Annotated in this window: 22 protein-coding genes (1 of these 22 running past the window's edge); 5 read left to right on the top strand and 17 right to left on the bottom strand. The window is 72.8% G+C overall.

Annotation, left to right across the window (positions count from 1 at the left end):
• The 6 genes from GKQ77_RS01170 to GKQ77_RS01145 form a co-directional block, all read right to left on the bottom strand.
• A protein-coding gene (locus GKQ77_RS01170; protein WP_258020683.1) for a transketolase family protein crosses the window boundary here: on the bottom strand, positions 1 to 685 show its 5' portion. Its footprint begins 305 nt before the window's first position; only the first 685 of its 990 coding nucleotides appear in the window; the start codon lies at positions 683 to 685; the stop codon falls past the left edge of the window.
• Positions 682 to 1,524, bottom strand: coding sequence for a transketolase (locus tag GKQ77_RS01165; protein WP_219686686.1), 843 nt, complete (start codon positions 1,522 to 1,524; stop codon positions 682 to 684). Before GKQ77_RS01165 ends, GKQ77_RS01170 begins: the two co-directional genes overlap by 4 nt.
• Positions 1,521 to 2,816, bottom strand: coding sequence for a DegT/DnrJ/EryC1/StrS family aminotransferase (locus GKQ77_RS01160; RefSeq protein WP_219686685.1), 1,296 nt, complete (start codon positions 2,814 to 2,816; stop codon positions 1,521 to 1,523). The genes GKQ77_RS01165 and GKQ77_RS01160 overlap by 4 nt, the downstream gene beginning before the upstream one ends.
• 73 nt (positions 2,817 to 2,889) lie before the next feature.
• The gene (locus GKQ77_RS01155) at positions 2,890 to 3,942 is read right to left on the bottom strand and encodes a BtrH N-terminal domain-containing protein (RefSeq protein WP_219686684.1); all 1,053 of its coding nucleotides are present in this window, start codon (positions 3,940 to 3,942) and stop codon (positions 2,890 to 2,892) included.
• Position 3,943: 1 nt separating this feature from the next.
• The gene (locus GKQ77_RS01150) at positions 3,944 to 4,540 is read right to left on the bottom strand and encodes a beta-sandwich domain-containing protein (RefSeq protein WP_219686683.1); all 597 of its coding nucleotides are present in this window, start codon (positions 4,538 to 4,540) and stop codon (positions 3,944 to 3,946) included.
• 50 nt (positions 4,541 to 4,590) lie between these two features.
• Positions 4,591 to 5,328 carry a sulfotransferase-like domain-containing protein gene (locus GKQ77_RS01145; RefSeq protein ID WP_219686682.1) on the bottom strand — a complete coding sequence of 246 codons (738 nt, stop codon included), beginning with the start codon at positions 5,326 to 5,328 and terminating at the stop codon, positions 4,591 to 4,593.
• Positions 5,329 to 5,607: 279 nt separating this feature from the next.
• Between GKQ77_RS01145 and GKQ77_RS01140 the strand changes: the two genes are divergently transcribed.
• The 5 genes from GKQ77_RS01140 to GKQ77_RS01120 are packed head-to-tail and all read left to right on the top strand — an operon-like array spanning position 5,608 to position 13,988.
• Positions 5,608 to 6,486: a RimK family alpha-L-glutamate ligase gene (locus GKQ77_RS01140; RefSeq protein WP_219686681.1), complete on the top strand. Its 879-nt coding sequence runs from the start codon at positions 5,608 to 5,610 to the stop codon at positions 6,484 to 6,486.
• A complete protein-coding gene (locus GKQ77_RS01135) occupies positions 6,483 to 7,607 on the top strand; it encodes a M20/M25/M40 family metallo-hydrolase (RefSeq protein ID WP_219686680.1) in 1,125 nt (374 codons plus the stop codon). Before GKQ77_RS01140 ends, GKQ77_RS01135 begins: the two co-directional genes overlap by 4 nt.
• Before the next feature lie 5 nt (positions 7,608 to 7,612).
• Complete coding sequence (locus GKQ77_RS01130; RefSeq protein WP_258020684.1) at positions 7,613 to 11,722, top strand: non-ribosomal peptide synthetase; 4,110 nt, start codon at positions 7,613 to 7,615, stop codon at positions 11,720 to 11,722.
• Positions 11,723 to 12,913, top strand: a complete 1,191-nt coding sequence (locus GKQ77_RS01125) for an acyl-CoA dehydrogenase family protein (RefSeq protein ID WP_219686678.1) — start codon at positions 11,723 to 11,725, stop codon at positions 12,911 to 12,913. It begins immediately after the preceding gene.
• 1 nt (position 12,914) lies between these two features.
• Positions 12,915 to 13,988 carry an acyl-CoA dehydrogenase family protein gene (locus tag GKQ77_RS01120; RefSeq protein ID WP_219686677.1) on the top strand — a complete coding sequence of 358 codons (1,074 nt, stop codon included), beginning with the start codon at positions 12,915 to 12,917 and terminating at the stop codon, positions 13,986 to 13,988.
• Between the two features lie 3 nt (positions 13,989 to 13,991).
• Here the strand turns inward: GKQ77_RS01120 and GKQ77_RS01115 are convergent, their stop codons facing one another.
• From GKQ77_RS01115 to GKQ77_RS01030, 11 genes are all read right to left on the bottom strand, one after another.
• Positions 13,992 to 14,705 carry a response regulator gene (locus GKQ77_RS01115; RefSeq protein WP_258020681.1) on the bottom strand — a complete coding sequence of 238 codons (714 nt, stop codon included), beginning with the start codon at positions 14,703 to 14,705 and terminating at the stop codon, positions 13,992 to 13,994.
• Between the two features lie 143 nt (positions 14,706 to 14,848).
• Positions 14,849 to 15,034 carry a hypothetical protein gene (locus GKQ77_RS01110; RefSeq protein ID WP_219686676.1) on the bottom strand — a complete coding sequence of 62 codons (186 nt, stop codon included), beginning with the start codon at positions 15,032 to 15,034 and terminating at the stop codon, positions 14,849 to 14,851.
• Between the two features lie 128 nt (positions 15,035 to 15,162).
• Complete coding sequence (locus tag GKQ77_RS01105) at positions 15,163 to 18,180, bottom strand: AfsR/SARP family transcriptional regulator (protein WP_219686675.1); 3,018 nt, start codon at positions 18,178 to 18,180, stop codon at positions 15,163 to 15,165.
• Positions 18,181 to 18,357: 177 nt separating this feature from the next.
• Positions 18,358 to 19,431: a phosphoribosylglycinamide synthetase gene (locus GKQ77_RS01100; RefSeq protein WP_219686674.1), complete on the bottom strand. Its 1,074-nt coding sequence runs from the start codon at positions 19,429 to 19,431 to the stop codon at positions 18,358 to 18,360.
• 76 nt (positions 19,432 to 19,507) lie between these two features.
• On the bottom strand, positions 19,508 to 20,665 hold the full coding sequence (locus GKQ77_RS01095) for an acyl-CoA dehydrogenase family protein (RefSeq protein ID WP_219686673.1): 1,158 nt from the start codon (positions 20,663 to 20,665) through the stop codon (positions 19,508 to 19,510).
• A 44-nt stretch (positions 20,666 to 20,709) separates the two neighbouring features.
• Positions 20,710 to 28,938 carry a type I polyketide synthase gene (locus GKQ77_RS01090; protein WP_219686672.1) on the bottom strand — a complete coding sequence of 2,743 codons (8,229 nt, stop codon included), beginning with the start codon at positions 28,936 to 28,938 and terminating at the stop codon, positions 20,710 to 20,712.
• 165 nt (positions 28,939 to 29,103) lie between these two features.
• Positions 29,104 to 29,688 (bottom strand): DUF2867 domain-containing protein, encoded by a 585-nt coding sequence (locus GKQ77_RS01085; protein ID WP_219686671.1) that lies wholly within the window; start codon positions 29,686 to 29,688, stop codon positions 29,104 to 29,106.
• A 53-nt stretch (positions 29,689 to 29,741) separates the two neighbouring features.
• Positions 29,742 to 31,175: a cytochrome P450 gene (locus tag GKQ77_RS01080; protein WP_219686670.1), complete on the bottom strand. Its 1,434-nt coding sequence runs from the start codon at positions 31,173 to 31,175 to the stop codon at positions 29,742 to 29,744.
• Positions 31,176 to 31,235: 60 nt separating this feature from the next.
• On the bottom strand, positions 31,236 to 42,536 hold the full coding sequence (locus GKQ77_RS33135) for a type I polyketide synthase (RefSeq protein WP_258020680.1): 11,301 nt from the start codon (positions 42,534 to 42,536) through the stop codon (positions 31,236 to 31,238).
• Positions 42,537 to 42,591: 55 nt separating this feature from the next.
• Positions 42,592 to 53,337, bottom strand: coding sequence for a type I polyketide synthase (locus GKQ77_RS01035; protein WP_219686669.1), 10,746 nt, complete (start codon positions 53,335 to 53,337; stop codon positions 42,592 to 42,594).
• 118 nt (positions 53,338 to 53,455) lie between these two features.
• Complete coding sequence (locus GKQ77_RS01030; protein ID WP_308117504.1) at positions 53,456 to 57,628, bottom strand: SDR family NAD(P)-dependent oxidoreductase; 4,173 nt, start codon at positions 57,626 to 57,628, stop codon at positions 53,456 to 53,458.
• Between the last annotated feature and the right edge of the window lie 43 nt (positions 57,629 to 57,671).

The raw sequence follows: 57,671 nt of genomic DNA, 5'->3' as shown, positions 1-57,671 counted from the left end.
TCTCGGTGTCGAAGGGCCGCAGCGTGTGCATGTTCAGCACCGTGGCCTCGATGCCGTGTCCGGCCAGGGCGTCCGCCGCGGCGAGACACGCGAGCACGGGGTACGGACCACAGCTCGCGAGCACCACGTCGCCGCCCTGCCGCAGCGTCTGCGCCTGCCCGATGACCGGCGGCGGCGCCGCGGGCAGCGCCGGGGTGGGCTTGCGGCCGAGCCGGACGTAGAGCGGTCCCGGCAGGCTCACGCTCTGCTCGACGAACGCTTCCGTGGCGGCGGCGTCAGCGGGTACGACCACGGTCATCCCGGGCAGTACGCGCATCACCGCGAGGTCTTCCAGGGCCTGGTGGGTCGGGCCGAGGTGGCCCGCGGCGAGGCCGCCGTGGGTGGCCATGATGCGGACCGGCAGCCGGTTGTAGGCGATGTCGATCTTGATGGCCTCCAGCGCCCGGGAGGTGGCGAAGGCGGCCATCGTGTTGACGAACGGGATCCGCCCGCACGCGGCCATCCCGGCGGCCACGCCCATCAGGTTCTGCTCGGCGATACCGAGGTTGAGGTACTGGTCGCCGGCGGTCGCGGCGTACTCCGCGTTGAACAGGCCGGTGTCGGAGTCCAGGCACATCAGCTCGGGGTGCCGCCGCAGGAGCGGCAGCAGGCTGTCCCGGTAGGCCTCTCGGGTCGCGCGGCTCATTCTGCGGCCTCCGTGGCTCGTAGGGCGCGGACCGCCCGTGCGTGGTTGCGTGGCGAGAGGGTCACGTAATGGCTGGAGCTGCGGCCCTCCAGGAACGGCAGGCCCTGGCCCTTGACCGTGCGGGCGATCAGCACGCTCGGTTTGCCCGGCTCCCACGGCGTGGCGCCCAGGTGCTCCGCCAGCTCGTCCGGGTCATGGCCGTCCACGTCGCGCACGGCCCAGCCGAAGCTGCGCCAGCGGTCGGCGAGCGGTTCCATCGGGGCGATGCCGTCGGTGGCGCCGGTCAGCTGGAGGCCGTTGCGGTCCACCACCGCGACCAGGCGGTCCAGTTTCAGTGACGCGGCCGCGATGGCCGCCTCCCACACCGAGCCCTCCTGGAGTTCGCCGTCGCCGAGCAGGACGAAGCTGCGCGAGGCGCTGCCCGCGTACCGGGCGGCAAGCGCGAACCCGCAGCCAAGGGCGAGCCCGTGGCCGAGCGACCCGGTCGGCATCTCCACCCCGGGCACCGCGCGCACCGGGTGGCCCATCAGCCTGCTGCCGGGGCGGCCGTATCCGGCGAGTTCCTCGGTGGGGAAGAAGCCCCGCTCGGCCAGCGTCGCGTACAGGCCGACGGCGGCGTGGCCCTTGCTGAGCAGGAAGCGGTCGCGGTCCGGGTCGTCCGGGCGCTCCGGGTCCACGTTCAGGACCGAGAAGTACAGCGCGGTCAGCACGTCGGCGCAGGAGAAGGCGCCGCCGAGGTGGCCGCCCTCGGGCCCCGCGCACATGTCGACGACGTGTGCGCGGATGCGTGCGGCGACCGTGTCGAGTGTGTCCCGCTCGAGGACCTGGGCGACGGTCATGACGCCGCCTTGGCGAGCGTGGCCACCATGTCGCGGTTGGCCCACACCTTTTCGAAGGCGTCCGCGTAGAGGCCGAGCAGTTCGCCCGCCCCCGGGTGCAGATGGCGCTTCTGGATGGTCAGGGAGTCGGCGATGACCGCGCGGGTCACCGAGTAGCCCTCGCCCGCGGTGGTGCCGGGCGCGCCGGTCACCGACCACGGGTAGCCCGAGCCGAAGCCGGCGCGGTCCACGAAGACCTTCTGGTCGGGCAGCGGCATCAGCTGGTACTGCGACATCGGTACGCCCTCGGCGCGCAGCAGCCGCCGCAGCGCCGAGCGCAACGCCTCGGGGCGCACGCCGTCCAGGCCGAACGCGGCCCGGTCGAAGCGGAAGCGCAGGATGTGCCAGGCGTGGGTGGTGTCCGGCAGCGCGGTCGGCACCCGCAGTCCGGGCAGCTCGGCGAGGCGCCCGAGGAACTCGGTGACGTTGTGCTGCCGGGCCTGCTCGTAGCCGTCGAAGCGGTCGAGCTGCGCGTTGGTGAACGCGGCCTGGAGGGCGTTGATCTTGTGGTTCCAGCCCAGGCCGTACGAGACGTAGTCGCGCTCGCGGCCGCTCTCGATCACCTCGCCGAACTGTCTGCCGCGGCGCATCGCCTCGGCGAGCTCGGCGTGGCGGGTGACGAGCAGGCCGCCCTCGCCGCAGGTCGGGATGTTCTTGCTGACCTGGAGGCTGAAGGCGCCCGCGTCGCCGAGCGCGCCGACCGGCCGGCCGCGGTGGGTCGCGCCGGGGGCCTGCGCGGCGTCCTCGACGACGGCGAGGCCGTGCTTGCGCGCGATCTCGGTGATCCGGTCCATGTCGGCGGGGGCGCCGTGCAGGTGGACGGGGATGATCGCCTTGGTACGGGGGGTGATCCGGCGCTCGATGTCGTCCGGGTCGATGTTGAAGGTGACCGGGTCGATGTCGGCGAAGACGGGGACGGCCATCTGGTGCACGGGGGCGAGCCCGGTGGCGATGAAGCTGAGCGCGGGCACGATCACCTCGTCGCCCGGTCCGACGCCGAGCGCGGCGAGGGCGAGGGAGAGGGCCGCGGTGCCGTTGGAGACCGCGACGCAGTGCTCGTGGCCGAAGCGGGTGGCCCACTTCTCCTCAAGGACGGACACCGAGTTCACGCCGTCGGTGTCGGAGACCATTCTCGCGCCGTCGAGCGCGTCGAGGACGGCCTTGCGGTCCTCGTCCTCGACCAACGGCCACTGCACATGGCGCCGGTGTTTCGGCACGGTGGCCGTGCCGCCGAACGCTGCCAGCTTGCTCATCGAACTCCCCTCCACAGGGTCACGCACAGGGTCACGTCGGTCGGTCCGCACACGGTCCGCTCGCTCCACACGGTCACAGTCGCGCCGCCACGGCGCCGACGGCGTCGACCGCGCGCGCGTACGCGCCGCGCAGCACCGTGGTGTGGTGCGCGATGTCGGGTGCGGCGGCGCGCGGGTCGTCGAGCCCGTGCGCGCCGGTGAAGCGCAGTCCGGTCCAGGCGTGCGCGACGGCCTCGACCGCACGGCCCGCCCCGGCCAGCGCCGGGTCGTCCCACTGGCGGCCGCAGCGGCGCAGCAGCTCGCCGTGGAGCGAGGCCTGCGCCTGCATGCCCCAGCCGAACGGGTACAGCTCACGCAGGGCTCCGGCGTCCCCGGCCCGGCACCGGTCGCGGAGTTCGGCGGCGAACTCGTCGTATCCGGCGAGGCCGGTGCGGGCCGAAGTGGCCGTGGTGAAGCCTTCGTTGTCGGTGCGCAGATAGCCGCCGAGCAGTTCCGGCGTGAGGGGCGCGGGCGTCGCTTCGAGGCGGACGTCGAGGCAGCGCCTGCCGATGCGGGCGTCGCTGAAGAAGGCGTCCTGGACGTCGTTCGGGTTCGCCGAGCCCCAGCTGCGCAGGAACTCCTCGATCGGGACGGCGCCGCGGAAGGCGGGCGGCATCGCGTCGGCGACGTAGACCACGCCGCGGGTCTCGTCCAGGCCGTAGATCACCACGAGGTGCGCGGCGTGCACGTCTCCGTACGCGGGCCTGAACGGCAGGTGGTAGTTGTCCACGGCGGCGATGACGAGCCGGTTGTCGGCAAGCGTCTCGCGCACCTCGCGCCAGACGTCGTTCTCGTCGGCCGGCTGCCACCAGCGCGCACGCAGCTGGTGGTGGGGGGCGAGCGCGGTGCCGAGGTCGGCGGCGCCGGACTCGTCGGGGGCGCAGGGGTAGTAGAACTCCTCGGACCTGACGTCGCCCGGCAGGTGCAGGAACCGCCAGCCCGCGCCGAGCACGGCCAGCGGGTCGGCGCCCTCCCGTATCAGGAGCGAACCGAACGTGGACTGCAGGCAGCTGATGAGGTCGCGGTACCACCACTCGGGCTCCGGCCCGGTGATCATGTACGTCCGTGACGTCATGTCGACGGTCATGTCAGGACTCCGTCCGCTGGAGGGTGACCGCGAAGACGTGCACGGCGACGTTGCGGGGCAGCAGGATGCCGGTCAGGCCGGCGCGCCGGGTGACCGGTACGCGCTGCGCCCACATGACGGCGGGCACGCCTCGCTGCACGTGGTGCGGGTAGTGCATGACAAGGCTCTCGAACGCCTTGACCTCGCCGAACCACGCGGGCGCCGCCCAGAAGTCGGAGACCCGCAGCGGTTCCGGGTCGACCGAGCCGTCGGCGAAGGTCAGCTCGACGGTCTCCTCGCTGCGCCGCTCGGACGCGGCGAGGACGTGGATCCAGTCGTAGCGGCCCTCGGGTACGCGGATGAACTGTCCGGCACAGCGGACGTTGTCCGGTCCGTCGCAGACCGGAGGAAACTCGAAGGGAACACCGTCCACGTGGACGATGCTCTCGCCCGCGGGCAGATATTCCGCCGCGAACGAGTTTCCCCATACGTTGAATGCCCCCGCTTTGGTCTCCGTGGACGCGGAGATCGCCGTGTTGTTGCGATGGCCGGAGATATCGACCGTGTCGCAAAGACCGGTCCTGGCGGAGGACACCGAAATGTCCGTCAAGTGACCCACCTCACTGGAAAGCCGTTCTGCATTCCGAACCTAGCCCGTTCATTCAGAGTTCACGCTGACGGCCGCAGCGCGACGGCGCGCAGCTTCTCGTAGTACGGCTGGTGGTAGTCGCGGTAGCCGCGCAGCACCGGGTCGGCCGCGACCTTCTCGGCGCCGTCGCTCGAGCCGCGCTTGAAACCGGAGGTCTCGCTGGTCGACTTGTGCCACTTGCTGGTCGTCTGCCACTCCGAGCGCATCCCCGGCTGCCAGCTCAGCGCGTCCGGCAGGAAGGGGATGCCCACCGCCGAGCAGTAGGCCCGCACGGTCTCGGCCGGCCGGTCGAGCAGGTCGTCGGAGTCGATGACGACCGGCGTGGTCCCGGTGGCGTCCTGCACCGCGGTGAAGATCTCGTACAGCCGGGCGAAGCCGATCTCGTCGCGGCCGAGTTCCGGGTTGAGCGCGTGGTGCGAGGCGATGGCCTCGGCCGGGTCGCGGATGATGAAGGTGTGGGTCGCGGCCGAGAGGAAGGCCTTGTCGGCGAGGAGCGCCGGGTAGGCGAAGTCCGTGGTGTCCTTGAAGAACACCGGCTTGTGCGCCGCGATGGCGCGGAGTTCCGCGAGCACTTCCTGCTCGGAGTGCGCGACCTGGTCGCCGACCTCCACCTCACCGAAGTCGACGACCCGGGAGAGCGGCTCGTGCACGACGGCGTGGTCGCCCCGCTCCGTCATCATCCGCATGAAAGCGGTGGAGCGGCAGCGCGGCGCGCTCCACAAAGCGAGCACCGGTATCCGCTCCGATGTGTGTTCCACGATTTCCCCCTCGTCTCGGGCGCGGCTGGATACAGCCGAACGAAAAGCGCGCAGTGAGCCAATGCGGCAGGTATGCGAATCCGCTCAAGCGTGGCACGGGCACGGCTGCGGACGGGTAAGCAGACTTCGCAGTCAGGGGGGTTGAAAGTCAACGCGATGCGTCGCCGTACATGAACTTGTCGCGGACGCACACGGCTGCGGTGTGCTCGTAGATTCCTTTTCACGCGGCAGGCCGGTGGTACCGACCGGCCCATTCAGTGGTTCTAATACGGAGGTCACGTGTCAGCGACACCAGAGCGCCCGGGTGACCGCAGGATCGCGGTGCTCGCCAGCAGGGTCGGCGCCGACGAGAAACGGCTGTTCGACGCGTTCGACCGGCGCGGTGTCCCCTTCGACCACGTCGACACGCGTCGGCAGTGGTTCCAGGCGGGGCGGCGCGAGCTGCCCTGGGGCCTCGCCCTGAACCGGGAGATCGGCCAGGTCCGCGCCGCGTACGCGGCCCGCTGCCTCGCCGCGGCCGGCGTCGACGTGGTCAACAGCGCCGACGCCACCGAGGTGTGCGGCGACAAGTGGCGCTCCACGCTGGCCCTGGAGGCCGCCGGGGTGCCCACACCACGCACCGCGCTCGGCCTCACCCCGCAGGCCGCGCTGGACGCCCTGGACACCATCGGCTACCCGGCGCTGATCAAACCGCTGGTCGGCTCGTGGGGCCGGCTGATCGTCCAGCTGCCCGACCGGGCCGCCGCGGAAGGCGTGCTGGAGTACGCCGCCGCGCTGCCAGGACCGCAGTCGCACCTGGGGTACGTACAGGAGCTGATCGAGAAGCCCGACCGGGACATCAGGGTGATCGTGGTCGGCGGCCGGGTACTCGGCGCCGTCTACCGCACCGGCGAGTCCCTGCGCACCAATGTGGCGCTGGGCGGGCAGGCCCTGCCGTGCGAGGTGACACCGGAGATCACCAAGCTCTCCCTCGACGCGGCCGCCGCCGTCGGCGCCGACATCGCCGGTGTCGATCTGATCGAGGACCGCGACGGCAGGCTGCTGGTCCTGGAGGTCAACCACCGGGTGGAGTTCTCCGGTTTCCAAGCCGCGCTCGCCGACCAGGTCGACGTCGCGGACCACATCGTCGACCACCTACTGGAACGAGCGCAACGATGAACTGGGCGTTCACATCGTCGGGCAACGTCACCGAGACGTACGCCACCGGACTGCTGCGCAAGATGCTGGAGATCCCCTCCTCGTCCTACCAAGAGCGCGCGCTCGCCGACTACTTGGCCGAAACGATGACCGACCTGGGTTTCCAGGCGCACATCGACGGCGTGGGCAACGTGATCGGCGTGATCGAGCGGGGTGCGGGACCGACCCTGATGCTCCTCGGCCACCTGGACACGGTCTCGGGCCATGTCCCGGTCCGCTCCGAGGACGGCAGGCTCTACGGCCGAGGCGCGGTGGACGCCAAGGGACCGCTCGCGGCGATGATCTGCGCCGCGGCCGGCGCGGTGGACTTCCCCGGCCGGATCGTGGTGATCGGCGTCGTCGAGGAGGAGACCCCGCGCTCGCGCGGCGCGATGGCGGTCCGGGCCACCCACGACCGGCCGGACGCGCTGATCATCGGCGAGCCCAGCGGCTGGTCGAGCGTGGTCCTCGGCTACAAGGGCAAGCTCGATCTGCGCTACACCGTCAAGTGCCCCGCCACCCACCCGAGCAACCCGGTGCCGAAGGCGTCCGAACTGGCCGTCGCCTGCTGGGACACGCTGGTCGAACTGCTCGGCCCCGACGCGAGCCACGGCGTGTTCGACCAGCCGGGCGCGACCCTGTGCCAGCTCAACGGCGACCTGACCTCGGCGACGGCGGACCTGAGCATCCGCATCCCGCCGGGCTTCGACGTCGAGGCGCTGGTGCGCGGACTGCGCGAGCGGCTGCCGGCCGGCAATCTCGAAGTCCTCAACTCCGTGGCGGCCTGCCGGGTGGGCCGCGCCGACCCGGTGGTCCGCTCGCTGGTCTCCGGCGTCCGGCGGCTGCACGCCCAGCCGCGCCTGGTGGTGAAGACGGCCACCTCGGACATGAACACCCTCGCCGAGGTCTGGGACATCCCGATGGCGACGTACGGCCCTGGTGACAGCAGCCTCGACCACGCCGACGACGAGCACATCGTGCTCTCGGACTACATGCGGGGCATCGACGTACTGACCATCGCCATCTCGGAGTTGGCACACCTGCCCGTGCGCCCGGACGACCGGGCGACCGACGCGCCGCCGCCCGTAAGGAGCCTCAGGTGACCGACATGACCCAGCGTCTCGCCGCGCTGCCCGCGGAGCGCCGCGCGCGGTTCCTCGCGCGGCTGAGGGAGCAGGCGGACGCCGCGGCGAGGCGCGGCCCGACGCCGCGCGGGGACACGGGGCCGGTGCCGCTGTCGTACGCGCAGGAGACCCTGCGCTTCATCGACGGCCCGGCGCCACAGAGCCCCGCCGCCGGAATCGCGCTCTGCCTGCGCCTGCGCGGCGGCCTCGACGTGCCCGCGCTGCGCTCGGCGCTGGCCGCGGTGGTGGCCCGGCACGACGCGCTGCGGACCGTGATCGTGGAGCGCGAGGGCGGCCCGATGCAGGTGGTCGTGGACGAGGTCCCGGTCGAACTGCCGCTGATCGAGGCCGAGGGCGCCGACCACGAGCAGCGGCTCGCCGCCGCGCGGACGCTGGTGGAGCGGCGCGGCGGTACGCCGTCCGACCTGACCAGGGCGCCGGTGTGGCGCGCGCAGCTGATCAGGGTAGCGCCGGACGACCACCTCTTCGTGTTCGACGTGCCTCCCCTCGTGTGCGACGCCCGCTCGCGCGAGGTGCTGATCGGTGAACTCGCCGAGTGCTACCGGGCGTCGCGCGACGGCGACGCGCCCCGGCTGCCCGAGCTTCCCGTGCAGTACCCGGACTACGCGGCGTGGCAGCGCGCGCGCTCGCGCGGCGGCGACCTGGACGGGGCGGCCGCGTACTGGCGGGAGAAGCTGGCCGGTGTCGAGGTACTGGAGTTCCCGACCGACCGGCCGCGCGGTGACACCCGTACCTTCGCGGGTGACGGCGCCAGCTTCCTCGTCGGACACGAGGGCGTGGAGCGGGCGGCGGCACTGGCGCGCGCGGAGGACGCGGACCCGTACGACGTGCTCGTCGCCGCCTTCTTCACCCTGCTGCACCGCTACTCGGGCCTGGACGACCTGGTGATCGGCTCGCCGGACGCGAACCGTCCGCACGCCGCCCTGGCCTCGGTGGTCGGCCTCTTCACCGACATGCGGGTGCTGCGCGCGGACCTCTCCGGCGACCCGACCTTCCGCGACCTCGTCCGGCGCGTCAAGCGCGTGTCGGCCGAGGCGTACGAGCATGGCGGCCTGCCCCTCGACAAGCTGATCGACGCGGCGGACCCGGTCGTCGACCCGTCGCGCTCCCCCGTCTTCCAGATCGTGTTCGGCGTGGAGAGCGCGCCCGCCACGGCCGGTCTGCCGGGCATCGACACCTGGCGCGAGACCGTCCCGACCGGCACCTCCCGGTACGACATGAGCTGGTGCCTGGCGGAGCAGTCCGCCCCCGGCGCCGACGCGGTGCTGCGCGTCGAGTTCAACACCGACCTGTTCGACGCGTGCAGCGTCGCCAGGTTCGCCCGGCACTACGACGGGCTGCTGCGCACCCTGACCGCGGCCCCGGACACCCCGCTGTCCGCCGCCGAGGTGCTGAGCCCCGCGGACAAGGAATTCCTCGCCGAGGTCAGCAAGGGTCCGATGCGGCCGATCCGTGAATCCACCATCGTGGCGGAGTTCGAGGCGCGCGTCCGCGAGGCCCCGGACAGTGTGGCGGTCGTCGTCACCGGCGTCGGCACCAGCTACGCCGAACTCAACACCCGGGCGAACCGGCTCGCCGCCCTGCTGCGCGAGCGCGGCGTCGGACCCGGCATGCGGGTCGGCCTCTGTCTGCGCAGGAACGTGGACGTGCCCACCTCGATCCTCGCGGTGCTCAAGACCGGCGCCGCCTATGTGCCGCTCGACCCCGCGCATCCGCCCGCGCGGGTCGCGGAGATCGCCGCCGACGCGCAGCTGCGCACGGTGATCGCCCACGCCGACACGGGCAGGACCGTGGCCGAGGCCGACGTGCCCGTCGTGACCCTGGACGACGTCCGCGACGAGCTGGCGGCGCTGCCCGGCGGGAATCCCCCGCTCGCGGCGGGGCCCGGCGATGTCGCGTATGTCATCTACACCTCCGGCAGCACCGGCAAGCCGAAGGGCGTCCTGCTCGAACACCGGGGCGTGGTCAACTTCATCGACTCCACGCGCGACCTGTTCGAGCTGACACCGGCCGACCGGGTGCTCGGCTTCGCCTCGTCGACCTTCGACGTCTCCGTCTTCGAGACGTTCTCGGCGCTGCTGACCGGCGCACGCCTGTGTCTGGCGACCGACGACGAGCGGCTGTCCATCGACCGGTTGCAGGCGCTGATGGAACAGGCCGGCATCACCGTGATCGACCTGCCGCCGACCGTGATGCCCCTGCTCGCTCCCGAGAACTTCACCGAGCTGCGGATCGCGTTCGTCGGCGGCGAGGCGTTCAGCGGTGAGCTGGTGAACCGGTGGAACCCGGGCAGGCGGCTGTTCAACGGCTACGGCCCGACCGAATGCACGGTGACGATGATCGTGGAGGAGTGCCCGGGCACCTGGGACACCTCGCCGCCGATCGGCCTGCCCATGGCCAACCACGTGGCGCACGTCCTCGACCGCGACCTGCGCCAGGTGCCCGTCGGCGTGCCGGGCGAACTGGTGGTCGGCGGCGGCGGTCTCGCGCGCGGCTACCTCGACCGCGACGAGCTGACCGCGGAGAAGTTCATCCCCGACCCGTTCGGCACCGCGCCCGGCGGCCGGCTCTACCGGACCGGCGACCTGGTGAAGCGGCTGCCGGACGGACGGCTCGTCTTCCTCGGCCGGCTCGACCAGCAGGTGAAGATCCGCGGGCTGCGGATCGAGCTGGGCGAGGTGGAGTCGGCGCTGACCGGCTTCGAGGGCATCGGCCCGGTCAGCGTGCGCACGCGGGCCGACGACAACGGCGACAAGTACCTGGTCGGCTATCTGACCGGGGTCACCGAGGAGCAGGTGCCCGCGGTGCGCGAGCATCTGGGCGCGCGCCTGCCGTCGTACATGATCCCGTCGTACTTCGTCGTCCTCGACGAGCTGCCGCTCACCAGCAGCGGCAAGGTCGACTGGCGCAGGCTGCCCGCGCCGGACCTCAGCCGGACGGGCGAGGGTCCGAGCGACGAGTCGCTCACGGTGACGGAACGGCGGCTGCTGCACGACGTGCTCGCCCCGCTGCTGCACGACGACCGGATCGGCGTGCGCGACGACTTCTTCCTCGCGGGCGGCAACAGCCTCCAGGCCGTCCAGCTGATGTCGGCGATCAACCGCAGGTTCGGGGTGGAGATCGCGCTCGGCGACTTCTTCGCCTCGCCGACCGTCTCGCACCTGGCCGCCACCATCGACGCGGCGCGTGCCGCGCGGAGTGACGACGGAGATGCGCTCGACGCGCTGGAGAGCCTGTCGGGGCAGGCGGCCACTCCGGCCGCTTCGGCCGCTTCGAAGGACGCCGACCGGCCGCCGGTGGTGATGCGTGCCGCGGGCCCCGCCCAGGTCATCCTGTTGCATCCCTCGGGCGGCGAACTGTTCTGCTACATCCCGTTGTCCAGGGCCCTGCGCGGGGACATCGGCGTGACGGGTTTCGCCGCCGACCCGCGGGACGCGGCCGTGGCCCCGCACGAGGCGATGGCGGCGACCGCCGCCAGGATCGCGCGCTCCCTGACCCAGAGCGGTCTGCCGGAGTCGTGCTGCCTGGCCGGCTGGTCCTACGGCGGCGTCCTCGCCTTCGAGGTCGCCCGGCAGATCGAGCGTACGACCGGGCAGCGGCCGCCGGTGATCCTGCTGGACGCCGCCTACGACGAGGACACCGTCCCCCTGGACGAGCCGACGGTGCGGCAGCGGTTCGTGCACGACGTCGCCAGGCTGACGGGGCGGGACGGCCCGGAGGTGCGCGCGGTGCTCGACGACCCGGCCGCCGGGGAGGCCGACGTCGGGCAGACCCTGAAGGGTCTCGGCGTCGAACTGGAGCTGACCGAGCAGGAGTTGACCTCCCGCTTCGAGACCTTCCGGTCCTGCGCCCTGTCGATGCAGGCGTACCGCCCGCCGGCCCCGTACGGCGGGCCGGTCACGGTGCTCACCGCCTCGCCCCACCCCGCCATGGAGGAGCAGTGGCGCACGGTGTGCACGGGCCCCTTCCGGGCCGGAAGCGTGCCCGCCGACCACTACACCCTGTTCACAGAACCGGCGTTGAGCCGGGTGGTCGCGGCGATCGAAGAGACGCTCGCCTCTGAGGAGACGTAGATGCGGTTCGGATTCACCGAGGATCAACAGCGGTTCCGGGCGGACGTGCGCGCCAGGCTGCGCTCCCCCGAGGTGCAGGCCGCCGCGGCGGCGGCCACCGGCGCGGACGGCGTCGAGCCGGACGCGCGTCCCCTCTACCGCCTGCTGGGCGGGCTCGGGCTGCTCGCCGTGCACTGGCCCGTCGAGTACGGCGGTGAGGGCCGTCCGCTCACCGACGCGGCGATCGTCGCCGAGGAGCTGGTGCGGGCGGGGGTGCCGGACACCCTGCACGTCAACACCATCCAGATCGTCGGGCAGTTCCTGCTGATGGCGGGCAGCGACGAGCAGCGGCGGCGGCATCTGCCCGCGATCGCCCGCGGCGAGCGTTTCGCCTCGGTGCTCTACACCGAGCCGGACGCGGCGTCGGACCTCGGCGCGCTGCGTGCCGTGGCCGAACCCGACCTCGACGGTGACGGCAGTGGCTACCGCATCACCGGCACGAAGGTGTTCAGCCTCAAGACGCGGTTCGTCGACTACGGGCTCTGTGCGGCCCGTACGACGCCGGGTGCCGGGAAGTACCAGGGGATCAGCCTGTTCCTGGTCGACCTGGGTGCGCCCGGGGTGACGGTGTCGGTGATCCCCGGCGTCGGCGACGAGCACTTCCACCGGGTGGACCTGGACGCGGTGCCGGTCTCGGGCGACGACCTCATCGGGCCGCGCGACGAGGGATGGCCGCTGCTCAACGAGGCACTGGCCATCGAGCGCACCGGCCTCGACTACTTCCTCAAAGCGGAGCACTGGCTCGACGCCGCGCTGGAGGCGCTGCTCGACCGCGAGCCGGACTCCGCGCACGACGACCGTCTCGGCGCCCCTGTCGACGCGCGGCTGGAACAGATCGGCCGCTGGCACGGCGCGCTCACCGCCGACCACGTCCTCGCCTGGGAAGTACTCTCCGGGCTCGCCTCGGACCAGGTCGACCAGGTCTCCACGGCCGTCGCCAAGTACCACAGCAGTGAACTCGCCCAGGCCATCGCGGCGTGGGCCACCGACATCCCGAGCCCCGAGCAGCGGGCGGACCGCACCAGGGCGGCCCTGACCCTGGACTCCGCCCACCGGGAGGCGCCGGGGCTCACGCTGTCGGCGGGCACCTCCGAGGTGATGCTCCAGATCATGGCCGCCGCGTTCGACTCCATCGGACAGGAAGAGCACTGACATGCACCCCACCCCCGATCCGCTCGTCGTCCAGCTGCGCAAGGCGTTGCGTACGGGCCTGGCGGGCGTCCCCGCCCTGATGGAGCTGCACGGCGCGCCGGTGACCGACGGTGCCCGCGGGCCCGCCCGGACTGTTCTCGACGCGCTGGAAGCGGCCGACTTCGAACGCCCGGCCTCCGAGGGCGGCCTCGGCCTCGGTCTTACGGCCGGCGTGGTCGTCAGCGAGGAGCTGGGCCGCGCGGCACGCGGGAACCCCTACCGGGCCGACGCGCTGACGGCCGGCCTGGACGCCCCGGCGGGCGCGGCGCTTGCCGGTTTTGAGGCGCTGCCTATTGGCGGCGGGGTCACTGCGGCCCCGCGCGCGGGCGGCTGGGAGCTGACCGGCGCGGCCACCGTCGACGACGTGGGCGCCGGGGCGTTCCTGGTGGCGACCAGGACGGACGCGGGGCCGGTGCTCGTCGCGGTGGCGCGCGGGACGAGGGGTGTCGCCGTGGAGGCCAGGTGCTGGCCGCCGGTCGTCCGGTTCGCGGCCACGCCGGTCAGGGCGGCGGACGTGGTCGGGGCGCTGGACGAGTCGCCCACGGGTCCGCTCGCGCGGGCGCGGCTGCGGCAGGCCGCCTATCTGCTGGGCATCGCCGACGGCGCGCACCAGGTGGCAGTGGAGTACGCCGGTTTCCGGCGGCAGTTCGGCACCAGGCTGCGTGATCTGCCCGCGGTCGCCTTCCCGTTGGCGCGGGCCATGGTGGCGTTGCGGGCGACGAGGGCGGCGGTGTACCGGGGAGCGTGGCTTGTCGACTCCGAGCCGGACGCCGTGGGCACCGCGCCGGTGATGGCGCTGGCGATGGCCGCCGAGACGGCCCGCGACGTGGTGCGGGTGAGCATGCAGAGCTGCGGGGTCCGCGCGATGACGACGGAGCTGGGCCTGCACCGCTACTTCCGGCTGGCCGCCGCCGAGTCCGCCCGCTACGGCGACCCCGCCGCACTGTGGCGCATCGTCGGCGCCGACCGCGTCCACACAGCCCGACACGCCACCACCGGAGCAAAGCTTCCGGTGGCGGCGACGGCCCGGCCGTAGGGGTCAGCTGGCGCGCAGGCCCCTCTGGTGCACCAGCCGTTCGTCGGCGAGGGGTTCGCCCGCCGAGTGGATGAGGCCGGTGCGGTAGGCAAGGGAGACCAGCTCGGCGCGGTCCCGGACGCCGAGCTTGGTGCGTACGCGGTACAGGTGCGTACGGACCGTGGCCTCGCCGATGATCAGTTCGCGGGCCACCTCCTCGGTGGACATGCCCCGCGCCACCATCCTGGTCACTTCCCGCTCGCGCGGGGTCAGTTCGGTCACCTCCGGGCACATCACGGCCTCCTGGGGCTCCGGCTGCGCGCGGAACCAGGTGACGAGGCGCTGGGCGATGTTCGGCGCCAGCATGGTCTGCCCGGCGGCCGCCGCCTGGATCGCGGTGATCAGCTCCTGCGGGCTCGCGTCCTTGCCGAGCAGACAGCTCGCACCGGCGTGCAGCACGTCGCTGACCGTCTTGTCGGCGTCGGAGGCGGTGAACACGACGACGTTGGGCGGCTCGTCCTCCTTGCCGAGCCTGCGGATCAGCTCGATGCCGGAGATGGTCTGGAGGTTCAGGTCCGTGACCACGACATCGGGCCGCGTGGTGCGCACGAGAACGATGGCTTCCATGCCGTTGTGGGTCGTACCGATCACGTCGATGTCCGGCACCGCGTCCAGGATGGTCTTCAGACCGTCCGCGATCACGGGCAGCTGGTCACAGATGAGCACCCGAATGGTCATTGTGTTCCCCCGGTAAGGATGGGTAGAAGCCTCGCTGTCATGTACGGGATCGCGGCGCGCGGATTTCGCGAGACTCGCCCCGGAAGGCGCCTGTTCGGCCTCATCGACCGGTGGGCCGCGACCGGTGGCCGCGGCCCACCGGCTCAGCCGTTGCCGTTGTTGCCGCGCGGCGCGGGAACGGCCGCGTCCGCCGCGAGCACGACGTGCGTCGCGGGGGCGACGGCGGCGGTACGCTGCCCGACCGTCTCCTGCGCGTCGGCGGAGGCCGTGATGCCCCCGAAAACTGCGCCGAGAGCGAGGACGGAGGCGGCGATAGCGGTGACGCGCATGAAGAAGCTCCTTTGGAAGGGCCGGCGGCCTTTTCGACTCCGCTGATGCTCCCGACTTGCCTTCCCGGCCCGTTCCCTTCTGGACACCCGCCCGATCCCCGCGCCGCGCACCGCCCGGCGCGGGGCACTCACCGCGCGGTCTCCGGCACGTTCATGAGGTGGAAGAGGTTGTCCGCCACCGAGCGGTGTCTGCGGGCCGTCTGCTCGTGTCCCTGGGCCTCGGCGGTACGGGCGAGGCCCCACAGCGCGCACGCCTCGTCGTAGCGCAGCTCCATGCGGCAGGCGATCTCGTGCGCCAGCAGCTGCTGGGCCCGCGCCAGCTCCAGCTCCCCCTGCGCGTACCGCACGCGCCCGACCGAGAGGTGCACGGTGGCGCGGTGGATGTCGTCGGTGCTGCTGGTCGCCTTGGCCAGCGCGTGGCCCGCGCTCTCCGACGCCTCGTCGAGCTCGCCCATGCGCACCAGCACATCGGCCCTGCGGGCGAGGACGAGCGGCAGCACGGAGGGCATGCTCATGCGCTGACACCGTTCCAGTGCCGCGTCGGCCCAGCCGAGCGCCTCCTCGAAGCGGCCAAGGCCCTCGATCGCCTGCGAGAGGTTGCTCAGCGCGTCGACGGAGAGCTGGATCTCCTCGATCGAGTTGAAGATGTCGACCGCCCGCCCCGCCGACTGAGCCGCCTCCTCGAACCGGCCGAGCCGCACCTGGACCTGGCTCAGCGTGCTCAGCGACGAGCCGTCGAGCCGGGTGAAGCCGAGCTGCTGTGCGCACGCGTTGGCCTCCTGGCACAGCCGCAGCGCCCGTTCCAGCTCGCCCATGCTGCTGCACGCCTGGCCGAGGCGGGCCCGGCACTCCGCCTCGCTCTGCACGTCCTTCATCCGCCGGGAGAGCTCCACCGCCTCCTCCAGCCGGGCGACGGCGTCGCGCAGCTGGCCGAGCCGCCATTTGCCCATGGCCAGGTTCATCAGGTTGAGCCGGGTCAGCGGCCGGTCCCCGAGCTGCCGCGACGCGCTGACGCCCTTCTCCAGGGCCGCGTTCGCACTCGCGTCGTAACCGCGGATGCTGGAGTGGAAGCCCAGCTCGCGCGGGAGCCGCGCGGCGTGCCACAGCAGCCCCCCGTCGTACGCGGCGTCCACCGCCGCCAGCAGACTGTCGCGGTGCTGGTCGAGCCAGTGGAGCGCCTTGTCGTGGTGGTCGAACCCGTCGCGGGCTTGGCCCGCGCCCTCACCGTCCCCCTCGCCGTCCCCGAAGCGTCGCCGCCCGGGAAAGAGCTTGTCGCACGCGCTCTCGGCCGTGGCCAGGTAGTGGTCGAGGAGCCGCCGCACCGCCTGCCCGTCCTCCGGCGCCTGCTGCCCCTGCGCGACCCGCTGCACAAAGCTGCGCACCAGATCGTGCAGGGCGTACACCCCGCGCTCCCTGGCCTCGAGGAGGCGTACGTCGACCAGCTCCTCCAGCACGTCCTCGGCCGTCAGGACATCGGTGTCCCACAGCGCGGCGGCTTCCGAGGTGTCCAGATAGCGTCCCGGATGGTGACCGAGGAGCCGGAAGGCCGTCTGCTGGTCGCGGGGCATCGACTGGTACGACAGCAGGAGCGCGCCCGCGACCCCCCGGCCCTCGCTGGTGAGTTCGTCAAGGCGCCGGTCGTGGTCCCGCAGCCGTTCGACGAGCCGCTGCACGGTCCAGTGCGGCCTGTTCGCCAGCCGGGCGGCCGCGATCCGCACCGCGAGAGGGAGTCCGCCGCACAGCCGCAGCAGCTCGACGGCCGCGTCCGGCTCCTTCTCGACGCGTTCGGCGCCGAGGGTCTTGCGCAGCAGCCGGTGGCTGTCCAGCTCCGGAAGGGCGCCCACGGAGAGCCATTCGCCCCCGTCGAGACCGGTCAGGCGCGGGCGGCTCGTGATCAGGACCAGGCTGTCGGACGAGGCGGGGATCAGCGCCCGCACCTGCTCGGACGAGGCGGCGTTGTCCAGGACGAGCAGCATGCGGCGGCCCCGCATGTACGACTGCCACCGCGCGGCGCGCCCCGCGGGCACCGTGGGGATCTCCTCGCTGGGGATGCCGGCGGCGGCGAGCAGGTCTCCTTGCGCGTGGAAGGCGCTGAGCGGTGTCTGGCCCGGTGTGAAGCCGTGCAGGTCGATGAAGAGGCTGCCGTTCGGATACCGCTCGGCCAGTTCGTGGGCGGCCCGGATGGCGAGTGCCGTCTTGCCGCCGCCGCCCATGCCGTCCAGGGCGAGGATCGTCGGCGAGCCTTCCGGGGCGCGCCGGGCCGCGTCGCAGATCCACTCCAGCTCGGAGCCGCGGCCGGAGAAGTCGGGCACGTCGAACGGCAGCGCGTGCGGGGCCTCCGTCGTCTGGTGCGGGAGACGGGCGACGGCGCGCCCCGGGCGGGTGAGCGCCGGGTCCTGGCGCAGGATGCGCTCGTGCAGCGCGGTCAGCTCGGTGCCGGGGTCGATGCCCAGTTCGTCCGCGAGGTGGGCGCGGGCGCGGGCGAACTCGTCGAGCGCGGCGGCCTGCTGCCCGGAGTGGTAGAGGGCGAGCATCAGCCGGCAGCGCAGCGTCTCGCGCAGCGGGTGCTCGTCGACGAGGGCGCGCAGCTCACTGGTGACCTCGGCGGCCTCGCCCGCGTCGATGCACAGGTCGTAGAGCTGCTCGGCGGCGGTCAGCCGCTGCTCCTCGAGGGCGGTCGAGGCGGCGTCGACGACGCGTCCCGCGGAACCGGAGAGCACGGGCCCCCGCCACAGCGCCAGCGCCTCGCGCAGCCGGGTGGCGGCCTGCTCCGCCTCCCCCGCGTCGAGGGATTCCCTGGCCTGGCGCAGCAGTTTCTGGTAGCGCAGCAGGTCGAGCCGGTCGGTGTCGACGTCCGCGCGGTATCCGGGCCCGTCGGTGACGATGATGTCGGGGCCGTACGGAATGCGACCACGCAGTTTGGCGACCGTCTTGCGCACCTGGTGCTCGGCGCTGTCCGGCGGTTCCTCGTTCCACGCGGCCGCCACCAGCCGGGAGACCGGCACGACGCGCCCGGCCTCCAGGAGCAGCATCGCGAGGACGCGCCGTTGCAGCGCTCCGTTGACGGGCACCACTTCGCTGCCGCAACGTACTTCGAGCGATCCCAGAACGGAGAATTCCGGCCTGGCGTCCGCGTCGTCCCGCATATGTCTTGATGTAGTGGCCCGCATCCTAGCTCCCCCCGGTCAGCGAGGGGACCGCACTCACGTCGCCGCGAGAGTAGATCATCTCTCGCGGCACATGCACCAGGCATGTTCGGTCTCGTGGTCCGTCCCCCGTGCCTTCGCTTCGTTCAGAAGGAAAACACAACTACCGGGTGCGCGTCATCGGCTGGGCGGCCTGACATCGGTGACAAGGTCCTCCCGTGCCTTGGCGACTCGTTGGCGGGTCAGTTCCGGTGTGTCCCCCTCGACCACCACATAGGCGCGGCGGGCGCGCGGATCACCGACGGGTGCGACCTGGTCACCGACCGCGTACGGGAAGCGGGCGCCGCGGACCCAGGGGGTGACGGCGATGTCCTCCGTACCCGTATACGTCTCGAGGCGCCCCTCGGGGAGCAGGAAGAAGCCGACCTCGGCGTACCCGGAGGCGCTCGGCACGACGGGGCGCTCGCCCGCGAGGGCCGCGAAGACCGCCGCCTCCAGGTCGAACCCGCGCGCGATCTCGATGAGCAGGGGGATTCGGTCGGCGCCCAGGTGCGGGCGGCAGGAGACGATCCGCGGGCCGTCGGGCTCCAGCGCGACCTGGGTGTGAGCGGGCCCGAAGCGGTATCCGCCGGACGTCAGACGCTCCTCGACCGCCGCCCCGATGATCTTCTGTTCGTCGTCGGTCAGCGGCGCCGGGTGGAGGAAGCCCGTCACGAGGAAGTGCGGTGGCCCCGTGGTGCGTTGGGCGGTCATCCCCACGATGTGGTGGGCGCCGTGCACGGTCAGCGTCTCGACGCTCACCCTGGGGGCCTCCGCGGGGGTCCGGTCCGCCCCCTGCCCGTCCCCTGCCCCGCTTTCCCTGCTTTCTCCGCTTTCCCTGCTTTCTCCGCTTTCCCCGCCCCGCAGCCGCTGGTACACGGCGGGCGGGTTCGGGGTGAGCCCCAGCTGCCAGGCCTCCCGGGCCACCGGCAGGACGGAGGCGCCGTCGCCGCAGTGCAGCACGGCGTCGATGCCGTGGCTCCGCACGGTCCGCGCGATGACCTCGCGCAGACCGGCCTCGTCGGTGAAGTCGACGAGCAGCAGCTCCTCGGAGTCCTCCTCGACGCGCGGTGCGAAGTCGGCCTCCAGCTGGGACGGATCCCACACGGACCAGATCCGGAACCCCAACTCGGCTCCCTTGCGCACGAGTTGGTGGCTGGGCATCACCAGCAGCAGCCTGGGCCGCGAGCCCCTCGGGGAGTATGCACACATAGTCGCCACTGTGTACGCCGACCTTCCCGCCCCGTTCCCGTTCCCTTCCCCACCGCACGCCCCCCTCCGGGACCGCTCAGGTGCGGCGGGGCACCGGGATGACGTACCGGCCGAACAGCAGATCGCGCAGGACGTCGTCGCCGCCCTCGACGAGGGAGACGTAGCGGATGTCGCGCAGCAGCTTGCCGATGGGCAGTTCGTCCGTGTAGCCGAGCCCGCCGAACATCTCGGAGCCCGTACTGGCCACGTCCCAGCCCGCCTGGCCGCAGAACATCTTGGCGGTCAGGGCGGACTTGAGGGTGCCCTGCCGGTGCCAGCGGGCGGCGGCGTCCGGTGCCGACATGATCGTGTCGTAGTCGCGGGCCGCGCGCAGCAGGTGACTCTTCATGACGTCGATCTGCATCTCCATCTGCCCGAGCCGCTGCGCGAAGACCGGGCTCTCCACCAGGACGCCGTCGCGCAGCGGCTTGGTCTTGGCGTAGGTCATGCAGTGGTCGCGGACGCGGCGGGCCACGCCGAGCGCGGTGGTGGCGATCAGGATGCGGCTGGCGTTGAGGCCGATCTCGAGGAGCCGCAGACCCGAGCCTTCGAGGCGGTTGACCGCGGGGACCCGGCACTCCTTCAGGCTGACCTGGTAGGTGTACGAGGCCCGCAGGCCGATGACGTCCCAGCGCCGCACGACCTCGACACCCGGGGTGTCGCGCGGGATCAGCACGGCGTGGTAGGCCTCGGGGTCCTCGGCCGAGCGGGCGATGACGACGAGGAAGTCGGCGAAGTCGGTGTTGGTCGAGAAGAACTTCTCGCCGGTGACGACGAGTTCGTCGCCTTCCGTCCTGACGACCGTCTCGATCTTGCCCAGTTCGCTGCCCGCGGCCTGTTCGCTGCCGAGCGTCGCGCAGAACGAGCCCTGGTCGGCCATGGGCTTGAGGTAGCGGGCCTTCAGCTCTTCGGAGCCGTACAGCTGGACCATGCTGGTGCCGAGCACCGAGATGAAGAGCGTGAAGGCTACCCCGGCGTCGCCGTAGGCGATCTCGTTGACGATCTCGACGCTGTCCTCGAGGCTGAGCCCGCGGCCGCCCAGTTCCTGGGGCAGCCACCAGTTGGCGAGCCCCGTCTCCCGGAACTTGTCGTAGACGTCCGAGGGCTTGTCGTCGAACGCGTCGAGCTCCGCGTGACGGCCGTCGAGACACTGCTTGACGAACGTGGACACGGCCTTCAGGTCTTCCGGCTTCATCTCTCCACCACTTCCAGGTCCGGCATGTCGGGGCACGGACGTACTCATTGGGATATCGCCCGCTGCACGAGGGCTTCGATGTCGAGGTCGTCGAGGTCGGCGTCGAGGTCCTCTTCGTGCTCGCCGTCGAGGGTTTCGGTGAGGTCGTCGGCGGCCTCGGTCCCGTCCTGCGCGCCCGGCTCGGGGAAGAGCAGTTCCCGCAGGCGCTCAGACAGCGCGGCGGGCGTCGGGTAGTTGTAGATCACCGTGGCCGGGACGTGGACGCCCGTGTCCTTCTTGACCTGGTTGCGGAACTCGACGCCGCTCAGCGAGTCGAACCCGATCTCCTGGAACGACATCTCCGCGTCGATGTCGTCGGCGGAGGAGTAGCCGAGCACCACGGAGGCGGTCTCCAGGAGGAGGTTCACCAGCTCCTCGCTGCGCTGCTCCGGCGAGAGCGCGGCGAGCTTGCGCACCATCGGGGACTCCCCGTCCTCCTCGGCCGGGAGGGAGTCCTCCGGCGGCGCGGGAGCGTGCGCGGGCTCGGGCGTGCTCAGGGAGCGGACCAGGGCGGGTGCGTCATGCGCCAGGGTGCCCCTGTCGATCTGGACGGGGAGGCGCAGCGCGTCCGTCGACCCGAGGGCCGCGTCGAACAGGGCCATGCCCTTCTCCGCCGTCAGGGGCACCATGCCCTGGCGCCGGAAGCGGGCCAGGTCGGCCTCGCCGAGCGTGCTCGCCATGCCGGTCTCCCACGGGCCCCAGGCCAGCGAGAGCGCGGGCAGCCCCGCCTCGGCCCGGTGCTCGGCGAGGGCGTTGAGGAAGGCGTTGGCCGCGGCGTAGTTCGCCTGGCCCGCGTTGCCGACCGCGCCCACCACGGACGAGTACAGGACGAAGGCCGACAGGTCCATGTCCTTGGTGAGCCGGTGCAGGTGCCACGCGGCATCGGCCTTGGGTGCGAAGACCCGGTCGATGCGCTCCGGCGCCATCAGCTCCACGGCGGCGTCGTCGAGCACGCCCGCCATGTGCACCACCGCGGTGAGCGGCGCGTCCTCGGGGATCCGCGCCAGCTGCTCGGCCAGCGCGTCGGCGTCGGAGACATCGCAGGCCGCCTGCGTGACCCGCGCGCCGAGGCCGGTCAGTTCGGCCGCCACCCCGGCCGCGCCCGAGCGGCTGAGCAGCAGGAGGTTGCGCACCCCGTGTTCGACGACGAGGTGGCGGGCGAGCAGGGTGCCGAGGCCGCCGGTCGCGCCGGTCAGCAGGACCGTCCCGTCCGGATCCCAGGCGCGCGGCGCCGTGGCCGTGGCGGGCGCGGGCACCAGGCGCGGCACGTAGGCCCGGCCCCGGCGGAGGGCGAGTTCGGGCACGGCCGGGTCCAGGTGCTCGAGGGCGCGCAGCGACTCCTCGCTGCCGTCGGTGTCCACGAGCACGAACTGGCCGCCGTGTTCGGTCTGCGCCGAGCGCACCAGGCCCCACACCGTGGCGAGCGCCGGGTCGGGCGCCTCGCCGGGGAGTGCCGCCACGGCGTTCTCGGTCACCAGGGCGAGCGGGCGGTCGTGGTGATCGGCCAGCCTCCGCTGGACCAGGGCGAGGGCCGCACGGGCGCTCGCCCGCGCCGCCGCGGGGGTGCCGGTGCCGCTGGTGTCGTCGGTGTTCCCGTCGGCCGTGACGTGCGCGATGTCGGTGGTGCCCGCGGGACGCTCCGGGTCCTGCTCGGCGGGCGACCAGCGCACGCCGAACAGGGCGTCGGCCAGGGAGCTCCGGGAGAGCTGGGCGGCCGTGGCGGGCATCAGGGCGAGGGAGTCCACGCTCAGTACGGGCGCGCCGTCGGCGCCGGTGACCGTCAGGGACACCTCGGTCGCGCTGATCCGGGTGGCCCGGACCCGCAGCCGTCCTTCGGGGCGGGCGTGGCGGGCGACCGCGGACCAGGAGTAGGGCAGCACCACCTGTGCGGGGTCGTCGGTCAGCATCAGTGTGAGCACCGGGTGGAGCGCTGCGTCCAACAGGGCCGGGTGGGCGGCGAATCCGGACGTGGCGTGCGGCACCTTCGCGGGCAGCTCGACCTCGCCGTAGACCTCCTCGCCGAGCCGCCACAGCGCGCGCAGGCCCCGGAAGGCCGGGCCGTAGCCGTAGCCGCGCTCGGCCAGCTCCGGGTAGAGGGCGGCCACGTCCACCGGTTCGGCGCCCTGCGGGGGCCATACGTCCGCCATGGGGGCGCGGGCGGGCGGCCTCGGAACGACATGGCCGGTGGCGTGGGCGGTCCAGGTACCGGAGGCGGCCGAGGCCGGACGCGAGTACACGCCGACGGAGCGCCTGCCGGAGTGCTCGGCCTCGCCGATGACGACCTGCGTCCGCACGGGGCCCTCGGTCAGGGTGAGCGGCGCGTGGAGGGTCAGTTCCTCGACGGCGCGGCAGTCGGTGTCCTCGATCGCGCGCAGCACCAGGTCGACCAGGGCGGCGCCGGGGAACACGGCGTTCCCGAAGATGGCGTGGTCGCCGAGCCAGGGCTCGGCGGCGAGGTCGATCCGTCCGCTGAACGCCAGCTGTCCGCCGACGGCCAGCTCGGTCGCGGCGGCAAGGAAGGGGTGCCCGACCGCGTCCAGGCCGGCGCTCGCGACATCGCCGTGCGGCTGGGCGGGCCCGGCCTGGTCGGCCCAGTACCGCTGGTGGTCGAAGGCGTAGGTGGGCAGGTCGACGGGGAGGCCCGCGGCGCCGACGGCGTCCAGGTACCCGCGCCAGTCGACGGGGACGCCCAGGACGTGCAGCCGGGCCAGCGCCTCGGCCGCCGTACGGGTCTCGGGGCGGCCCTTGCGGGCCAGGGGTGTGGCGGCCGGGGCCGCGTCGGCGAGGGCGTCGGCGGCCATCCCGCACAGGACGCCGTCGGGGCCGACCTCGACCAGCGCCTCGGCGCCCGCCTTCACGGCGGCGGCGACCCCGTCGGCGAAGCGCACGGCTTCGCGAACGTGGCGCACCCAGTAGCCGGGCTGCTCGAGCTCGCCCGGTTCGGCGACGGCGCCGGAGACGTTCGACACGACCGCGATCCGCGGGGGCGCGTAGGTGACCGACTCGGCGACGCGCCGGAACTCGTCGAGCATGGGGTCCATCAGCGGCGAGTGGAACGCGTGCGAGACGCGCAGCCGGGTCGTCTTGCGGCCGTCGGCCGCCAGGGCCTTCGCGACCTCGGTGGCGGCTTCCTCCGCACCGGAGATCACGACGGACGCGGGGCCGTTCACGGCGGCGACGGCGACCGTCTCCTCGTATCCGGCGAGGGCGGCCCGTACCTCCTCCTCGCTCGCCTGTACGGCCACCATGGCGCCGCCACGCGGCAGCGCGCCCATCAGGCGGCCGCGGGCGGCGACCATGCGGGCCGCGTCGGCGAGCGAGAACACGCCCGCCACGTGCGCGGCGGCCAGTTCGCCGATGGAGTGCCCGACGAGCACCTCGGGTTCGACCCCGAGGGAGGTCAGGAGCCGGTAGGCGGCGACCTCGAAGGCGAACAGGGCGGGTTGCGTCATCGACGTCTCGTCGAGCAGGGCGGCCGTCGCGGAGCCGGGCTCGGCCGCGACCACCTCGTCGATGCGGACGGGGTGTTCCAGCAGCGGGTCGAGTTCCGCGCAGACCTCGCGCCAGGCCTCGGCGAAGACGGGGAAGGCCTCGGTCAGCCCCCGGCTCATGCCGAGCCGCTGGCTGCCCTGCCCGGAGAAGAGGACGCCCACGGTGGGCGGCGCGGACGCGTGCCCGGTGACCACACCGGAATCACGGCGCCCCTCGGCGAGGGCGCCGAGCCCGGCGAGGAGTTCCGCACGGTCCGCCCCGATGATCACGGCACGGTGGTCGAGGGCGGAACGCCGGGTGACCAGGGAGAGGGCCACGTCCGCCGGTTCGGGGGTGAGCGCGGGGTCGGCGCTGAGCGCGGTGGCCAGCTTGCGGGCCTGGCCCGCCAGGGCCTTGGCGCTGTGCGCCGACACGGGCCATACGGTCTCGCCCCGGGGCGGCCCGGCGGGGCGCTCGGCGGCTGCCGGAGCGCCGACGGGATCGCCCTGCTCGATGATGACGTGGGCGTTGGTGCCGCTGATGCCGAAGGAGGAGACACCGGCGCGCCAGGGGCGCTCGGCCCGCGGCCAGTCGCGCTCCTCGGCCAGCAGCCGCACCGCGCCCGACGACCAGTCGACCCGGCTCGAGGGCTGCTCGGTGTGGAGGGTCCTCGGCAGTACGCCCGCCCGCATCGCCATGATCATCTTGATGACGCCGGCGACGCCCGCGGCGGCCTGGGTGTGTCCGACGTTGGACTTCAGCGAGCCGAGCCACAGCGGCTCCTCGCGGTCGCGGCCGTAGACGGACAGCAGTGACTGCGCCTCGATCGGGTCACCGAGGCTGGTGCCGGTGCCGTGCGCCTCCACCGCGTCGACCCCGTCGGGGGAGAGCCCGGCCGAGGCGAGGGCCTGGCGGATCACCCGCTCCTGGGAGGGGCCGTTGGGGGCGGTGAGGCCGTTGCTCTCGCCGTCCTGGTTGATCGCGCTGCCGCGCAGCACGGCGAGGACGCGGCGGCCGTTGCGGCGCGCGTCGGAGAGCCGTTCCAGTACGAGCACGCCGACGCCCTCGGACCAGCCGGTGCCGTCGGCGTCGTCGGAGAACGCCTTGCAGCGGCCGTCGGCAGCGAGACCGCCCTGCCGGGCGAACTCGACGAACATGCCGGGGGTCGACATCACCGTCACACCGCCCGCGAGGGCCAGGGAGCTCTCGCCCGACCGCAGCGACTGGGCGGCCAGGTGCACGGCGACCAGGGAGGAGGAGCAGGCGGTGTCGACGGTGATGGCCGCTCCCTCCAGGCCCAGGGAGTAGGCGATCCGGCCGGAGACGACGCTGCCGGAGCCGCCGGTCAGCGCGTGGCCCGCGAGGTTGCCCGACACGTCCTGCAGCCGGGGCAGGTAGTCCTGGGCCATGGCGCCCATGAACACCGCGGTGGGGGTGCGGCGCAGCGCGGCCGGGTCCTGGCCCGCGTGCTCCAGCGCCTCCCACACGGATTCCAGGGCGAGCCGCTGCTGCGGGTCCATCGCAAGGGCCTCGCGCGGGCTGATCCGGAAGAAGCCCGCGTCGAAGTCGGCGGCACCGTCGAGGAAGCCGCCGGCCGGGATGAAGTCCGTGTCCCCGTCGAGGCGCCAGCCCCGGTCCTCGGGGAAGCCGGTGATCGCGTCGACGCCGTCGGCGACCAGGCGCCACAGCTCCTCGGGCGTGGTGACGCCACCGGGCAGCCGGCAGCTCATGCCGACGATCGCGATCGGCTCGTCGTCCGGGCGAGCGGCGGTGGCGGCCGGGCCGGCCACGGAGTCGTTCGGGTGCTCGCCCGGACCGGTGAGCAGGTCGGACAGGTGCCGCACGAGAGCGGCGGGGGTCGGGTGGTCGTAGGCGAGCGAGGAGGGCGTCCGGAGGCCGGTCGCGGCGTTGAGCCGGTCGCGCAGCTGCACCACCGTCACCGAGTCGAAGCCCAGTTCCTTGAAGGTGTTGTCCGCGCCGATCCGCGTGGCGTCGGCGTGCCCGAGCAGCACCGCCGCCTCGCCGCGCACCAGCGTCCACAGCTCCTGCTCGGACATGGCGGAGGCGGCCGTGCCGGCGTCGGCGGAGGCGGACGTACCAGGGGCGGCCGTGGTGGCCGGGCGCGCCGCGAGTGCTCCGGCGGACGCGCCGTCCACCCAGTACCTCTCGCGCTGGAAGGCGTACGTCGGCAGTGCGACACGCCGGGCGCCGGTGAACCGGTTCCCCCAGTCGAGGTCCACGCCCCTGCTGTACAGCTCGGACATGGACAGGAGCAGCCGGTCCGTTTCCACCTCGTCGCGGCGCAGCGTGGCCTGCACGACGGCGGAGCCTGCCGTGGCGGCGACGTGCATGGCGAGTACCGGGTGCGGGCTGACCTCCACGAACACCCCGTGCCCCGCGGCGGCGAGCGCCTCGACGGTCTCGGCGAAGCGGACGGGCTCGCGCAGGTTCCGGTACCAGTACTCGGCGTCCAGGGTCGCCGGGTCGACGCGGCCCGCCTCGACGGTGGAGTAGAACGCCACGCCGGTGTCGGTGGTCCCGGCGCCCGCGACGCCGCGGAGCACGTCGTCCCTGATCGATTCCACGTGGTAGCAGTGGGAGGCGTAGTCGACCGGGACGACGCGGGCCCGGATGTCCCTGGCCCGGCAGTCGGCGACGGCCGCGCGCACGCCGTCGGGGTCGCCGGAGATGACCACGGTGCCGGGCGAATTGACCGCCCCGACCGAGACGCCCTCGTAGTCGACCTGGTCGGCGGGCAGGTCCAGGACGGCCATCAGGCCGCGTCCCGACAGCTTCTCGGTGATGATCTGCGCGCGGGCGACGATCAGCCGTATGCCGTCGGCAAGGGAGAGGATGCCCGCCGCGGTGGCGGCGGCGATCTCGCCCTGGGAGTGGCCGATGACCGCGTCGGGCCGCACGCCCGCCGCGCGCCACACCTCGGCGAGCGAGACCATCACCGCGAACAGCGCGGGCTGTACGACGTCCATCCGCTTCAGGGCGGTCTCGTCGCCGAGCACCTCCCGCAGCGACCAGCCCGCGTACTGCTCGAGCAGCCGCTCGCACTCGTCCATGCGGGCCGCGAACACCTCGTCCGTCTCCCACAGGCCCAGGCCCATGCCGATCCAGTGCGCGCCCTGCCCGGAGAAGACCCAGACCACGCCACCGGCGTCGGTGGCGGTGCCGGTGACGACCCGGGCCGACGGCGTGCCGTCGGCGAGCGCGGCGAGCCCTTCGAGCAGTTCGTCGCGGTCGGCGGCGAGCACGACACCCCGGCCCTTCAGCGAGGACCGGGTGGTCGCCGTGGAGTGGCCGACGTCGAGCGGGCTCAGGGCGGTGTCCTCGCGCACCCAGTCGTGCAGTTGGCGGGCCTGGGCCCGCAGCGCCGGGAGGGTCCGCGCGGAGAGCGTCACCGGGACGCGGGTGCCGTCGGCGCCGTTCGTGTCCGGCTGTTCCTGCTCATCCGGCTGGGCCTCGGGGGCGGCGACGACGAGGTGGCAGTTGGTGCCGCCGATGCCGAAGGAGCTGACACCGGCCAGCCGGGGGCCCTCGGGCCAGGGCGCGGCGGCGGCGTTGACCCGCAGCTTCCACCGCTCCAGGGGGATGTCCGGGTGCGGCGTCTCGTAGTTGAGGCTGGCGGGCAGCAGGCCGTGCCGCATCGAAAGGCCGACCTTGATGAGGCCGAGGACGCCCGCGGCCGCGTCGAGATGGCCGATGTTGGTCTTCACCGAGCCGACCAGGAGCGGCTGTCCGGCGTCACGGTCCGCGCCGAAGACCTCGGCCAGGGCGCTCGCCTCGACCGGGTCGCCCGCGCGGGTGCCCGTGCCGTGCAGTTCGACGTACCGCACCTGCGCGGGGGTCACCCCGGCGGCCCGGCAGGCCTCGCTCAGCAGGGCGCTCTGCGCCTGGACGCTGGGGACGGTGAGCGCGCCGGGGCCGTCGTGGTTGACGGCGCCGCCGAGCAGTACGCAGTACACGGAGTCACCGTCGGCGATCGCGTCGGAGAGCCGCTTGAGTACGACCACGCCAGCGCCCTCACCACGGACGAATCCGTTGGCACGGGCGTCGAAGGTGTGGCTGCGGCAGTCGGGCGACAGTGCCCCGGAGCGGGCGAAGGCGATCGTGCTCTCCGGTACGAGGTTCAGATGGACCCCGCCCGCGAGCGCCAGGTCGGCGGTGCCCGAGCGCAGGCTCTCGCAGGCCATGTGCACCGCGACGAGGGAGGACGACTGGGCGGTGTCCAGGGTCAGGCTGGGGCCGTGCAGGCCCAGTTGGTGCGAGAGGCGGTTGGCGATGAGGCCCCGGCTCAGTCCGGCGATGGAGTGGTGGGAGAGGGCGTCGCCGCCCTGCCGGTGCACCAGGGAGGCGTAGTCGTCGCCGGTGGCGCCGAGGAAGACCGCGGTGGCGCTGCCGCGCAGGCTCTCCGGCGGCAGGCAGGCGTCCTCCAGGGCCGTCCAGCCCAGTTCGAGGACCATGCGCTGGCGCGGGTCCATCACGGCGGCCTCCCGCGGGGAGATGCCGAAGAACCCCGCGTCGAAGTCGGCGACGCCGTCGACGAAGCCTCCTCGCGGGTGGCGCGCCAGTTCCTCGATGTCCGTGGGCCAGCGGTCGGCCGGCACGTCCGCCAGCGCGTGCTCACCGTCCCTCAGCAGCTTCCAGAGGGAGCGGATGCCGTCGGCGCCCGGGACCCGGCATGACATCCCGACGACGGCGACGGCATCCCGGCCCGCCCCGACGGGCCCTTGCACGCGCTCGTTCACATCCATGGAGCTCCAGCCCTCTCTTCGCCTTTGGTCAGAAGATCTGCGAGAGGTCTCCGCGGATACACATTCGAGGCCGCGAGTTCGGTGAATTCCCGATCGGCGCGGGGCCGGGCCCGTTCCGGGCCGGGGGCGAGCCCGTCCCTGGCCGGGGCCGGGCCCGGCCAGGGGCTATCCGGCCGGCCGCGCCCGCCACGCGGTGCCGATCGACTTGACCAGGTTCGGCGTCACGAAAACGCGCCGGAAGGGCAGGATGAGGGGCATGTAAACCTTCCCCAGCAGGCCCTTCTTCTTGACGAGGACAGCCATCTGGCCGTGGTACCGGCCGTCCCCGTCGGCCACCCAGCCGATGTGCATCACCGCGTGCACGGTCTTGTTGACGACCTCCGTCACCCACTCGTCGGAGGCCTGGTAGACCGACTTCATCGGCACCGTCCGCAGATCCGGGCCGCGCGGCCCGTCACGCAGGTCGCCGGGGAGCCGGTCCCGCAGCGAGGGGTTGCCGGGACCGACGCCGTTCTCCTCCCCGTCCCACTTGAAGAGGACGCCGAGCTTCCAGCGGATCGCGAAGAGCAGCTTGTACATGAAGGACTTCTCGGCGGCGGTGCCGTCGCCGCTGGACTGCCGTACCAGGAGGGCCAGATCGTCGGGCCCTCCCGGCGTGTCCAGGTACCAGACGTCCTCGACCTCGAAGTCCTCGGTGAACTCGTGGATCCGCCAGGGGTGTTCGGTGAACGCGGTGTTCGGCAGCCTCATACCAACTCCAGTTCTCGTGGGGGGCGACGCGCGGAGCGGCCGGACCGGCGGCCTCAGGCCGAGGCCTTCACCCTGCGCGGCCGGAAGATCATCCGGGCGCCGTCCTTGGGGATGTGGACGACCGTGCGGCGGCGCGCCAGCTCGGGCTCCTTGTTGACGCGTTCGATGTCGCAGTTGGTCAGGAGGGCGGTCAGCGTGGCCTTCAGCTCCATGAGCGCGATGCGGTCGCCGAGGCACCGGGTGTGGCCGCCGCCGTAGGGGATCCAGGTGTGCGAGGCGGGCTTGACGCCGAGGAAGCGCTCCGGCTTGAACTCATCGGGCTCCGGGTAGATGTTCTCGTCGCGGTTGAGCAGGTAGGCGCTGGCCCACAGGCGGGCACCGGGCTCGTAGCGCACGCCGCCGATCTCCACCGTCTTCATCACCTCGCGGGGGACGATCAGCGGGATCGGCGGACCGAGCCGCAGCACCTCGGTCACCACCGCCGTCAGATACGTGTCCTCCTTGCCCTCCGCGATCTCCGCGCGCAGCCGCTCGACGACCCGGGGGTGGCGGGTGAGGAACTCCAGCGCCCAGCAGATGGCCGACGCGGTGGTCTCGGTGCCCGCGAGGAACTGGGTCATCATCTCGTCGCGTATCTCGGTGCGGCTCGGCGAGGAGCCGTCGGCGTCGACGATGTTCAGCATCACGCCGAGCAGGTCGTCACCGGCCGCGCCGGAGCGCACGCGCTCCTCGATGGCCTCGTCCAGCATGCGGTGGACGCGGTCGCGGCGGGTCAGGAAGTCGTTGACGCCGTTGGGCCGGAACAGCCGCATCCGCTTCATCTTCCAGGCCGGCAGCATGTGGAAGGGCTGCATCGTCGCCGGGCGGGAGTTGAATTCCAGCATCTTCATCACCTCCCGGAACATCTCGTTCTCGCAGGAGGGGCGGTGCTCTCCGAAAAGGACCTCCAGGATGACCCTGGTGGTGTAGCGGTGCGCGAAGGGGTGGACCGACACCGACCGGTCGCGCGGCCAGGAACCGACCTCCTGGTCGGCCAGCCGGATGACCTCACGCTCGACGCGCTTGAGCGCCTCGCCCCGGAAGCTCGGCATGACGCTGCGCCGCCGCGCGGTGTGCTGCGCCTCGTCCAGCCAGGCAAGGCCGTTCTGGCCGGTCCACTTCTCGATGGACGTGTTGCTGGAACCGGTGTGCAGGACGTCCCTGGGCGCGAGGAACATCTCCTTGATGTCCTCCGGCGCGGAGATCACGAAGAGCTGGGCACCGGGGACGATCGTCACCCGGAACCGGCTGCCGTACTCGGCGCGGCACTTGCGCAGGAACGGCTCCGGACGCGACCAGATGCTCAGCGCCTGGCGCATCCGGGCCATGCCGACCACGGGGAGCTGGGCGGCGGGAATGACCTCGCGCGGGGCGGCGGCGGAGTGGTCGACGGGGCACTTGCCTTCGGACGTGCCCGCGGCGCCGTGTGTCGTGCTGGAGAGATCCATTTTCCTCTTGCTTCCTTCTGGCTGGCTGACTGGTTCTGTCTCGTTGCCGCTGGGCCTACGTCATTCCTCGATCCACCCCTCGATCGCGTCCGCCGTGTCCGCGGCCGCGGTCTCGATGAGGGCGAAGTGGTCGGCGGCGACCTCGACGTGCGCGTCGGCGTCCGCCCACCGCGGGCCGTCCGGCGCCGGGGCGCCGAGCGGGTCGGCCGCGCGGACCATCAGGGTCCTGGCGGCGAGGGGGCGCGGCCGCACCCCGGAGAAGAGGCGCAGATAGGCGCCCATGGAGAGCCAGTTGGCGTCGCCGATGGAGATCTCGCGCTGCTCGCGCGTGAGGAGGCCCGCGAGTACGTCGGCGAACGCGTCACCGGCGTCGCCGTCGGCGCCGCCACCCTCGCCCTGGCCCTCGCCCTCGCTGTCGCTGTCGCTGTCGCTGTCGAACGCCAGCGTGTCGATCATGGCGACCCCGGTGAGCGCGGCGCCCGAGGCCTCCAGGCGTTCGGCGAGCGAACGCGCCACTGTGCCGCCCATGGAGTAGCCGACCAGAACGAACGGCGCGTCGCCGACGGCCGCGCGGATCGCGCCCTCCAGGACCTCGAGGGCGACCTCCCTGGTGCGGGGTGCCAGCTCGCTCCCGAAGCCCGGCAGGGTGCAGACGTGTACGTCCCGTATGCCTTCGAAGCGGTCGGCGAGGCGCATGAACTGCTCCTGGCCCGAACCGACCACGTACACATAGGACGGCACGCAGACGATCTTCACCCGGCCCGGTCCCGAGGCCAGCTGCGCGAGCCGCGCCCCGCTGCCGGGCAGCTCCGCGGCCGTCGAGAAGACCGGCCCGTCGGCCACGGCGTCCGTCAACTGCCGCAGCGCCTGAGGCAGGGTGCCGGAATCGGCGGCGTGCCGCAGCCGCCGTCCGATCGTCGCCCCGGCCGGCCCGGTCGCCCCGGTCTCCGGCGCGCCCGCACCGACCTGCTTGAGCAGCTGCCTGGCGATCTCCGCCGGGGTGGGGTGCTCGAAGACGAAGGAGACGGGCAGCCGCAGGCCGGTGGCCTGCGAGAGCCGGTTGCGCAGCCCGACCGCGCTCAGCGAGTCCATGCCCAGCTCCTTGAGCCTGCGTTCGGCGTCGATCCGCTCGTCGGCCGCGTGGCCGAGCACGGCGGCGACGTGGACCGTGACCAGCTCAAGGACGACCCGTTCGCGGTCCGCGTCCGTGACGCCCGCGAGCCGCTGCGCCAGGGAGCCGCCTCCGGCTTCCCGCTGGGCGGGCAGCCGGACCAGGCCGCGCAGCAGCGCCGGCAGGCTCCGGTCGCGGGCCCGTGTCCGCAGTGCCGCCGGGTCCAGCTGCACCGGTGCCAGCAGGGCGCCGTCCGCGGCGAGTGCCTGGTCGAACAGCTCCAGGGCGCGCTCGGCCGGGAGTTCCGCGGTGCCGGGGCTCGCGTCGGTGCCGGGGCTCGCGTCGTGCCCCGCCCACGGGACCAGGGCCAGCGTCGTACCGGCGAGGCCGGCCGCGCGCCGCGCCCGCACCAGCGCTTCCCCTGCCGCGTCGGCGGCGGAGACCTGTGCCCCGCCGTCACCGTCCCCGGACCCGGGAGAGGAGAGCGAGGCCAGGGAGGCGAACGACGTGCACACCACGAAGGCGGCGAGAGTGGCCTCCCGCGTCAACGCGTGCAGCCGCCAGGCCAGTTCAAGTCCCTGGGGGTCGCCGTCCATGTGGACGACGGCGGTGAGCGGCCGCTCCAGCGACCCGACCACCTCGGCCAGCCGTTCCGGCGCGGACGCCTCGACACGGGCGCGCGCCCCGAGTTCCGCCAGCTCCGCGACGAGCCCGTCGGCGGTCGCCCGGTCGTCGCCGAGCAGCAGCAGGTCCCGTACGCCGTGCTGAGCGGCCAGGTGCCTTGCGAGCGCCGCGCCCCGAGGGGTCAGACCGCCGGTGACCAGCACCGTGCCCTCGGTGTCCGCGAACGCGGGCCGCCCGCCCGGACCGGCCGGGGCCGGCACGAGGCGCGGCGTCAGGACCTGCCCGGGACGCACGGCGAGCTGCGGCTCGTCGAGCCCGAGCAGCGCCTCCCACTGAGGCTCGGCGCCCTCGTCGGTGTCGACGACGAGGAACCGGCCGGGGTGTGCGGCCTGCGCGGCCCGCAGTACGCCCCAGACCGCGGCCTGCGCCGCGTCGGGGACCTCTCCGTCCCTGGCCGCCACGGCCCGGCGCGTCACCACGACGAGCCGGGTGTCGCCGAACCTCGGGTGCCGCGCCCAGCCCCGCACCAGTTCCGCCGCCGCTTCGGCCGCGTCCCGCACCGCGCCGGCGTCCCGCACCGCCGCAGCGTCCCGCACCGCGACCGCGCCGTCGCCCGCCGGAGCGTCGATCACCGCGAGCACGGCCTGCGGAACCAACGCGCCGCCGTCCACGGCCTGTTCGAGTGCGGCCAGATCGGCGTAGTGGTCGGCGGCCTGCGCCGCCGCCCCGCCCAGCGCGGCGAGCCGCACCGGAGTACCGGTACCGGGCTGTGCCGTGACCCAGTCCACGCGGTACAGCGAACTCTGGCCCCGGCGCAGCTCCTCGATGTGGGCCGGGTCCGCGTCACGGAAGGCGACGCGGTCGGCGCCGAGGACGAGCGTGCCGTCCTCGGCGAAGACGTCGAGACGCAGGGTGTCGCCGTCGGGGACGACACGTGCGCGGCACCCGGTGGCGCCGCTCGCGGCGAGCCGCACGCCGGACCAGGAGACGGGGAGCTTCGTCGCGCCCTGGTCGGCGAAGCGCCACTGCCCGGTGTGCAGCACGGCTTCGAGCAGGGCCGGGTGGATGCCGTACCCCGCCGCGCCCGTCTCCTCGGGCAGCGCGAGTTCGGCGTAGACCTCGGCGCCCGAGCGCCATGCCGACCGCACCCCTTGGAGCGCCGGGCCGCAGTCGAGGCCGAGGTCGGCGAGGGCCGCGTACAACTCGTCGACCGACAGCGGCTCGGCCCCGGCGGGCGGCCACGGACCCGCGAGGCCCGCGGCGGGTTCGGTCTCCTCGGCGAGCCAGCCCGTGCAGTGGCGGGTCGACTCGGCGTGCTGGTCGCCGTCCGGGCGGGAGTGGACCGTCACCGGGCGGCGGCCGTCCTGTGCCGGGGCGCCGACGATCGCCTGGATCTGCACCGCCGCGCCGTCGGGCAGCAGCAGCGGCGCCTCCAGCATCATCTCGTCGAGCAGCGGAGCCCCGACGCCACGGCCCGCGGCCAGCGCCAGCTCGGCGAGGGTCGCCATGGGGGCGATGGGCAGGCCGAAGGCGATGTGGTCGCGGAGCCAGGGCTGGCTCTCGTGGGACATCCGGCCGGTGAGCACCCACTCGTCCCGGTCGGCGAGCCGCGTGGCCGCCGTCAGGATCGCGTGGTCGACGCGGCCGAGGCCGGAGGCGGCCGGGTCGCCCGTGGCCGGGCGCGCGGTCGGCCAGTACCGCTTGCGCTGGAAGGCGTACGTGGGCAGTTCGACCTGCCGGGCGCCCGTGCCTGCGAAGGCGGAGGACCAGTCGACCCGCACTCCGGCGATGTGCGCTTCGGCGAGGGAGAGCAGGAAGCGTTTCATCCCGCCCTGGCCGCGCCGGAGCGAGCCGACCACCCCGGCCCGGCCGCCCGCGGCGGCGACGGTCTCCTCCGTCGCCACGCCGAGCACCGGATGCGGGGACATCTCCAGGAAGCAGCCCGTGCCGTCCTCGGTCAGCGCGCGGATCGCGGGTTCGAAGCCGACCGGGTTGCGCAGGTTGGCGTACCAGTAGTCGGCGTCCATGGTCGCCGTGTCGGTGAACGCGCCGAGTGCCGTGGAGTACAGAGGGGTGTGCCCGCTGCGCGGTTCGACCGCGGCGAGCGCCGCCAGCATCTCGTCGCGGGCCACCTCGACGTGCGGCGAGTGCGAGGCGAAGGTGGCCGCGACCCGCTTGGCCCTGACCTCCGCACGGTCGCACTGCTCCATCAGCGCGTCGACCAGGTCCAGGTCACCGGCGACGATCACCGACGCCGGGCCGTTCACAGCCGCGACGGTCATCCGGCCGCCGAACGGTTCGATCAGCTCCTCGGCCCGCTCCACCGGCACGGCGAGCGAGACCAGGCAGCCGGTTCCCATGAGCCGGTCGCGGGCGATCCTGCTGCGCACGGCGACGATCCGGGCCGCGTCCCGCAGCGAGAGCCCGCCCGCGACGTAGGCGGCGGCGATCTCGCCCTGCGAATGGCCCACCACGGCGGACGGCTCCACTCCGTACGAACGCCACAGCGCCGCCAGACTCACCATCACCGAGAACAGAGCGGGCTGCACCACATCGACGCGCTCCAGCGTCGGCGCGCCCGGGGCGCCCCGAAGGACATCCACCAGGTCCCACTCCACGAAGTCCGCCATCGCGTCCGCACACTTGGCGACCTCGGCGGCGAACACCGGGGAGGAGTCCAGGAGTTCGACGGCCATGCCCTCCCACTGGGCACCCTGCCCGGGGAAGACGAACACCGGCTTGACGGCGCCGGTGGGGCGGCCGGAGACGGTCTGGTCGGTCACGTCGCCGACGGCGAAGGCCGCCAGTTCGGCGAGCAGTTCGTCCCGGTCGGCGGCGACGAGCACCGCTTGGTGCTCAAGGAGCGCCCGGGTGGTCAGCTGGGAGTGGCCGACGTCGGGCAGCGAGAGCCCGGGGTTGTCGATGAGGTGCCGTCGCAGCCGCTCGGCCTGGGTGCGTACGGCGGTCTCGGTGCGGGCGGAGAGCAGTACCGGCAGCGCGGGAGCCTGCGCCGGAGTCGCGGCCCCGGGCTCGGGGGCGGCCGGGGTCTCGGCGGGTGGTGCCTCCTCGACGATGATGTGCGCGTTGGTGCCGCTCACGCCGAACGCGGAGACGCCCGCCCGGCGGGGCCGGCCGCGGCCGGTCCACTCCCTGGCCTCGGTCAGCAGCTCCACCTCACCGGACTGCCAGTCGATGTGCGGGGAGGGGGCGTCGACGTGGAGGGTCTTGGGCAGCGTCCCGTGCCGCATCGCCATGACCATCTTGATGACACCGGCGATACCGGCGGCTCCCGAGGTGTGGCCGATGTTCGACTTGATCGACCCCAGCCACAGCGGCTCCCCGTCGCGCTCCTGGCCGTACGTCGCGAGGACGGCGTTCCCCTCGATGGGGTCACCGAGCTTGGTGCCGGTGCCGTGGCCCTCGACCGCGTCCACGTCCGCGGGGGAGAGCCCGGCGTCGGCGAGCGCCTGCCGGATCACCCGCTCCTGTGCCGGGCCGCTCGGCGCGGTCAGGCCGTTGCTCGCGCCGTCCTGGTTGGTGGCGGTGCCCCGGATCAGACCGAGGATCCTGCGGCCGTTGCGCCGGGCGTCGGAGAGCCGTTCCAGGGCGACGAGGCCCAGGCCGTCGGAGAAGCCGGTGCCGTCCGCCGATGCCGCGTAGGCCCGGCAGAGGCCGTCGGGGGAGTTCGCGCCCTGCCTGCTGAACTCGGTCATCATGACCGGCGTGTTCATGAAGGTGACGCCGCCCGCGAGCGCGAGCGAGCACTCGCCGGAGCGCAGCGCCTGCGCCGCGAGGTGCAGGGCGACCCCGGAGGAGGAGCAGGCGGTCTCCACCGAGACGGCCGGGCCCTCAAGGCCCAGGGTGTACGAGATGCGGCCGGAGGCGACGCTGGCCATGGTGCCGGTGACGCGGTAGCCCTCGTACTCGCTTGGCAGGACGAGGCTGTAGTCGGAGCCGGTGATGCCGATGAAGACGCCGGTGTCGGTGCCGCGCAGGGAGGTCGGGTCGATGCCGGAGTGCTCCAGGGTCTCCCAGGAGGTCTCCAGGAGCAGCCGCTGCTGGGGGTCCATGGCGATGGCCTCGCGCGGGCTGATGCCGAAGAACTCGGCATCGAAGTCGGCCATGCCGGAGACGAAGCCGCCGCCGCGCGCGTTGGTCGTGCCGGTCTGCTCGGGGTCGGTGCTGTGCAGCCGTTCCAGGTCCCAGCCTCGGTCGGCCGGGAACGGGCCGATCACGTCGCGGCCCTCGGCCACCAGCTCCCACAGGTCGTCGGCGGAGGCGACGCCGCCGGGGTAGCGGCAGCCGATGCCGACGATGGCGAGCGGTTCGTCCACGGTCCCGCGCCGCTTCCGCACGGCCGCCGGGGCGGTCTCCGTGGCGCCGTCGGCCTGCGCGAGCAGCAGCCGTGCGACGGCCGTCGGGGTGGGGTGGTCGAAGACGACGGTGGCGGGCAGCGGCACGCCGGTGCTGCGCGAGAGCCGGTTGCGCAGTTCGACCGCGCTGACCGAGTCGAAGCCCAGCTCCTTGAAGGCGCGGGCGCTGTCCACCTCGTCGGCGGAGTCGTGGCCGAGCACGGACGCGACCTGCGCCCGCACCAGTTCGAGGACCAGGGCCTCCCGCTCGCCCTGCGGCACCTCGGCGAGCCGCCGCGCGAGGGAGCCGCCGGACGCGGCGCGCCGGGCGGGCACGCGCACGAGGCCGCGCAGCACGGCGGGCAGCAGTCCGGCCCTGGCCTGCTCGCGCAGGGCGGCCGGGTCCAGCTCGGCCGGGGCCAGCAGCGGCTCTCCCCCGGCAACAGAGCGGTCGAACAGTTCGAGGGCCAGTTCGGTGGTGAGCGGGACGATGCCGGACTGCGCCAGGAGGGCGGGGTCGGCGACGGACGCGCCGGTACCGGTGTCGCCGTCCGTCCAGGGGCCCCAGGCCAGTGCGGTGCCGGGGAGTCCGGCGGCGCGGCGGCCGCCCGCGATCGCCGTCAGGGCCGCGTCGGCGGCGGAGGCGGCGGCCTGGCCCGGCATGCCGACGAGCCCGGCGAAGGAGGAGAACAGCACGAACGCGGAGAGGTCCGCGTCGGCGGTCAGCTCGTGCAGGTGCCACGCGGTGTCGACGGTGTCCCGGAGGGCCGTCTCCAGCCGCTCGTCGGTAAGCGTCTCGACCAGGCCCGCCTCGGAGACTCCCGCGGCGTGCACGACAGCGGTCAGCGGGTGCTCCAGGGAGGCCAGGAGCGCGGCCAGTTGGTCCCGGTCGGTGAGGTCGCAGGGCGCGACGCGCACCTGGTCGCCGAGAGCGACCGGCTCCGCATCCGAGCCGTGCGGGACGGCCAGGACGACGTGGCGGGCGCCGTGCCGCGTGCTGACGTGCTCGGCGATCCGGGCACCCAGGGCGCCCGTGACCAGCACGGTGCCCTCGGGCCTCGCGGGGTCCACGAGCGCGGGCCCGTCCGGCGTCCCGCCCTGGGCCCGGGCGAGCCGGGGGGCGAGGATCTTGCCGTCGCGTACGGCGAGCTGCGGCTCGTCCAGGGCGAGCAGCGCGCCCCAGTCGCGTACGACGTCGGTGTCGAGGTCCGCGTCGGCGCCGGGTCCCGAGCCTGTGTCGAGGTCCACGAGGAGGAAGCGGCCCGGGTGTTCGGACTGCGCGGCACGCAGCACACCCCAGACGGCGGCCTGCGCCGGGTCGGGGGCCTCGTCGCCGGCCGTCACCGCTCCGCGTGTGAGCACGACGAGCGTGGTCTCGCCGAGCGTGCCGTCGGCGGGCCACCGCCGTACCAGTTCCACGGCCCGTGCGGCCGCGTCGCGCACGGCCTCCGGGGTCTCTCCCGCTGCCGTGTCGAGGACGGTCAGGACCGCCCGGGGGACGGGGGCACCCTCCGCGACGGCCTGCTCAAGCGCCGCCACGTCGGCGTGGTGGTCGGCCATTCCCGGGACCTCGCCGAGCGCGGCGGTCCGCACCGGCTCGGCCGCGCCGACCGTGAGCGGGGACCAGTCGAGGCGGAACAGCGCGTTCTGCCCCCGGCGCCGCTGCCCGAACGAGGCCGGGTCGGCGGCCCGTACGGAGATCCGGTCGGCGTGGGCGACGTGTGCGCCGTCGGTGTCGAAGAGGTCGAGGCGGAGCACGCCGTCACCGGCCCGCGTGATGCGGGCGCGGGCCTGGAGGAGCTTCTGTCCGGTGACGCGCACGCCCGCCCAGGACGCTGCCGTGGGGGCCGCTTCGGCTCCGGGGCGGTGGGCGGTGTGCAGGACGGATTCAAGGAGGGCCGGGTGGATCACGTACGTGCCGGGCTCCATGCCGTCGGGCAGGGCGAGTTCGGCGTACACCTCGCCGTCGAGGGTCCACGCGGACTGCGCGCACTGGAGCAGCGCACCGCAGTCGAGGCCGAGTTCGGCCAGCGCGGTGTAGAGGGCGTCGACCGAGACCGCTTCGGCTCCGGCGGGCGGCCATGCGGCGAGGCGGCCGGTGAGCGGCTGGGCGCCGGGGGCGATGCGGCCGCGGGCGTGGCAGACGGCTTCGGCGGACCGGCTGCCGTCGGTGTCGGGCCGCGAGTAGACCGTCACTTCACGGCGGCCTTCGGCGTCGGCGTCGCCGAGCATGACCTGGACGCGCAGGGCGTCGTCATCGAGGACCGGCGAGGCTTCGAGGTTCAGCTCCTCCACCAGGTCGCAGCCGACGTGACGGCCCGCGGAGAGGACCAGTTCGAGGAGGGCGGCGCCGGGGAGGGTGACCGTGCCGAACAGGGCGTGGTCACGGGTCCAGGGCTGGCCCTGCGGGGAGAGGCGGCCGGTGAGGAGCCATTCGTCGCGGTCGCCGACCTGTACGGCGGCCGCGAGTACGGGGTGCTCGACGCGGCCGAGTCCGGCCGCCGAGGCGTCGGCGAGGCCGGTGGTGTCCAGCCAGTAGTGCTTGTGCTGGAAGGCGTAGGTGGGCAGTTCGACGCGCCGGGCACCGGATTCGGTGAAGCAGGCGTCCCAGTCGATTTTGACGCCGACGGTGTGCGCCTCGCCGAGCGAGAGCAGGAAGCGGGAGAGGCCACCCTCCTCCCGCCGCAGCGAACCGACGACGCCGACGCGCTGTTCCGTGCCGTGCGCGGCGACGGTGTCCTCCACGGCCATGGCGAGCACGGGGTGCGGGGACATCTCCAGGAAGCACCCGGTGCCGTTGTCGGTGAGGGCGCGGATGGCGGGTTCGAACCCGACCTGGCTGCGCAGATTCGTGTACCAGTACGAGGCATCCATACGAGCGGTGTCGATAAAGCCACCCGTGACCGTGGAGTAGAACGGAACCCGCCCGCTCACCGGCTTCACCGGCCCCAGCGCGGCCAGCAACTCCGCCTCGATGACCTCCACCTGCGCCGAGTGCGAGGCATAGTCCACCTTCACCCGACGCGCACGAACACCTTCAGCCTCACAGAGCGCCAGCACCTCATCCAGCGCACCCGGCTCACCCGCCACCACCACAGCAGCCGGACCATTCACCGCCGCCACCGACACACGACCCTCGTAAGGGGCGATCAGCTCCTCGACCCGCCCCACCGGCAACGCCACCGACATCATCCCGCCAAGACCGGCAAGACGATCCCGCACCAGCACACTGCGCACCGCCACAACCCGCGCAGCGTCCCGCAGCGAAAGCCCACCCGCGACATACGCGGCGGCGATCTCACCCTGCGAGTGGCCCACCACGGCGGACGGCTCCACACCATACGAACGCCACAGCGCCGCCAGACTCACCATCACCGAGAACAGGGCGGGCTGCACCACATCGACGCGCTCCAGCGTCGGCGCGCCCGGGGCGCTCCGCAGCACGTCGATGAGGTCCCAGTCCACGAACTCCGCGAGCGCCTCGGCACACTTGGCGATCTCGGCGGCGAAGACGGGGGAAGTGTCCAGGAGTTCGACCGCCATGCCCTCCCACTGGGCACCCTGCCCGGGGAAGACGAAGACCGGCTTGGCGCCCGGTTCGGCGCGGCCTTCGACGGCCACCGGCGAAGGCTCGCCACCGGCGAGTGCCGCCAGGCCGGAGAGCAGCTGGTCGCGGTCGGCGGCGGCCACCACACCTCGGTGTTCCAGGTGCGCACGGGTGGTCGCCGCGGAGAAGCCCAGGTCGGCCGGAGACAGGTCCGGCCGTGCCAGCGCGTGGGCGCGGAGCCGGCCGGCCTGGGCGCGCATCGCCACCGCCGTCCGTCCGGACACCGTCACAGGGACGGCAGGCAGGGGACGTACCGCGGCGACATCCTCGGCGGGCTCCCCTGCGGGCGCCTCCTCCAAAATGATGTGCGCGTTCGTCCCGCTCACACCGAACGACGACACGGCGGCACGGCGGGGCTTCTCCCCGGCGGACCACTCCCGTCCCTCGGTCAGCAGCTCGACGCGGCCGGACTCCCAGTCGATGTGCGGGGACGGCTCGTCCACGTGCAGGGTCGGCGGCAGCACGCCGTGCCGCATCGCCATCACCATCTTGATGACACCGGCGACGCCCGCGGCCAGGGAGGTGTGGCCGATGTTCGACTTGATCGACCCGAGCCACAACGGGTCACCGTCCCGCTCCTGGCCATACGTGGCGAGCAGCGCCTGCGCCTCGATGGGGTCGCCGAGGACGGTGCCGGTGCCGTGGCCCTCGACCGCGTCGACGTCGGCCGGCGAGAGACCGGCGTTGGCCAGGGCCGCCCGGATCACCCGCTCCTGGGAGGGGCCGTTCGGGGCGGTCAGGCCGTTGCTCGCGCCGTCCTGGTTGACGGCGGAGCCACGGATCAGGCCGAGGATGCGGTGGCCCTTGCGCTGGGCGTCGGAGAGGCGTTCCAGGACCACCATGCCGAGGCCGTCGGAGAAGCCGGTGCCGTTCGCCGACGCCGCGTACGCCTTGCAGCGGCCGTCCGGTGACACCGCCTGCTGGCTGCTGAACTCGGAGAGCAGGAACGGTCCTGACATGACGGTGACGCCGCCGACCAGGGCCATGGAGCACTCGTTGGCGCGCAGGGCCTGCGTGGCCATGTGCAGGGCGACGGCGGAGGAGGAGCAGGCGGTGTCGACGGACACGGCCGGGCCCTCGAGGCCGAACAGGTACGAGATGCGGCCGGAGGAGACGCTGGCCGCGGCGCCGGTCAGCTGAAGGCCCTCGATCTGCGGCAGGCTGCCCGCGGGCACCGTGCAGTAGTCGCTGGTGCTGACGCCGCAGAAGACACCGGTGTCGCTGCCGCGCAGCGAGGTCGGGTCGATGCCCGCGTGCTCGAAGGCCTCCCAGGACGCCTCCAGGAGCAGCCGCTGCTGGGGGTCCATGGCCATGGCCTCGCGCGGGCTGATCCCGAAGAACTCCGCGTCGAACTCCCCGATCCGGTCCAGGAAGCCGCCGCCGCTGGTGGTGACGGCGCCGGGGCGGCCCGATGTCGGGTCGTAGAGCCGGTCCAGGTCCCAGCCTCGGTCGGCGGGGAGGCCGGTGACGGCGTCGCGGCCGGACGCGATGAGGTCCCACAGTTCGTCGGGGGAGGTGACGCCACCGGGGTAGCGGCAGCTCATGCCGACGATCGCCAGGGGTTCGCCGGACTGGGCGAGCAGCCGCTTGTTGAGCTGGCGGAGCCTGTCGGTCTCCTTGAGGGATTTCCGCAGCGCCTCGACGAGCTGAGTCTGATCGGTGGCCATGTCTATTCCTTCGTCTTCGTGCTCGGTGCGGCGACGGCGGCGCTCACTGCCGGGTTCATGCGAGGTCCTCCTGGGCCATACGGATCAGGGCTTCCGCGTCCATGTCGTCGTAGGACTCGGTCTCGCCCTCCTCCGCGGCCGACTCCGGCGGGTCGTTGTCGGCGAGTTCGCGCAGGGTGTCGAGGAGTCCGGCCTTGCGGAGCCGGTCGACGGGGATCGACGCGAGCAGCGCGCGGATCTCGTCCTGCTCGGACCGCGGCGCGGCGGCGGTGCCGGAGACCAGTTCCGGCAGCAGATAGCGGGTGACGGCCACCGGGCTCGGGTGGTCGAACACGACGGTGGCGGGCAGGCGCACGCCGGTGGCCCGGCTGAGCCGGTTGCGCAGCTCGACCGCGGCGAGGGAGTCGAAGCCGAGGTCCTTGAAGGCGCGTTCGGGGTCGATGGACGCGCCGGACGCGTGCCCGAGGACTCCGGCGACCTGGGTGCGGACCAAGTCCAGTACGACCTTTTCGCGCTCGGCCTCCGGAGTGGCGGCAAGGCGCTGGGCCAGTGCCGCAGCCCCCGAGTCGGCCGCGCGGGCGGGCATCCGGACCAGGCCGCGCAGCAACGGCGGGAGCGTGCCGGCCCGCGCCTGGGCGCGCAGCGCGGCCGTCTCAAGCAGTACCGGGGCGACCACGGCCGCGTCCACGTCCAGCGCCTGGTCGAACAGCGCGGGCCCGGTCTCGGCGGTGAGGGCGTTCATGCCCATCCGCTCCAGACGGGCCAGTTCGGCCTCGTCCAGCTGTGCGGCCATGCCCGCGGTGCCCGACCACAGACCCCAGGCGAGGGAGGTGGCGGGCAGCCCGGCGGCCCTACGGGACGCGGCCAGCGCGTCGAGAGCGGCGTTCGCCGCCGCGTAGTTGGCCTGGCCCGGGCTGCCCATCAGCGAGGCGGCCGAGGAGAAGAGGACGAACGCCGCGAGGTCCGCGCCGGCCGTCAGCTCGTGCAGGTGCCAGGCGGCGTCCACCTTGGGCCGCATGACGCGTTCGATCTGCTCCGCCGAGAGCGACTCGACCACACCGTCGTCGAGTACGCCCGCCGTGTGGACGACGGCGGTGACCGGACGCTCCACGGAGCCGAGCGCGGCGGCCAGTTGCTCCCTGTCCGACACATCACAGGCGACCACGCGTGCCGTGGCGCCCAGCTCCGCCACTTCCGCCACCAGTTCGGCGGCGCCCTCGGCGGCGGGACCGCGGCGGCTGAGCAGCAGCAGGTCGCGTACGCCGTGTCCGGTGACGAGGTGGCGTACGAACAGTGCGCCCAGGCCGCCGGTGCCGCCGGTGACGACGACGGTGCCGTCGGCCAGGCCGGCGGGGTCACCGAGGGCTTGGCCGGTGTCGGTGGCGGTGTCGGTGGGGGTCGCGGGCTGGGCGGACGCGGTCAGGCGGGGCGCGAACGCCTGCTTTCCGCGGACGGCGAGCTGCGGTTCGTCCGCGTCGAGCAGGCCGCCCCAGTCGGGCTCGGCGCCGTCGCCGTCGAGGGCGTCGTTGCGGGCGTCGTAGAGGTCGTCGTCGAGGTCGACCAGGAGGAACCGGTCGGGGTGCTCGGACTGGGCGCTGCGCAGCAGACCCCACACCGCCGCCTGGGCGATGTCCGGCGTCTCGTCTGCGACGGCGACGGCCCGCCGGGTCACGACGGCCAGCCGGGCGTCGCCCAGCGAGGTGACCGCGAGCCACTGCCGCACCAGGGCGAGCGCCTGGACGGCGGCCTCCCTGGCGGCCACGGCCGGGTCTTCGGCGGGGGTGTTCCCGGCGGCCGTGTCCCCGGCGGGGGTGCCTCCACCGGGGGTGCCTCCACCGGAGGTGCCTCCACCGGGGGTGTCGACGGCGGCGATGACCAGTTGCGGGGCCTGTCCGCCGTCGCCGACGGCCTTCTCCAGGGCGGCCAGGTCCGGGAACGGCTCGCCGCTTCCTGCCGCGCCACCGACGACCGCCACCTGCACGGATCGGCCCGCTTCGACCGCGACGGGGGCCCAGTCGAGCCGGTAGACCGGCTGCTGACCGCTGCGCCGCAGCCGCTCCAGCTGGGCGGGGTCGACCGGACGCATGTCCAGCCTGCCGAGGCTCAGCACCGGCTCGCCGTGCTCGGACACGGCGTCCACGCGCAGTGCCGCGTCACCGGCGGGCGAGATCCGTACCCGGACCTGTGAAAGCCCGGTGCGTCCGATGCTCACCTTCGACCAGGAGAACGGCAGGGGCGTCGCGCCGCCCCCCGCCCCCTTCTCGGCGAACGCGCTGTGCAGCGTCGCGTCGAAGAGCGCGGGGTGGAGGCCGAAGCCCTCGCCCCCGGTGCCGCCGGGAAGGGCGACATCGGCGTACACCTCGTCGCCCACGGTCCACGCCGTACGCACACCCTGGAAGACCGGGCCGTAGTCGAACCCCAGCTCGGCCATCCCGGAGTACAGCGCGTCTCCGGTCAGTTCGACTCCGCCGGCCGGCGGCCACTGGGCCGGTACCCACGTGTCCGGTGCGCTGTCCTCGGGGGCCAGCAGGCCACGCGCGTGGCAGGTCATCTCGGCCCGCCCTTCGCCCCCGGCCTCGGCCCCGGCTTCGGCCCCGGCTTCGGGGTGGGCGAAGACGGCGACCTCACGGCGGCCGTCCTCCGCCACGGCACCCACGGTGACCCGCAGCCGTACGGCCGCCCCCTCCTCCAGCAGGAGAGGCGCTTCCATCACCAGCTCGTCCACCACCGGGGCGTCCACTTCACGCCCGGCGGCCGAGGCCAGCTCGACCCAGGCCGTACCGGGCACGATCACCGACCCCAGCACCACGTGATCGCTCACCCAGGGCTGCGACTCGGCGGAGAGGCGCCCGGTGAACACCCACTCGTCGCGGTCACCGACCTGCACGGCGGCAGCAAGCAGCGGATGGCCGACGGCGGTGAGCCCGGCGGCGGAAACGTCCCCGGTACCGGACTGGGGAGAGAGCCAGTAGTTCTCGCGCTGGAAGGCGTACGTGGGCAGCTCGACGCGCTGGGCTCCGGTGCCGGCGTAGAAGGCGTCCCAGTCGATGCGTATGCCTGCGGTGTGAGCGTGGCCCACGAAGGCGGCGAAGGTCTCGCGCTCGCCGCGCTTGGCCCGCAGGGCGGGGATGAAGGCGGCTTCGGAGTCTTCCACGCACTGGCGGGCCATGGCCGACAGCACGGCGTCGGGGCCCAGTTCCAGGAAGCGGCGAACTCCCAGGTCCCAGAGAGTGCCGATGCCATCGGCGAAGCGCACCGCCTGGCGTACGTGGCGCACCCAGTACTCGGCGTCGAAAGCGGTCACCAGTTCGCCGGTGACGTTGGAGACGACCGGGATACGGGGTTCGGCATACGACAGCTTCTCCGCGACCGCGCGGAACTCGGCGAGCATCGGCTCCATCCGTGCGGAGTGGAAGGCATGAGAGACCCGCAGCCGGGTCGTCTTACGGCCGTCCCACAGAGGCAGCCACTCCTCGGCCGCGTCCGCGTCACCGGACACCACTACGGCACGGGGCCCGTTGACCGCAGCGATGTCCAGGCGGCCTTCGAACCCAGCCAGCGATTCGGCGACCTCAGCCTCCTCGGCCTGCACCGCCACCATCGCCCCACCAGCAGGCAGAGCACCCATCAACCGGCCACGAGCCACCGCCAGTTCGCAGGCATCGGCAAGGGAGAGTGCCCCGGCCACATGTGCGGCGGCAATCTCGCCGACCGAGTGCCCGATGAGGAAGTCCGCCCGAACCCCCAGCGACTCAGCCAGCCGGAAAAGCGCCACCTCAACGGCAAAGAGTGCGACCTGCGTGAACTCCGTGGAGTTCAGTACGTCACCGTCCGCCGCCAGCAGCTCCCGCAACGACCGCCCCAGCCTCGGGTCAGCCTCCGCACACACCTCACCCAACGCCTGCTCGAAAACGGGGAACGCCTCAGCCAGCTCCAGGCCCATCCCGGCGCGCTGCGACCCCTGCCCCGTAAACAAGAACGCCGACTTGCCCGAGACCCCAGCCTCCGCCGAGACCTCACCCAGCCGCGCCAGCAATTCATCGCGATCCGAAGCGACCACCACAGCCCGGCGATCCAGCAACGCCCTCGACGTCACCAGCGAATACGCCGTATCCGTCACCGCCAGCTCAGGCCGCGCCGCCACATGCGCACGCAAACGCTCCACCTGCGCCCGCAACGCCGCATCCGTCCGCCCGGACAACACCACCGGCACCGGAGCCACGGGTACAGCCCGCTCCCCCGCCACCGGCGCTTCCTCGACCGGCGCCTCCTCAAGGATCACGTGCGCGTTCGTCCCGCTCACACCAAAGGACGACACACCCGCACGACGCGGACGCCCATCCGAACCCCACTCCTGGGCCTGCGTCAGGAGCCGCACCTCACCCGAGTCCCAATCCACATGCGGGGAAGCCTCACTGGCGTGCAGCGTCGGCGGCAGCACCCCGTGCCGCATCGCCATCACCATCTTGATCACACCAGCGACACCCGCCGCAGCCGACGTATGCCCGATGTTCGACTTGATCGACCCGAGCCACAACGGATCACCATCCCGCTCCTGGCCATACGTCGCCAGCAACGCCTGCGCCTCGATCGGGTCACCCAACTTCGTACCCGTGCCATGGCCCTCGACCGCGTCCACCTCCGACGCCGCGAGCCCGGCATTGGCCAGGGCCTGCCGGATCACCCGCTCCTGCGAAGGACCGTTCGGCGCGGTCAGACCATTGCTCGCACCGTCCTGATTGACGGCCGAACCCCGCACCAGACCCAGAATCCGCCGCCCCTTGCGCTTGGCCTCCGACAGTCGTTCCAGGACCACCAGGCCCACGCCGTCGGAGAAGCCCGTCCCGTCCGCCGACGCCGAGTACGCCTTGCACCGGCCGTCGGCCGCCAGACCGCGCTGGCGGCTGAAGCCGATGAGCAGATCGGGCGTGGCCATCAGCGAGATGCCGCCGACCAGGGCCGTCTCGCACTCGCCGGACCGCAGCGCCTGGGAGGCCAGGTGCAGGGCAACCGCGGAGGACGAGCAGGCCGTGTCCACGGACAGGGCCGGGCCCTCAAGACCCAGCGTGTACGCGATACGGCCGGACACGACACTCATCGTGGTGCCGGTGAGGTGGTAGCCCTCCAGCTCGGGGACCATCGTCGCGTGGTAGCCGGAGGCGACGGTGCCGCAGAAGACACCCGTGTTGCTGCCCCGCAGCGAGGTCGGGTCGATGCCCGCGTCCTCGAACGCCTCCCACGACGCCTCGAGCAGCAGCCGCTGCTGCGGGTCCATCGCAAGCGCCTCACGCGGACTGATCCCGAAGAACTCCGCGTCGAACTCCCCGATGCGGTCGACGAATCCGCCGGTCCGCGTGTACACCGTGCCGACCTGGTCGGGGTCGGGGTCGTACAGCCGCTCCAGGTCCCAGCCCCGGTCGGCCGGGAAGGGGCCCATGCCGTCGCGGCCGGACGCCACCAGCTCCCACAGCTCCTCGGGCGAGTTCACCCCGCCGGGGAACCGGCAGCTCATGCCGACGATCGCCAGGGGTTCGGCCGTGTCCACGCGCCGTGCCCGCCTTGTGCGCGGCTGGACGGCCGCGACGTCGACGGCGACCTGCGACACCAGGTAGCGGGCGACCGCCACCGGGTTCGGGTGGTCGAAGACCAGGGTCGCGGGGAGCCGTACGCCTGTGCTCTGGGTGAGCCGGTTGCGCAGCTCGACCGCGGCGAGGGAGTCGAAGCCGATGTCCTTGAAGGCGCGATCGGGATCGAGGGACGTGGCCGAGGCGTGGCCGAGCACGCCCGCCACCTGCGTCAGTACGACTTCGAGCGCGGCCTGTTCCCGCTCCGACTCCGGTACGCCCGCGAGGCGCTGGGCGAGAGATCCGCCGGATGCCGCGCGGCGGGCCGCGGCGGGCGCGAGCCCACGCAGTACGGCCGGGACCGATCCGGTCCTTGCCTGGGCGCGCAGAACGGCGATGTCCAGCCGGACCGGGGCCAGCAGCGCCGCGTCCGAGGCGAGCGCCTGGTCGAACAGAGCGAGGCCCTGCTCTTCCGTGAGCGTCTTGGAACCCATCCGCTCCAAGCGCGCGATCTCGGCCTCACCCAGCTGGGCGCCCATGCCCGTGGTGCTCGACCACAGTCCCCAGGCGAGGGAGGTGGCGGGCAGCCCGGCGGCCCGCCGGGAAGCGGCCAGCGCGTCCAACGCCGCGTTCGCGGCAGCGTAGTTGCCCTGCCCCGGGCTGCCGATCAGCGCAGCGACCGAGGAGAAGAGTACGAACGCTGAAAGGTCATCCCCAGCGGTCAGCTCATGCAGATGCCACGCCGCATCCACCTTCGGACGCATCACGCGCTCAATCTGCTCCGCAGACAAGGACTCGATGACACCGTCATCCAGCACACCAGCCGCATGCACCACACCCGTCAACGGCCGCCCCAGCGAGGCAAGCACCGCCGAAAGCTGCTCCCGATCGGACACGTCACACGCGGCAACCTGCGCCTGACACCCCAGGCCCGCCAGCTCGGCCACCAACTCGGCCGCGCCATCAGCCTCCAGCCCACGCCTGCTCAGCAACAACAGATGCCGCACACCGTGCACGGAAGCCAGATGCCGCGCGAACACCGCACCCAACCCACCCGTACCACCCGTGACCAGCACCGTCCCGTCCGCGTCGAACTCGGTCACCGTCTGGCCGGCGTCCGCCCGGGCCAGCCGGGGCGCCAGCACGCGGCCGCCTCGTACGGCGAGTTGCGGCTCGTCGAGTTCCGTCAGACCGCCCCAGTGCAGCCCTTCGACGACATCGTCGTCGTCGAGGTCGACCAGGAGGAACCGCCCGGGGTGCTCGGACTGGGCGCTGCGCAGCAGACCCCACACCGCCGCCTGCGCGACGTCCGGGGCCCCTTCCCCGATGGCGGCCGCGCGCCTCGTCACCACGGCCAGCCTGGCGCCGCCCAGGCCGGTCCCGGCCAGCCACTCCTTGACCAGCGCCAGAGCCTCGACGGCGGCCGTCCCCGCTTCCGGGGCCGTGATGCCCGCGAGCACCAGGTCGGGCGCCGGGGCGCCGTCCGCCACGGACTGCTCCAGCGCGCTCAGGTTCGCGAACGGCTCGCCCTGCGCGGGCAGTCCGCCGAGCACCGCGACCCGTCCGTCCTGGCCCGCGCCGACCGTGACCGGGGTCCAGTCGAGCCGGTACAGCGAGCCCTGCGTGTCGGCGGCCCGCTTCAGCTGGGCCTGGTCGACGGGGCGGAACACGAGCTTGTCCATGCTGAGGACCGGCTCGTCGTACTGGTCGACGATGTCGATGCGGAAGGCGGCGTCGCCCGCCGGGGTGAGCCGGGCGCGGGCGCGGGTCACTCCGGTCCGGCTGAGCCGTACGCCGTTCCACGAGAACGGCATGACGAGCGTGTCATCCGGCTTCTCACCGAAGAGCGAACTCTGCACCGCCGAGTCGAAGAGCCCGGGGTGGATACCGAAGGTGCCCGCGTCGGCGCCGTCCGGCAGCGCGAGCTCGACGTAGACGGCGTCGTCGTCCTGCCAGGCCTCGACCACGCCCTGGAACAGGGCACCGTAGTCGTAACCGATGCCTGCCATCCGGGTGTAGAGCGACTCGGCGGACAGGGGCTCGGCGTCCTGCGGCGGCCATACGACATCCCATGCGGGTGCGGGCCCGGGGTCGGCCCCCAGCCAGCCGCGACCGTGGCAGGTCGTGTCGCGCCGCTCGTCCGCGTCTCCGCTCGCGCTCGCGTCACCGTGCTCGGGGCGCGAGAAGATGACGAACTCCCGGCGTCCGTCCTCGTCGGCGTGACCGACGACGATCTGCACCTGGCGTGCCGTCGTCTCGTCCAGGGCCAGCGGGGCCTCGATGACGAGTTCGTCGAGCACGGGGCAGCCGACCTCGCGCCCGGCGGCCAGGCTCATCTCGACCAGCGCGACACCGGGTACGACGATGGTGCCCATGACGACGTGGTCGCGCGTCCACGGCTGGTGCGTGGTGGAGACACGTCCGGTGAAGAGCCACTCGTCGCGGTCACCGATGAGCGCCCGCCCGGCGAGCAGCGGGTGGTCGACGGCGATGAGTCCGGCGGCGGAGACATCCCCGGGAGCGGTGCCGGGCGTCAGCCAGAAGCGCTCACGCTGGAAGGCGTACGTGGGAAGCTCCACGCGCTGGGCTCCGGTGCCGGCGTAGAAGGCGTCCCAGTCCACACGTATGCCTGCCGTGTGCGCCCGGCCCACGAAGGCGGCGAAGGTCTCGCGCTCGCCGCGCTTGGCCCGCAGCGCCGGGATGAAGGCGGCTTCGGAGTCTTCCACGCACTGACGGGCCATGGCCGACAGCACGGCGTCGGGGCCCAGCTCCAGGAAGCGGCGGACGCCCAGGTCCCAGAGAGTGCCGATGCCATCGGCGAAGCGCACCGCCTGGCGTACGTGGCGCACCCAGTACTCGGCGTCGAAAGCGGTCACCAGTTCGCCGGTGACGTTGGAGACGACCGGGATACGGGGTTCGGCATACGACAGCCTGTCCGCGACCGCGCGGAACTCGGCCAGCATCGGCTCCATCCGCGCCGAGTGGAAGGCATGCGAGACCCGCAGCCGGGTCGTCTTGCGCCCCTCCCACAGCGGCAGCCACTCCTCCACCGCGTCTGCGTCACCGGACACCACTACGGCACGGGGCCCGTTCACCGCAGCGATATCCAGCCGCCCCGCGAACCCGGCCAGCGACTCAGCTACCTCGGCCTCCTCGGCCTGCACCGCCACCATCGCCCCACCCGCAGGCAACGCGCCCATCAACCGCCCACGGGCGACAACCAGTTCGACCGCGTCATCCAGCGAAAGCACACCCGACACATGCGCGGCAGCGATCTCCCCCACCGAATGCCCGATCAGGAAGTCCGCCCGAACACCCAGCGACTCAGCCAGCCGGAACAACGCCACCTCAACGGCGAACAACGCGACCTGCGTGAACTCCGTCGAGTTCAGTACGTCACCCTCAGCCGCCAGCAGCTCCCGCAACGACCGGCCCAGCCTCGGGTCAGCCTCCGCACACACCTCACCCAACGCCTGCTCAAGGACCGGGAACCCCGAAGCCAGCTCCAGGCCCATTCCAGCCCGCTGCGCCCCCTGCCCCGTAAACAAGAACGCCGACTTACCACCGACAGCCGACTCGCCGACCGTCACCTCACCCAGCCGCGCCAGCAGCTCATCCCGGTCCGAGGCGACGACCACAGTCCGGCGATCCAGCAACGCCCTCGACGTCACCGACGAGAAAGCGATATCCGCCACAGAGACGCCCGCGTCAGCGGACACCCGCTCACGCAACCGCTCCGCCTGCGCCCGCAGGCCGTCGTCATTGCGTGCGGAGAGCACCACCGGCACCGCACCGGCGGGCCGGGGCGCCTCGGCGGGATCGGCCTGCGTCGGCTCCTCGGCCGGAGGCGCCTCCTCGACGATGATGTGCGCATTGGTCCCGCTCACACCGAACGACGACACACCAGCACGACGTGGACGGCCCTCGACCGTCCACTCCCGCGCCTCGGTCAGCAGCTCGACGCGGCCGGACTCCCAGTCCACGTGCGGGGAGCGCTCTTCCGCGTGCAGGGTCGGCGGCAGCACGCCGTGCCGCATCGCCATCACCATCTTGATGACACCGGCCACGCCCGCCGCAGTCGACGTATGACCGATGTTCGACTTGATCGAGCCGAGCCACAGCGGGTCTCCCTCCCGCTCCTTGCCATACGTGGCGAGCAGCGCCTGCGCCTCGATCGGGTCGCCCAGCTTCGTACCCGTGCCGTGGCCCTCGACCGCGTCCACGTCGGAGGTCGAGAGGCCGGCGTTGGCCAGGGCCGCCCGGATCACCCGCTCCTGGGAGGGGCCGTTCGGGGCGGTCAGGCCGTTGCTCGCGCCGTCCTGGTTGACGGCGGAGCCACGGATCAGGCCGAGGATGCGGTGACCGTTGCGCTTGGCGTCGGAGAGGCGTTCCAGGACCACCATGCCGAGGCCGTCGGAGAAGCCGGTGCCGTCCGCCGACGCCGAGTACGCCTTGCACCGGCCGTCGGGGGCGAGGCCGCGCTGGCGGCTGAACTCCATGTGCAGGAACGGGCCGGACAGCACGGTGACGCCACCGGCGAGCGCCAGCGAGCACTCGCCGGACCGCAGCGCGTTCACCGCGAGGTGCAGGGCGACGGCGGAGGCGGAGCAGGCGGTGTCCACGGACACGGCCGGGCCCTCGAGGCCGAGGCTGTAGGCGACGCGGCCGGAGACCACGCTGGTGGTGGACCCGGTCAGCCGGAAGCCCTCGATCTCGGGCAGGGATCCTGCAGGCATGGCCGCGTAGTCGGAGGGGCCCACGCCGCAGAAGACGCCGGTGTCGCTGCCGCGCAGGGTCGTCGGGTCGATGCCCGCGTCCTCGAACGCCTCCCAGGACGCCTCGAGCAGCAGCCGCTGCTGCGGGTCCATCGCGGTCGCCTCGCGCGGGCTGATCCCGAAGAAGTCGGCGTCGAACTCGGCGGCGCCGTCGATGAACCCGCCTTCCCTGGCGTACACGGTGCCGAGCCGGTCCGGGTCCGGGTCGTAGAGCCCCTCCAGGTCCCAGCCCCGGTCGGCCGGGAACGGGCCGATGCCGTCACTTCCCGAGGCCACCAGCTCCCAGAGCTCGTCGGGTGAGGTCACCCCGCCGGGGTAGCGGCAGCTCATGCCGACGATCGCAAGGGGCTCCCCGTCACGGGACTCGTACTCGCGAATGCGTGCGCGGGCCTGGTTGAGGTCGCTCGCCATCTTCTTGAGATAGCGGGCGATCTTCTCCTGCTGATCGGTGTTCTCTGCCATTTCCCCGCCCCTTGTCACGCTTTCCCCGCCCGTTGTCACGCTTCGCCGCCCGTGGTCACGCGTCGCCGTCCGTTGTCACGCGTCGCCGCCTCTTGTGCACGCGCGCCTTCGCCCCTTGTCACGCTTCGCCGAACTCGGCGTCGATCATCTGGAGGACCTCGTCCATGGAGCTGGCCGCCTCGATGCGCTCGGCGGTGCTCTCCTCTTCCCCGTGCTCCCCGTGATCGCTGACGGCGGAGAGCATGCGGCGCAACTGATCGGCCACCTGCCGCCGTTCGTTGTCCGCGATCGCGGCGAGCATGTCTTCCAGCTTCCTCAGTTCCTTTTCGATGAGTGGTTCGGTGGCAGTGACGCCACCGATCTCGGAGAGCAGCAGGCGCGCGATCTCCGCCGGCGTGGGATGGTCGAACACGAGCGTCGCGGGCAGCCGCATACCGGTGGCCTGCGTGAGCCGGTTGCGCAGCTCGACCGCGCCGAGCGAGTCGAAGCCCATCTCCTGGAAGGCGCGGTCGGGTTCGATGGCCGCGGCCGACGCGTGGCCGAGTACGGCCGCCACGTGGGCGCGGACCGTGTCCAGCACGATCTGCTCCCGGTCGGCCGCGTCGACTCCGGCCAGCTGGTCGCGGAGAGAGACCGTCGGGGCGGCCGCGCGCCGGGCCGCGGCGGGCGCGAGCCCACGCAGTACGGCCGCGATCGATCCGGTCCTCGCCTGGGCGCGCAGAACGGCGATGTCCAGCCGGACCGGCGCCAGCAGCGCCGCGTCCGAGGCGAGCGCCTGGTCGAACAGAGCGAGGCCCTGCTCTTCCGTCAACGCCTTGGAACCCATCCGCTCCAGGCGGGCCAGCTCAGCCCCACCCAGCTGGGCGCCCATGCCCGTGGCGCTCGACCACAGCCCCCAGGCGAGGGAGGTGGCAGGCAGCCCGGCGGCCCGCCGGGAAGCGGCCAGCGCGTCCAACGCCGCGTTCGCAGCAGCGTAATTGCCCTGCCCCGGGCTGCCGATCAGCGCGGCGACCGAGGAGAAGAGTACGAACGCTGAAAGGTCATCCCCAGCTGTCAGCTCATGCAGATGCCACGCCGCATCCACCTTCGGACGCATCACGCGCTCGACCTGCTCCACCGACATCGACTCGATGACACCGTCATCCAGCACACCAGCCGCATGCACCACACCCGTCAACGGCCGCTCCGCCAGAGCCAGCGCCGCAGCCAACTGCTCCCGAACGGACACGTCACACGCGGCAACCTGCGCCTGACACCCCAGGCCCGCCAACTCCGCCACCAACTCGGCCGCGCCATCAGCCTCCAGCCCACGCCTGCTCAGCAGCAACAGATGCCGCACACCGTGCACGGAAGCCAGATGCCGCGCGAACACCGCACCCAAACCACCCGTACCACCCGTGACCAGCACCGTCCCGTCCACGTCGAAGACCGGCACCTGGCCGGGCACCGCAGCGGCCGCACGCGCAAGCCTCGGCGTCAACAACTGCCCGTTACGGGCGGCGAGTTGAGGCTCACCCGCCTCGACGACCGCACCCCAGTCGGGCTCGGCGCCGTCGTCGTCCAGGTCGGCCAGGAGGAACCGTCCCGGGTGCTCGGACTGGGCGCTGCGCAGCAGGCCCCACACCGCCGCCTGGGCGACATCGGGAGCCTCACCGTTCGTGGACACCGCGTTCCGCGTCACCAGCACAAGCCGGGACTCGGCCGGTGTCGCCTCACTGGCCAGCCACTTCTGTACGAGTTCCAGCGCACCGCCGACGGTCGAACGGGCAGCCCCGGCCACGTTCACGTCGGAGACCGGGCCGCCGGCCGGGGTGCCGACCTCGGCCAGCACCGCGTCGGGCACGGTCGCACCGTTGGACAGGGCCTTCTCCAGCGCCTCCAGATCGGCGAACTGCTCGATCACCCCACCGGCCGAGCCGGCCGAGCCGATCGCGGCGAGCGCGACGGCCCCTGAGGCGGCGGCCCCTGGCGCGGCGGCCTGCGCGGGTACCCAGTCCAGCGCGTAGAGGTCGCGTTCGCCGTCGCCCCGTGCCGCTTCCAGATGCGCTTCCTCCACCGGACGGACGTCGAGCCGCCGCAGGCAGGCCACGGGCAGGCCGTCCTCGCCCGCGATGTCGAGCCGCAGCGACATCGGGTCCGGCAGCGTGATCCGCACCCGGAGCCGGGTGAGACCGAACCGCTGCAACTGCACGCCGGACCACGAGAACGGCAGGCCGCTGGGGTTGTTCTCCCCCATGTCGAGCATGCCGAGCCCGCCGTGCAGGGCGGAGTCGAACATCGCCGGATGGATGGCGAACCCGTCAGCCGGCCCGGCCGCCTCGGGCAGCGCCAGCTCGACGAGGACTTCGTCGCCCCGGCGCCAGGCGGCCTGCACGGCGCGGAAGGCCGGGCCGTAGTCGAAGCCCACATCGGTGAGGTGGGCGTTCCGGTTGAGCAGCGTGTACAGCTCCGAGACGGCGAGCGGCTCGGCGTCCGCGGGCGGCCAGGCAATCGGCAGCGGCTCCAGGGGCTCGGCCTTGGCGGAGAGCCAGCCGCGCGCGTGGCAGGTCAGCTCGGTGACCGCGTCCTCGCCCGCCTCGACCCGGGAGAAGATCGCGATCTCGCGGCGCCCGTCCTCACCGGGCACGCCGACGGTGACCCGGATCTGCCGCGTCACGTCGTCCTCAAGCACCAGAGGCGCGGCGATGATCATCTCGTCCACGACGTCACAGCCGAGCCGCCTGCCGATGGTCAACGCCATCTCGCACATCGCGGTACCGGGCACGAGCACGATGCCGAACACCATGTGGTCGCGGGTCCACGGCTGCGTCTCCTGCGACAGGCTGCCGGTGAACACCCACTCGTCGCGGTCACCGACCTGCACGGCCGCGGCGAGAATCGGGTGCCGCATCCGGTCCATCCCGGCGGCCGAGGCGTCCCCGGTGCCGGGCTTGCGGGAGAGCCAGTAGTTCTCGCGCTGGAAGGCGTAGGTGGGCAGCTCGACGCGGTGGGCTCCGGTGCCGGCGTAGAAGGCGTCCCAGTCGATGCGAATGCCTGCGGTGTGGGCGTGGCCCACGAAGGCGGCGAACGTTTCACGCTCGCCGCGCTTGGCCCGCAGGGCGGGGATGAAGGCGGCCTCGGAGTCTTCCACGCACTGGCGGGCCATAGCCGACAGCACGGCGTCGGGACCCAGCTCCAAAAAGCGACGAACTCCCAGGTCCCACAAGGTGTGGATACCGTCAGCGAAACGGACGGCCTGGCGTACGTGCTTCACCCAGTACTCGGCGTCGAAAGCGGTCACCAGCTCACCGGTAACGTTCGAGACCACAGGAATACGAGGCTCCGCGAACGTCAGCTTCTCCGCGACCGCACGGAACTCAGCCAGCATCGGCTCCATCCGCGCCGAGTGGAAGGCATGCGAGACCCGCAGCCGGGTCGTCTTACGGCCGTCCCACAGAGGCAGCCACTCCTCGACCGCGTCCTCATCACCGGACACCACGACCGCACGGGGTCCGTTGACCGCAGCGATGTCCAGGCGGCCTTCGAACCCGGCCAGCGATTCGGCGACCTCGGCCTCCTCGGCCTGGACCGCGACCATCGCCCCACCAGCCGGAAGAGCACCCATCAACCGGCCACGGGCTACGGCCAGTTCGCAGGCATCGGCAAGGGAGAGTGCCCCGGCCACATGTGCAGCAGCGATCTCGCCGACGGAGTGCCCGATGAGGAAGTCGGTGCGGATGCCCAGCGACTCCACGAGCCGGAACAGGGCCACCTCAACGGCGAAGAGCGCGACCTGCGTGAACTCCGTGGAGTTCAGTACGTCACCCTCAGCCGCCAGCAGCTCCCGCAACGACCGCCCCAGCCTCGGGTCAGCCTCCGCACACACCTCACCCAACGCCTGCTCGAAAACGGGGAACGCCTCAGCCAGCTCCAGGCCCATCCCGGCCCGCTGCGACCCCTGCCCCGTAAACAGGAACGCCGACTTACCACCGACAGCCGATTCCCCGACCGTCACCTCACCCAGCCGCGCCAGCAATTCATCGCGATCCGATGCAACGACCACAGCCCGGCGATCCAGCAACGCCCTCGATGTCACCAGCGAATACGCCGTGTCCGTCAGCGCCAGCTCAGGCCGCGCCGCCACATGCGCACGCAAACGCTCCACCTGCGCCCGCAACGCCGCATCCGTCCGCCCGGACAACACCACCGGCATCGGCACCGGAGCCCGCTCCACCAGCACCCGCGCCTTTTCGACAGGTGCCTCCTCAAGGATCACGTGCGCGTTCGTCCCGCTCACCCCGAACGAAGACACACCCGCCCGGCGCGGACGCCCATCCGAAACCCACTCCTGGTCC

This window comes from Streptomyces anatolicus (genome assembly GCF_019400875.1).
GTDB lineage: Bacteria > Actinomycetota > Actinomycetes > Streptomycetales > Streptomycetaceae > Streptomyces > Streptomyces anatolicus.
Note: the sequence above shows the minus strand (reverse complement) of the source record. Positions and strands in the feature narration are given on the sequence as shown.

What these genes read in the sequence shown, in the direction of transcription:
- GKQ77_RS01165 (WP_219686686.1), bottom strand. Translation starts at nt 1,524, where the DNA reads ATGACCGTCGCCCAGGTCCTCGAGCGGGACACACTCGACACGGTCGCC.
- GKQ77_RS33135 (WP_258020680.1), bottom strand. Translation starts at nt 42,536, where the DNA reads ATGGCCACCGATCAGACTCAGCTCGTCGAGGCGCTGCGGAAATCCCTC.
- GKQ77_RS01115 (WP_258020681.1), bottom strand. Translation starts at nt 14,705, where the DNA reads ATGACCATTCGGGTGCTCATCTGTGACCAGCTGCCCGTGATCGCGGAC.
- GKQ77_RS01135 (WP_219686680.1), top strand. Translation starts at nt 6,483, where the DNA reads ATGAACTGGGCGTTCACATCGTCGGGCAACGTCACCGAGACGTACGCC.
- GKQ77_RS01120 (WP_219686677.1), top strand. Translation starts at nt 12,915, where the DNA reads ATGCACCCCACCCCCGATCCGCTCGTCGTCCAGCTGCGCAAGGCGTTG.
- GKQ77_RS01090 (WP_219686672.1), bottom strand. Translation starts at nt 28,938, where the DNA reads ATGGATGTGAACGAGCGCGTGCAAGGGCCCGTCGGGGCGGGCCGGGAT.
- GKQ77_RS01125 (WP_219686678.1), top strand. Translation starts at nt 11,723, where the DNA reads ATGCGGTTCGGATTCACCGAGGATCAACAGCGGTTCCGGGCGGACGTG.
- GKQ77_RS01100 (WP_219686674.1), bottom strand. Translation starts at nt 19,431, where the DNA reads ATGTGTGCATACTCCCCGAGGGGCTCGCGGCCCAGGCTGCTGCTGGTG.
- GKQ77_RS01080 (WP_219686670.1), bottom strand. Translation starts at nt 31,175, where the DNA reads ATGGATCTCTCCAGCACGACACACGGCGCCGCGGGCACGTCCGAAGGC.
- GKQ77_RS01085 (WP_219686671.1), bottom strand. Translation starts at nt 29,688, where the DNA reads ATGAGGCTGCCGAACACCGCGTTCACCGAACACCCCTGGCGGATCCAC.
- GKQ77_RS01110 (WP_219686676.1), bottom strand. Translation starts at nt 15,034, where the DNA reads ATGCGCGTCACCGCTATCGCCGCCTCCGTCCTCGCTCTCGGCGCAGTT.
- GKQ77_RS01130 (WP_258020684.1), top strand. Translation starts at nt 7,613, where the DNA reads ATGACCCAGCGTCTCGCCGCGCTGCCCGCGGAGCGCCGCGCGCGGTTC.
- GKQ77_RS01035 (WP_219686669.1), bottom strand. Translation starts at nt 53,337, where the DNA reads ATGGCAGAGAACACCGATCAGCAGGAGAAGATCGCCCGCTATCTCAAG.
- GKQ77_RS01160 (WP_219686685.1), bottom strand. Translation starts at nt 2,816, where the DNA reads ATGAGCAAGCTGGCAGCGTTCGGCGGCACGGCCACCGTGCCGAAACAC.
- GKQ77_RS01095 (WP_219686673.1), bottom strand. Translation starts at nt 20,665, where the DNA reads ATGAAGCCGGAAGACCTGAAGGCCGTGTCCACGTTCGTCAAGCAGTGT.
- GKQ77_RS01105 (WP_219686675.1), bottom strand. Translation starts at nt 18,180, where the DNA reads ATGCGGGACGACGCGGACGCCAGGCCGGAATTCTCCGTTCTGGGATCG.
- GKQ77_RS01155 (WP_219686684.1), bottom strand. Translation starts at nt 3,942, where the DNA reads ATGACCGTCGACATGACGTCACGGACGTACATGATCACCGGGCCGGAG.